Source organism: Sphingorhabdus sp. Alg239-R122, assembly GCF_900537065.1.
Lineage (GTDB): Bacteria > Pseudomonadota > Alphaproteobacteria > Sphingomonadales > Sphingomonadaceae > Alg239-R122.
The window spans coordinates 1-44,361 of sequence record NZ_UNRC01000015.1 but is presented as its reverse complement, the minus strand read 5'-3'; the positions used below and the strand labels follow the sequence as shown (position 1 = coordinate 44,361).

At 55.1% G+C, this 44,361-nt stretch carries 49 protein-coding genes, 1 tRNA gene and 1 pseudogene; 30 read left to right on the top strand and 21 right to left on the bottom strand.

Annotation, left to right across the window (positions count from 1 at the left end; translation table 11 throughout):
• Positions 1-180: 180 nt before the first annotated feature.
• Together G6Q15_RS11685 and G6Q15_RS11680 are read left to right on the top strand one after the other, a co-directional pair.
• Complete coding sequence (locus tag G6Q15_RS11685) at positions 181-927, top strand: head GIN domain-containing protein (RefSeq protein ID WP_164118994.1); 747 nt, start codon at positions 181-183, stop codon at positions 925-927.
• 12 nt (positions 928-939) lie between these two features.
• Entirely contained in the window at positions 940-1,644 is a 705-nt protein-coding gene (locus G6Q15_RS11680) for a DUF2807 domain-containing protein (protein ID WP_164118992.1), read from the top strand.
• 9 nt (positions 1,645-1,653) lie between these two features.
• On the opposite strand, the gene G6Q15_RS11675 is transcribed toward G6Q15_RS11680, so the two are convergent.
• Both G6Q15_RS11675 and G6Q15_RS11670 read right to left on the bottom strand, forming a co-directional pair.
• The gene (locus tag G6Q15_RS11675; RefSeq protein WP_164119015.1) at positions 1,654-3,747 is read right to left on the bottom strand and encodes a bifunctional (p)ppGpp synthetase/guanosine-3',5'-bis(diphosphate) 3'-pyrophosphohydrolase; all 2,094 of its coding nucleotides are present in this window, start codon (positions 3,745-3,747) and stop codon (positions 1,654-1,656) included.
• Positions 3,748-3,951: 204 nt separating this feature from the next.
• Positions 3,952-4,296, bottom strand: coding sequence for a hypothetical protein (locus G6Q15_RS11670; protein WP_164118990.1), 345 nt, complete (start codon positions 4,294-4,296; stop codon positions 3,952-3,954).
• Positions 4,297-4,459: 163 nt separating this feature from the next.
• On the opposite strand from G6Q15_RS11670, the gene G6Q15_RS11665 reads away from it, so the two are divergent.
• Positions 4,460-4,975, top strand: coding sequence for a helix-turn-helix domain-containing protein (locus G6Q15_RS11665; protein WP_205518163.1), 516 nt, complete (start codon positions 4,460-4,462; stop codon positions 4,973-4,975).
• Between the two features lie 8 nt (positions 4,976-4,983).
• Here G6Q15_RS11665 and G6Q15_RS11660 read toward each other — a convergent pair whose 3' ends face one another.
• The 3 genes from G6Q15_RS11660 to G6Q15_RS11650 all read right to left on the bottom strand — a co-directional run bounded on the left by G6Q15_RS11660 (position 4,984) and on the right by G6Q15_RS11650 (position 7,581).
• The gene (locus G6Q15_RS11660) at positions 4,984-5,766 is read right to left on the bottom strand and encodes a 3'(2'),5'-bisphosphate nucleotidase CysQ (protein WP_164118988.1); all 783 of its coding nucleotides are present in this window, start codon (positions 5,764-5,766) and stop codon (positions 4,984-4,986) included.
• Positions 5,759-7,105 carry a TldD/PmbA family protein gene (locus G6Q15_RS11655; RefSeq protein WP_164118987.1) on the bottom strand — a complete coding sequence of 449 codons (1,347 nt, stop codon included), beginning with the start codon at positions 7,103-7,105 and terminating at the stop codon, positions 5,759-5,761. Before G6Q15_RS11655 ends, G6Q15_RS11660 begins: the two co-directional genes overlap by 8 nt.
• 71 nt (positions 7,106-7,176) lie before the next feature.
• Positions 7,177-7,581, bottom strand: a complete 405-nt coding sequence (locus G6Q15_RS11650) for a hypothetical protein (RefSeq protein ID WP_164118985.1) — start codon at positions 7,579-7,581, stop codon at positions 7,177-7,179.
• Positions 7,582-7,767: 186 nt separating this feature from the next.
• On the opposite strand from G6Q15_RS11650, the gene G6Q15_RS11645 reads away from it, so the two are divergent.
• The gene (locus G6Q15_RS11645; protein WP_164118983.1) at positions 7,768-9,060 is read left to right on the top strand and encodes an NADH:flavin oxidoreductase/NADH oxidase family protein; all 1,293 of its coding nucleotides are present in this window, start codon (positions 7,768-7,770) and stop codon (positions 9,058-9,060) included.
• Here the strand turns inward: G6Q15_RS11645 and G6Q15_RS11640 are convergent.
• The 6 genes from G6Q15_RS11640 to G6Q15_RS11615 all read right to left on the bottom strand — a co-directional run bounded on the left by G6Q15_RS11640 (position 9,057) and on the right by G6Q15_RS11615 (position 13,152).
• Positions 9,057-9,527 carry a hypothetical protein gene (locus G6Q15_RS11640; RefSeq protein WP_164118981.1) on the bottom strand — a complete coding sequence of 157 codons (471 nt, stop codon included), beginning with the start codon at positions 9,525-9,527 and terminating at the stop codon, positions 9,057-9,059. The genes G6Q15_RS11645 and G6Q15_RS11640 overlap by 4 nt on opposite strands.
• 162 nt (positions 9,528-9,689) lie before the next feature.
• Positions 9,690-10,202, bottom strand: coding sequence for a 30S ribosomal protein S9 (gene rpsI / locus G6Q15_RS11635; protein WP_164118979.1), 513 nt, complete (start codon positions 10,200-10,202; stop codon positions 9,690-9,692).
• Positions 10,202-10,681 (bottom strand): 50S ribosomal protein L13, encoded by a 480-nt coding sequence (gene rplM, locus G6Q15_RS11630; protein WP_164118977.1) that lies wholly within the window; start codon positions 10,679-10,681, stop codon positions 10,202-10,204. Before rplM ends, rpsI begins: the two co-directional genes overlap by 1 nt.
• Positions 10,682-10,874: 193 nt before the next feature.
• Positions 10,875-11,744 (bottom strand): hypothetical protein, encoded by an 870-nt coding sequence (locus G6Q15_RS11625; protein ID WP_164118974.1) that lies wholly within the window; start codon positions 11,742-11,744, stop codon positions 10,875-10,877.
• Positions 11,741-12,070, bottom strand: coding sequence for a divalent-cation tolerance protein CutA (gene cutA / locus G6Q15_RS11620; RefSeq protein WP_240330879.1), 330 nt, complete (start codon positions 12,068-12,070; stop codon positions 11,741-11,743). Before cutA ends, G6Q15_RS11625 begins: the two co-directional genes overlap by 4 nt.
• A gap of 2 nt (positions 12,071-12,072) precedes the next feature.
• Positions 12,073-13,152, bottom strand: a complete 1,080-nt coding sequence (locus G6Q15_RS11615) for a COX15/CtaA family protein (RefSeq protein WP_164118972.1) — start codon at positions 13,150-13,152, stop codon at positions 12,073-12,075.
• A gap of 114 nt (positions 13,153-13,266) precedes the next feature.
• Between G6Q15_RS11615 and G6Q15_RS11610 the strand changes: the two genes are divergently transcribed.
• The 3 genes and pseudogenes from G6Q15_RS11610 to G6Q15_RS11600 all read left to right on the top strand — a co-directional run bounded on the left by G6Q15_RS11610 (position 13,267) and on the right by G6Q15_RS11600 (position 15,515).
• Complete coding sequence (locus tag G6Q15_RS11610) at positions 13,267-13,635, top strand: MerC domain-containing protein (protein WP_164118970.1); 369 nt, start codon at positions 13,267-13,269, stop codon at positions 13,633-13,635.
• 75 nt (positions 13,636-13,710) lie between these two features.
• A pseudogene (gene thiS, locus G6Q15_RS11605) lies at positions 13,711-14,757 on the top strand (sulfur carrier protein ThiS).
• Positions 14,758-15,161: 404 nt separating this feature from the next.
• Positions 15,162-15,515 carry a UrcA family protein gene (locus G6Q15_RS11600; RefSeq protein WP_164118968.1) on the top strand — a complete coding sequence of 118 codons (354 nt, stop codon included), beginning with the start codon at positions 15,162-15,164 and terminating at the stop codon, positions 15,513-15,515.
• Between the two features lie 102 nt (positions 15,516-15,617).
• Here G6Q15_RS11600 and G6Q15_RS11595 read toward each other — a convergent pair whose 3' ends face one another.
• Positions 15,618-16,373, bottom strand: a complete 756-nt coding sequence (locus G6Q15_RS11595) for a LytTR family DNA-binding domain-containing protein (protein ID WP_164119008.1) — start codon at positions 16,371-16,373, stop codon at positions 15,618-15,620.
• Between the two features lie 37 nt (positions 16,374-16,410).
• The gene (locus G6Q15_RS11590) at positions 16,411-17,541 is read right to left on the bottom strand and encodes a histidine kinase (RefSeq protein ID WP_164118965.1); all 1,131 of its coding nucleotides are present in this window, start codon (positions 17,539-17,541) and stop codon (positions 16,411-16,413) included.
• A 221-nt stretch (positions 17,542-17,762) separates the two neighbouring features.
• Between G6Q15_RS11590 and G6Q15_RS11585 the strand changes: the two genes are divergently transcribed.
• On the top strand, positions 17,763-18,308 hold the full coding sequence (locus G6Q15_RS11585) for a hypothetical protein (protein WP_164118963.1): 546 nt from the start codon (positions 17,763-17,765) through the stop codon (positions 18,306-18,308).
• Between the two features lie 3 nt (positions 18,309-18,311).
• Here G6Q15_RS11585 and G6Q15_RS11580 read toward each other — a convergent pair whose 3' ends face one another.
• The 3 genes from G6Q15_RS11580 to G6Q15_RS11570 all read right to left on the bottom strand — a co-directional run bounded on the left by G6Q15_RS11580 (position 18,312) and on the right by G6Q15_RS11570 (position 23,125).
• A complete protein-coding gene (locus tag G6Q15_RS11580; protein ID WP_164118960.1) occupies positions 18,312-20,132 on the bottom strand; it encodes an AMP-dependent synthetase/ligase in 1,821 nt (606 codons plus the stop codon).
• A gap of 140 nt (positions 20,133-20,272) precedes the next feature.
• A complete protein-coding gene (ggt, locus tag G6Q15_RS11575) occupies positions 20,273-21,997 on the bottom strand; it encodes a gamma-glutamyltransferase (protein WP_240330876.1) in 1,725 nt (574 codons plus the stop codon).
• 90 nt (positions 21,998-22,087) lie between these two features.
• A complete protein-coding gene (locus tag G6Q15_RS11570) occupies positions 22,088-23,125 on the bottom strand; it encodes a quinone-dependent dihydroorotate dehydrogenase (protein ID WP_164119004.1) in 1,038 nt (345 codons plus the stop codon).
• A 123-nt stretch (positions 23,126-23,248) separates the two neighbouring features.
• On the opposite strand from G6Q15_RS11570, the gene G6Q15_RS11565 reads away from it, so the two are divergent.
• The 15 genes from G6Q15_RS11565 (at position 23,249) to queC (ending at position 36,194) form a co-directional block, all read left to right on the top strand.
• Positions 23,249-25,135: a DUF885 domain-containing protein gene (locus G6Q15_RS11565; protein ID WP_240330875.1), complete on the top strand. Its 1,887-nt coding sequence runs from the start codon at positions 23,249-23,251 to the stop codon at positions 25,133-25,135.
• Between the two features lie 276 nt (positions 25,136-25,411).
• A complete protein-coding gene (locus tag G6Q15_RS11560; protein ID WP_164118958.1) occupies positions 25,412-26,251 on the top strand; it encodes a helix-turn-helix domain-containing protein in 840 nt (279 codons plus the stop codon).
• Between the two features lie 57 nt (positions 26,252-26,308).
• A complete protein-coding gene (locus tag G6Q15_RS11555) occupies positions 26,309-27,178 on the top strand; it encodes a helix-turn-helix domain-containing protein (protein WP_164118955.1) in 870 nt (289 codons plus the stop codon).
• A 100-nt stretch (positions 27,179-27,278) separates the two neighbouring features.
• On the top strand, positions 27,279-27,692 hold the full coding sequence (locus G6Q15_RS11550) for an SUF system Fe-S cluster assembly regulator (RefSeq protein ID WP_164118953.1): 414 nt from the start codon (positions 27,279-27,281) through the stop codon (positions 27,690-27,692).
• A 56-nt stretch (positions 27,693-27,748) separates the two neighbouring features.
• Positions 27,749-29,209 carry a Fe-S cluster assembly protein SufB gene (sufB, locus tag G6Q15_RS11545; RefSeq protein ID WP_164119000.1) on the top strand — a complete coding sequence of 487 codons (1,461 nt, stop codon included), beginning with the start codon at positions 27,749-27,751 and terminating at the stop codon, positions 29,207-29,209.
• Positions 29,210-29,296: 87 nt separating this feature from the next.
• A complete protein-coding gene (gene sufC, locus G6Q15_RS11540; protein WP_164118951.1) occupies positions 29,297-30,040 on the top strand; it encodes a Fe-S cluster assembly ATPase SufC in 744 nt (247 codons plus the stop codon).
• A complete protein-coding gene (locus G6Q15_RS11535; RefSeq protein ID WP_164118949.1) occupies positions 30,037-30,363 on the top strand; it encodes a hypothetical protein in 327 nt (108 codons plus the stop codon). Before sufC ends, G6Q15_RS11535 begins: the two co-directional genes overlap by 4 nt.
• Positions 30,360-31,115, top strand: coding sequence for a SufD family Fe-S cluster assembly protein (locus G6Q15_RS11530; protein WP_164118947.1), 756 nt, complete (start codon positions 30,360-30,362; stop codon positions 31,113-31,115). Before G6Q15_RS11535 ends, G6Q15_RS11530 begins: the two co-directional genes overlap by 4 nt.
• A 20-nt stretch (positions 31,116-31,135) precedes the next feature.
• The gene (locus tag G6Q15_RS11525) at positions 31,136-32,329 is read left to right on the top strand and encodes a SufS family cysteine desulfurase (RefSeq protein WP_240330880.1); all 1,194 of its coding nucleotides are present in this window, start codon (positions 31,136-31,138) and stop codon (positions 32,327-32,329) included.
• Between the two features lie 5 nt (positions 32,330-32,334).
• The gene (locus G6Q15_RS11520) at positions 32,335-32,847 is read left to right on the top strand and encodes an SUF system Fe-S cluster assembly protein (protein WP_164118943.1); all 513 of its coding nucleotides are present in this window, start codon (positions 32,335-32,337) and stop codon (positions 32,845-32,847) included.
• Positions 32,844-33,350: a GNAT family N-acetyltransferase gene (locus G6Q15_RS11515; protein ID WP_164118941.1), complete on the top strand. Its 507-nt coding sequence runs from the start codon at positions 32,844-32,846 to the stop codon at positions 33,348-33,350. The genes G6Q15_RS11520 and G6Q15_RS11515 overlap by 4 nt, the downstream gene beginning before the upstream one ends.
• Positions 33,343-33,699, top strand: coding sequence for an iron-sulfur cluster assembly accessory protein (locus tag G6Q15_RS11510; RefSeq protein ID WP_164118939.1), 357 nt, complete (start codon positions 33,343-33,345; stop codon positions 33,697-33,699). Before G6Q15_RS11515 ends, G6Q15_RS11510 begins: the two co-directional genes overlap by 8 nt.
• 65 nt (positions 33,700-33,764) lie before the next feature.
• Positions 33,765-34,661 (top strand): Hsp33 family molecular chaperone HslO, encoded by an 897-nt coding sequence (locus G6Q15_RS11505; RefSeq protein ID WP_164118937.1) that lies wholly within the window; start codon positions 33,765-33,767, stop codon positions 34,659-34,661.
• A 170-nt stretch (positions 34,662-34,831) separates the two neighbouring features.
• The gene (locus tag G6Q15_RS11500) at positions 34,832-35,269 is read left to right on the top strand and encodes a DUF3617 family protein (RefSeq protein ID WP_240330874.1); all 438 of its coding nucleotides are present in this window, start codon (positions 34,832-34,834) and stop codon (positions 35,267-35,269) included.
• Between the two features lie 238 nt (positions 35,270-35,507).
• The gene (queC, locus tag G6Q15_RS11495) at positions 35,508-36,194 is read left to right on the top strand and encodes a 7-cyano-7-deazaguanine synthase QueC (RefSeq protein ID WP_164118935.1); all 687 of its coding nucleotides are present in this window, start codon (positions 35,508-35,510) and stop codon (positions 36,192-36,194) included.
• A gap of 6 nt (positions 36,195-36,200) precedes the next feature.
• Here the strand turns inward: queC and G6Q15_RS11490 are convergent, their stop codons facing one another.
• A complete protein-coding gene (locus G6Q15_RS11490) occupies positions 36,201-36,500 on the bottom strand; it encodes a hypothetical protein (RefSeq protein ID WP_164118933.1) in 300 nt (99 codons plus the stop codon).
• Complete coding sequence (gene lipB, locus G6Q15_RS11485; protein ID WP_164118931.1) at positions 36,478-37,194, bottom strand: lipoyl(octanoyl) transferase LipB; 717 nt, start codon at positions 37,192-37,194, stop codon at positions 36,478-36,480. The genes G6Q15_RS11490 and lipB overlap by 23 nt, the downstream gene beginning before the upstream one ends.
• A gap of 135 nt (positions 37,195-37,329) precedes the next feature.
• Here lipB and G6Q15_RS11480 point away from each other — a divergent pair, with 135 nt between their 5' ends.
• Complete coding sequence (locus G6Q15_RS11480; protein WP_164118929.1) at positions 37,330-38,088, top strand: glycerophosphoryl diester phosphodiesterase membrane domain-containing protein; 759 nt, start codon at positions 37,330-37,332, stop codon at positions 38,086-38,088.
• A 22-nt stretch (positions 38,089-38,110) separates the two neighbouring features.
• On the opposite strand, the gene G6Q15_RS11475 is transcribed toward G6Q15_RS11480, so the two are convergent.
• The 3 genes from G6Q15_RS11475 to G6Q15_RS11465 are packed head-to-tail and all read right to left on the bottom strand — an operon-like array spanning position 38,111 to position 40,042.
• Entirely contained in the window at positions 38,111-38,704 is a 594-nt protein-coding gene (locus G6Q15_RS11475; RefSeq protein ID WP_164118927.1) for a GNAT family N-acetyltransferase, read from the bottom strand.
• A 6-nt stretch (positions 38,705-38,710) separates the two neighbouring features.
• A complete protein-coding gene (hemF, locus tag G6Q15_RS11470) occupies positions 38,711-39,565 on the bottom strand; it encodes an oxygen-dependent coproporphyrinogen oxidase (RefSeq protein ID WP_164118925.1) in 855 nt (284 codons plus the stop codon).
• A gap of 21 nt (positions 39,566-39,586) precedes the next feature.
• The gene (locus tag G6Q15_RS11465) at positions 39,587-40,042 is read right to left on the bottom strand and encodes a tRNA (cytidine(34)-2'-O)-methyltransferase (RefSeq protein ID WP_164118923.1); all 456 of its coding nucleotides are present in this window, start codon (positions 40,040-40,042) and stop codon (positions 39,587-39,589) included.
• A gap of 206 nt (positions 40,043-40,248) precedes the next feature.
• Here G6Q15_RS11465 and petA point away from each other — a divergent pair, with 206 nt between their 5' ends.
• The 6 genes from petA to G6Q15_RS11435 form a co-directional block, all read left to right on the top strand.
• Positions 40,249-40,827 (top strand): ubiquinol-cytochrome c reductase iron-sulfur subunit, encoded by a 579-nt coding sequence (gene petA / locus G6Q15_RS11460; protein WP_164118921.1) that lies wholly within the window; start codon positions 40,249-40,251, stop codon positions 40,825-40,827.
• Between the two features lie 11 nt (positions 40,828-40,838).
• Positions 40,839-42,161: a cytochrome b/b6 gene (locus G6Q15_RS11455; protein ID WP_164118919.1), complete on the top strand. Its 1,323-nt coding sequence runs from the start codon at positions 40,839-40,841 to the stop codon at positions 42,159-42,161.
• Positions 42,162-42,192: 31 nt separating this feature from the next.
• Positions 42,193-43,029, top strand: a complete 837-nt coding sequence (locus G6Q15_RS11450; RefSeq protein WP_164118918.1) for a cytochrome c1 — start codon at positions 42,193-42,195, stop codon at positions 43,027-43,029.
• Positions 43,030-43,077: 48 nt separating this feature from the next.
• Positions 43,078-43,614 (top strand): adenine phosphoribosyltransferase, encoded by a 537-nt coding sequence (locus G6Q15_RS11445; RefSeq protein ID WP_164118996.1) that lies wholly within the window; start codon positions 43,078-43,080, stop codon positions 43,612-43,614.
• 45 nt (positions 43,615-43,659) lie between these two features.
• Positions 43,660-43,733: transfer RNA gene (locus tag G6Q15_RS11440), tRNA-Gly, on the top strand.
• 102 nt (positions 43,734-43,835) lie between these two features.
• Positions 43,836-44,361 (top strand): hypothetical protein (locus tag G6Q15_RS11435; protein ID WP_205518161.1); only part of this gene is annotated, 526 nt, incomplete at its 3' end.

The following is a 44,361-nucleotide window of genomic DNA, read 5'->3' as shown; positions in this document are numbered from 1 at the left end:
GCCTTGCTCTCTCGAACATAATCATCAGAAGGGCTGCCTTGGAAATATCCAAGGCGGCCTTTTTTATGCCCACTGCATGTAAAACCCATGGCGCAGCAGACATCACTCTTGAATTAAACGACATATTGCGTATTATGTAGATAATACAGCTGGGCAAGGCAGAAGAAAAGGACAAGAAAGATGCGAAACATGAAAATATTTGCCGGATTGGGTGTAGCCGCAATGGCCTTGGCACTTGGCGGCTGCAATGTGGACATAGGCAGTTATAGTGGGTTTGATAAAGACAGTGCCGCCCTGACTGGTGCCGATATTTCAGGCGAAAACTTCACCGACGTCGCACTTCTCGGCCCGGACAGCCTTATCGTCAAAAATGGTCCCGCCTATGCCATAAGCGCAGAGGGTGATAGCGATACGCTTGAACAGCTGCGCTATGTAGTGAAGGATGGCACATTGCGCATTGGCCGCAAGGATAATGACGGTATCTTTAACAAAAGTTACGGGGAGGCCGCAACAATCACACTGACCATGCCCAGGCTGGAAGGCATTTCAGTGGCAGGATCAGGCGATGCAGAGGTGGACAAGCTGGAGGGCAAACAAGCCGAGGCCAATATTGCAGGCTCCGGCAACCTTAAAGTTGCCATGGTTGATGTACAACAGCTGGAAAACAGCATTGCAGGATCAGGCAATATCACAATGGCCGGATCGAGCGATACTATCGAAATCTCAATTGCCGGCAGCGGTGATTTTGAAGGCGGCCAACTATCCGCAGACAAAGCCGAAGTGTCCATCGCCGGCAGCGGTAACGCAAGCATCAAGTCCGATGGCACGGTTGAAGCCAGCATCATGGGGTCAGGCGATGTCAATGTATCGGGCAGCGCCAAATGCGATTCTTCAATAGTGGGCTCAGGCAGCTTGAGCTGCGGTTAAAAGGGCGCTGTAGTGGCTTTTCTACGCTTGATTATTTTGCTCGCGCTGTTGGCTCCCGGCATGGCGGCGGCAAATCCGCAAACCCGCAGCTTTACGCTCGCCAATTTCGATGCGGTGCGGGTTGAGGGCAGTATGGTGGTGCTCATAGAAACCGGCAAGCCACAATCCGTACGTGCCGAGGGAGAGCTGGTTGATATCAACCAGCTTGACCTGCGCATCGAGAATCGAACGCTTATTGTCAAAACGCGCAAAAAGAAGAGCATCGATGACGACCCGGGAGCGCTTTTGCGCGTAAATGCCCGCAATGTTGATGATGTCACCCTGACCGGCAAAGGCCGCATGGTTGTGAACGCACTGACCGGGCGCAAAACCCGCGCAAGCCTGTATGGCATAGGTGAGCTTATCGTGGGCAATATGGATGCTGAAGAAATGCAGCTTAACTTTAACGGACTGGGCGGGCGTATGCAGGTCGCGGGGCGTGCCGAAAACGTAAAAGCCATTATCCGCGGCAAGGGGGTGCTTGATGCCGCCGCACTCAATTCGGAAACGCTCGAAATTCTTGGCGAAGGGCCGGTCAAGAGCCAGTTTAGCGCCAGTGAAAGCGCGCACGTCATTATAAGCCAGTTTGCGCAGATACTGATAAACGGCGATACTCGCTGCAATGTCCGTGCGCGCAACGCAGCCAAGGTTATCTGCGGCGGCAAGACATATGACTAGGTAGGCACGCTAGACACGTTCGGTTTGCGCCACCGCATCCGATGCGCGCAGTGCCGAAATAATTGCCATGAGGTGCTGTTTGTCATGCACTTCTATATCCACTTCGAAAGTATGGAATGGATCATCCCGGTTGGTCAGACGCAGGTTGACGATATTCGCCTTTTGCACGCCAAAAACACCTGCCATATCCGCCAGTGTGCCGGGCCTGTTATAGACAATTATGCGCAGCCGCGCCGTCGCGCCATCGGATTCGCGGCCCCACGAAAGATCGACCCAGTCACTGTCCACACCGTTGACCAGTTTCAGGCAGTCAATTGTGTGCACTTCCACGCCAGCACCCGGATGACGCAACCCGACAATGCGGTCGCCTGGAACCGGGTGACAGCAATCGGCTAGCTGGAATGCCACTCCCGCTGTCAGCCCGCGGATGGATATCGCGCGATCCTGTTTTGGCCATTCGCGTTTGTTCGGGTCATCGCTTGCACTGCCGGGTACCAACGCTTCCATCACGTCGCGGTCAGGCAGTTTGTTTGTACCGATCGCATACATGAAATCTTCTTCACGCTCATAATCAAGCCGCTGCATGGCGGCCTTAAGCGCCTTTTTACCAATCTTGATCGGCAGACGTTCGGCTATTTCATCATAGAGTTTGCGGCCTATGGCGGCCATTTCATCACGTTCTTTATGTCGCACAAAACGGCGGATGGCCGCACGCGCTTTGCCGGTCACGACAAAGCCCAGCCAGCTGGGCTGCGGTTCCTGTCCTTCCGACTTCAGTATCTCGACAATATCGCCATTGCTGAGCTCGGTACGCAGCGGCACATGGCGGCCATTAATCTTGGCGCCTACTGTCATATCGCCCAGGTCGGTATGCACGGCATAGGCAAAATCGACGGGGCTGGCGCCTTTGGGAAGCTGGTGTAATGCACCTTTAGGTGTAAACACGAAAATCCGGTCCTGATACATCGCCATACGCGTATGTTCGAGCAGTTCCTCGGCATCCTGGCTTGTATCCAGAATTTCCAGCAGGTCACGTACCCAGCCCGCCTGCCCATCCGGTTCTGGCACACTTTGCTTATAGGCCCAGTGCGCGGCCAGCCCGAATTCACTCTGCCGGTGCATCTCACGCGTGCGCACCTGCACTTCGACCCGCATCGAATCATCATGGATGATGGCTGTGTGCAACGAACGGTAACCGTTGCGTTTCGGGGTTGAGATATAATCCTTGAAACGGCCCGGAATCATCTGCCATTTCTGATGAATCACACCCAATGCACGATAGCAGTCGTCCGAATTGTCGGTGATAACGCGAAAAGCAATAATGTCGGTCATCTGGTCAAAGCTGACATGGCGCTCGGCCATTTTTTTCCAGATTGAATAGGGGTGCTTTTCGCGCCCGCTAATTTCGCTGCTGACCCCCGCTGCGCTAAGCTCCTGCCCGATTGACAAGGCAATGCTGTCAACCTCTGCATCCTCCTTCTGCTTGATCTGTTCCAGCCGGGTGGTGATCGTATCATAAGCTTCGGGTTCAAGCTGTTCAAACGCAAGCAGCTGCATTTCACGCATAAACTCGTACATACCGATGCGCTCGGCAAGCGGCGCATAGATATCCATCGTTTCGCGGGCAATCCGGCGGCGCTTTTCTTGTTTTTTGATAAAATGTAGTGTGCGCATATTGTGCAAACGATCGGCCAGCTTAACGAGCAGAACGCGGACATCATTCGACATGGCGAGCAGGAATTTGCGTAGGTTCTCTGCGGCGCGTTCATCTTCGGTCTGGGCTTCGATTTTGGATAGCTTGGTCACACCATCAACCATCTGGGCCACTTCTTCGCCAAACAGGCGTTCGATTTCTTCAACTGTTGTCAAAGTGTCTTCAACAGTATCGTGCAGCAGCGCGGTTATTATTGTTTCCTGATCAAGCTTCAGGTCAGTCATGATACCGGCGACTTCAATCGGGTGACTGAAATAAGGATCACCGCTGGCGCGTTTCTGGCTACCATGCTTTTGCACGGAAAAGACATAGGCGCGGTTGAGCAGGTCCTCATCCGCATCCTGGTCATAGCTTTTTACACGCTCAACAAGTTCATACTGCCGCAACATCATGTCAAATGTGTTTGTTTTGATCGCGCTATGCAATCAAAAACTTTGGAAAAGCGCAGAGGCGCGAAAGAATGGACGAAAAAATGCCCATGGCATGCATCGTGCAGCTGCCGAGAGGGGGCGGCAAAGCTGCGTTCGATGTTGCCATGGGCATAGTTTGTCCGCCGCCCGTTCGCATGAGACAGGGCGGGGGAAGGGTAAGTTTTATTTCTTGCCGTTACATTCCGCGAGAGCCGCATCGTCAAAAGCCACACCTTTGACTGTGAATGCCGTCACATCGCCCATTTTACGAGCGAGCTTCGCGCAGACATGTGTGCCGCGAGTACGGGATTCGCTGGCTTTGCAGGTTGTTTCCTTGCAATGCCAGATCACGCCTTTGACAACTTTAGTGGCTGTTTTCGTCGGGCTGGCCAATGTGGCTTCATAATATACTGGCTTGCCAGCGCTGGCCGCTGTCGCGGTAAACATGGTGGCTGCGCCCAGTGAGGCGACAATTACAAACACGAACTGCCGCAGGACGTTTGAGAGAGATGTGGGGAGGGAGGTCATCTTTTCGTTCCTTCTTGGATTACAAGGCACCCGCTAAAGGCACCGGTTGGGGAGGTAAAATATTTAAGTTGCGAATCACTACTTAATATAATAGATTTTAAGTTGCAACCTAAAACTTAAAAAAGTTTCTGCTTTTGCGGATTATGGAGTAGGCATGGATATTATGAAGAAACTGCGCGAGCCATTACACGAACTTGCCGAAAATTGCGGCCTGCCTCTTGCCTTGGAAACCATGGGCGAGCGCTGGTCTTTCATGATCCTGCGCGCCTCTTTCAACGGGTTGTATCATTTTGAGGAATTTCTCGACGAACTGGGCATCGCCCGCAATATTCTGTCCAACCGCCTCACCCGCCTGGTTGAGGGCGGCATATTGAAACGCGCGCCGTGCGCCGATGACCGCCGTAAGATCGAATACCGCCTCACCGAAAAAGGACTCGACCTGCTGCCCGCCATGATCGCGCTGCGCCAATGGGGTGAGCGCTGGGAAACCGGCGTGCCCTCCAACCCTGTGCTCGCCGATGAGCGTGACCATAAACCGATCGCACAGATCGCCATCCACGCGCATGACGGGCGCGTACTTAGCCATAATGACCTGTGCTGGATTGATGAAAGCGACCTGAAAGCGTCACAGAGCAACAGCCGTAGTGATGCCAATGTCAAGAAACTGGCGGGGATATAGAAATATATTCAGCGTGCCAGCACGGCCTCAGCCCTCTCACGCAAATGTTCCACTGCTTCGCCATGGATAGCAGGCGCACAGCATAAAACGCCAAATGCTTGTCCTTTGCGACTGTTATAATGGAAGGGCTTGCCCAATGCGTCGGTAACGCGGGCGCCTGCTTCGCGCGCAATCAGCGCAGCCGCGCCAATGTCCCATTCATGGCCCCAACGCAAAGTCGCCACCAGATCAGCTTCATCCGCTGCGACCATCGCCATGCGCAATGCAATGCTGTTAGGCTGCTGTACCATAGTGAGAATCTGATCGACTTTCATCAATTGCGCCGCAGGCACTCGTGCACCTGCAAACGCACAGCGCGTACTCGCTTTCAGTCGCGTGCCATTGCGGTACGCCCCCTCACCTGCCCGCGCTGTCCAAAGCTCCGCACGGGCAGGCGCATATAGCATGCCGAGCAACGGGCGGTTGTTGCTGATAAGCGCTACAGAGACGCACCAGCCGGTGCGCCCGCGTACAAAGTCGCGAGTACCGTCGATCGAGTCGACTAGCCAGATCAGATCATTGTCCAGCCGGTTCAGATTATCGGCGGTCTCTTCGGACAACCAGCCTGCCGATGGTAATAGCTTTCCCAGCTCACTTTTCAGGAAACGATCAACCGCAATATCGCTTTCGCTGACGGGACTGTCATTGCCTTTTTGCCAGACCTTCAGGTCTCCACCCGCCATTGCCCAGCCTGTGGCAGCAATATCGCCAGCTTCACGCACGATGCGCGTCAGGGCGTCCCAGTCAATCACCCGCGACTGTCATGCCATCAACGCGCAGGGTGGGCACATTGACGCTGCGCCGCATATCCAGGTCGCTGGCAGGAATCATCGCCGCAAACATGTCTTTCAGGTTGCCGGCAATGGTGATGCCGCTGACCGCCGGGCCGATTTCGCCATCCTGGATCAGGAAACCGCCTGCGCCGCGGCTATAATCGCCCGTCACGCCATTGACGCCCATACCGATCAGTTCGGTGACATATATACCCTGTTTCACATCGGCCATAAGCTCAGCTGGGCTCGTCTTGCCCGGTGCGATATGCAGGTTGCTCGCGCCTGTACCGGGGGAACCTGCCGTACCGCGCGTCGCATGACCGGTGGGTGCAAGTTTCAGCTGCCGCGCTGTCGCTGCATTAAGCAGCCAGGTCGTCAACCGGCCAGCATCAATGAGTTTGCGAGCCTGCGTTGGCAGGCCCTCACCATCAAATGCTTTTGACCTGAGACCCTGCACGAGATGAGGATTATCGTGCAGCGTGACGCCGCTATCAAATACCTGCTCCCCCATGGCATCCAGCAGGAAACTTGTTTTCCGGGCAATCGCCTGCCCAGATATCGCGCCCAGCAGATGTCCGACCAGCGTACCGCCGACACGCGGATCAAACACGACCGGCATGGCCCCGCTTTTTACCGATACGGGATTCATGCGCGCCACAGCGCGTTCCCCCGCGTGGCGGCCGATATCCGCCGCATCTTCAAGCTCCGCAAAATGCCGAATGCTATGGCTTGCATAGTCGCGCTGCATGTCACTGCCCCCACCTGCCAGCACACTGGCGGACAGGCTGTACATGCTGCCTGAATAACAGCCATCAAAACCATGGCTGGTCGACAGCGCCACTGCTGCACGGGCCGCGCTGGCACCGCCACCCTCGCTATTGGTCACGCCGTCCACGGCGCGGGCCGCATCCTCAGCTTCCAATGCCCGGTCGCGCAGTATCTGTGGATCCGGATCGCCGCTATCATCCAACGCAAGGTCGGGACTGGGTCCAGTCATCAGCAACTCCGCATCGGCCAGCCCTGCATATTGGTCTTCAGGTGCAGCCTTTGCCATGTGCCCCGCGCGTTCAACCAGCGTGTCCAGCGCATCAGCAGACATGTCGGAAGCAGATATCGTGGCCGAACGCTGCCCGTCAAAATAACGCAGGCCAATGGTTTCGCCTTCGGAACGTTCAACATCTTCCAGTACGCCCAGCCGCATGCCGACCTGGGTCGTGGCATTACAGATATAAATCGCATCTGCCGCGCTGGCGCCCGATTTCATCGCGGCCTGGACAAGGGAATGTGCGCGCTCCTGCGCTTCATTGGGTGTAAGCATAAGCATGCATTACGGTGCGGCAGGTGCCTCGTCAATTGGCGATGATATTGTTTTTACCGGAGGGAAGAAAACTATCCCGAAAGGGCTGAAAAGCCCCTGAATATCGCCACGAGTAGGAACGGAAAACCGATTGCCGCCAGCCAGATCATGATCCGGTCAAATTTGTACTGGCGCAATATGGCCTCCTGCGACAGGCCGCTCTCCAGGCGGCGTTCCCAAACCTTTTCAAACTTGCGGCATACAGGTATGACCAGGCCGATCAACACGATGAGGCCCAGATAGGGCAGCATCGACATGCCTCCATCATGGCCGCCAAGTTCACCTATCACAACAAAAATCTGCAGGGCGGTATAGGCGAGAAGCGCATAAGCGATATGGTTGCTGATCCTGCGCTGCCAATCGGGCGTATCATCTTCATGATCCGCCTTGGCGGCCTCATCAAAATAGCTTTCATGCCTGTTTACCGTTTTTGCCATTTCACGTCCCCCGGCTCTCATATTTCTGCTGCCACACCCCAAGTCATCAATCTGTCATGACTCCGCCACGCAGGCAAGGGCCAATTCACGCGCGCAGTTTTCCAGCTAAGCCACGGAAATCCTTACTTGCCTGTATGGCTGGGCCGCGTTACAAAGTTGCAAATAGCAACTTGCCTCGGGGGAAATATGCCTTCAAACCTTCAGTCACGCCTCAAGCTGCCCTGCGGCAGTGCACTCAAAAACCGCATTGCCAAAGCAGCCATGACGGAAGGCTTGGCCGATGCACGCGGCGTTCCGACCGAGGCGCTGGAAAAGCTGTACGCTCTTTGGTCAGATGGCGGTGCGGGTACGCTCATCACAGGCAATATTATCATCGACCGCGACCATCTGGAACGGCCAGGCAATGTCATTATTCATGGCGAACCCGATGCCGGACTCGCCGCCGCGCTCAAAAGCTGGGCGAAGACGGCGACGCAAAATGGCAATGCTTTGTGGGCACAGCTAAGTCATGGCGGGCGGCAGGTGATGAAGATTGTCAATCCCAACCCCAAAGCGCCATCGCCAGTGCAGCTTGGCCTACCCGGAGGCCAGTTTGGCGAACCGGTTGCGCTTACCGGTGAAGAGATAGAAGAACTGGTCGAGCGCTTCGCCATTGCGGCTGGCGCCGTCAAAAAAGCGGGCTTTACCGGCGTACAGGTCCATGCCGCGCACGGATATCTGCTCTCTTCTTTCCTCAACCCGCGCGCGAACCAGCGTGATGATGAATATGGCGGCTCCCTGGAAAACCGGGCACGTATGTTGATGGCGACTGTTGCCGCTGTCCGGAAAAAAGTGGGTGCGAAATTCCCCATTGCAGTAAAGCTCAACAGTGCTGATTTTCAGCGCGGCGGCTTTGCCTTTGAAGACAGTCTGCAGGTGGCCGAATGGCTGGAGCGGGCGGGCGTCGACCTGATCGAAATCAGCGGCGGAAATTATGAGCAACCCAAATTGCTGGGCATTGAGGGTATTGAGGAAGAAGCGCAGCAGAATGTCGCGCCCTCCACCGCCGCACGCGAAGCCTATTTTGTCGACTTCGCGCTGGCCATGCAGGAAAAAGTGCAGATCCCGCTCATGGTAACAGGCGGCTTTCGCAGCCGTGAGGCCATGGATTATGCGCTGAGCCGCGGCGCCGCGGACGTGATTGGTATTGGCCGCCCGATGTGCACCATGCCCGATGCGCCAAAACAGATTTTCGCCGGGCTGGACAGGTTGCCCGCACATGAAAATGAGCTGCAGTTCATTCCCGACTGGCTGGGTTTCCTCAAGCGTATACAGGCACTGAAAGCGCTGGACGGTTTCGCGGTGCAATACTGGTACTATGGGCAACTTTATGCACTTGCCGAAAAGGGCAGGAAAAACGAGAAACTCACTCCGTTCAAAGGATTTCGCGAAGTTGAAATGCGCAACCGCGCCCTGATGAAAGCGCGGCGCGCGGGTTAGTCGTTTCCGGGCGCAGCGGCGATATCCGCTTCCGGACCACCCGTTTCCTTCACCCCGCCATCCAGAAAGTAGCCGTCCTTCACATCGCCAAAACCGCCCGGATCGGTAGATTCGGATTCCGGATCGGCCGTATAATCATATCCATCCTCCAAAGTGGAGCGCACTTCCTTGAGCGCAGGCTCGCCCGGCACCAGCACGCGTGCACCATTTTTGTAGCGCACATCTGGGACGGCAGACGTTTTCGGGACATACTTTTCCAGCTTGACCGGCTCCTGCCGCGTGGCAGGTGTATCGGACGCGTTTTGGCCAAGGGAGTATTTTTCAGTCGGGGATGTGGGCTGCGATGCCTGCATATTGCCTCGCACATCACCCACCATGGCAGACGAGATGAAAAATCCCGCTAGCATGCCAGCTAGCGCCAGCAACAGGCCAAAAATAGCAAGCTTACCCCTGGAATGACGTTTCATGTGCAGCAACCTTTACGAACCATTGCCGCAGCATAATTGCTGCCCGCCATAAATCAACAATGCACACGGTACAGGGAGCATAAGGCATGGGGTACGCAGCATGCCCGCAATAAAAAAGGCGGCCCCGCAAGACCGCCTTTTCGTATTGGTATATCAAAACGATTAACGTTTCGAGAACTGGAAGCTCTTACGCGCTTTGGCGCGGCCATATTTCTTACGTTCAACCGCACGGCTGTCGCGGGTCAGGAAGCCAGCGGCTTTAACCACACCGCGAAGCGCTGGTTCGTATTTCGTCAACGCTTGCGAAATACCGTGCTTGACGGCACCAGCCTGACCGGAAAGGCCGCCGCCTTTTACGGTGCAGATCACATCATACTGGCCGGTACGCTCAGAAACTTCGAAAGGCTGTGCGATAACCAGACGCAGTGTCGGACGTGCAAAATACACTTCCTGGTCACGGCCGTTGACGGTTACCTTGCCCTTGCCGGGCTTCAACCATACGCGGGCAACCGCGTCTTTACGGCGGCCTGTGGCGTAGGCACGGCCCTGGTCGTCAATCTCCTGCTCACGCAGGGGCATGGTTTCAACCTGGACGGTTTCTACGGCTGCGCCTGCTTCGGCATTGGCTTCAGCTGCGTCGCCGGCGATTTCTTTAAGATCGGAAAGGTCTGACATTATGCACCCACCTTGTTCTTGCGGTTCATGGAAGCAACGTCGAGCACTTCAGGCTTCTGGCCTTCATGTGGATGCTCGGTGCCATTATAGAGATGCAGCGCGCGCATCTGATCACGGCCCAATGGACCGCGCGGGATCATGCGTTCGACAGCTTTTTCAAGAACGCGTTCTGGGAATTTACCCTCAAGAATGCGTTCCGGTGTGGTTTCTTTCAAACCGCCGGGATAGCCGGTGTGCTTGTAATATTTCTTGTTTTTAGCCTTGTTGCCGGTGAATTTCACCTTGTCAGCGTTAATAACAACAACATGATCACCGCAATCAACGTGCGGGGTAAAGCTTGGTTTGTGCTTGCCGCGCAGAATATTGGCAATGATTGTGGCAACACGGCCAACAACCAGGTTTTCGGCATCAATAATATGCCATTTCTTTTCCACTTCATGCGGCTTGGCCGACTGTGTGGTTTTGTGCAGCGCCTTCATCGGGCTAACCTCCAAATATTATTCCGGCTGGACTTACGGTAAAAGCGATTGCTTCCACCGGATGGACCGGAACTCGGGTTTAAATGATTCGGCTGATAGTCATAAACCATCAGGGAAGCGGCCTAATGCGCATAATTTGCACGCAAGTCAAGCAAAACTGCGGCATAGAAAACGGGTATAATAATACCTCTTGTTATTCAGCGCTCTTGGGTTGCTCTATTTCAGTCGCTCTCGGGGGTTCTGGCGAGAGCACACCTTCTTCACGGCTCAGCCGTGTAATTCCGCCAAACTTAATACTCGTTTCACGATCAAACCCGTTTGAAAGACCTGTGAAAGGCGACACATAATAGGTTTCTGTCACAGCCACATTTTCAGATTCGGAATCAGCTACCGATGCCAGTACAAGATTGCCATCATCTATATCGTCCAGCCGAAAATGCTTATCGCCTGCTGTAACGCCGCCAGCGACCTTCTGACCGGCGAGCTTCAGAACGGGTATGGCCATCGCCATGAAATATTGTTGCTGCGCGGCTTCATCCATCCCCACTATCCGGTCAAGAAACGCCATGTGCATGGTTTTGGCCATGGGGGTAATGTCGTTTGCTGCAATATGCGTTCTCGCCTTTTCTATCGCAGTGCGCAGTCTTGCAAATGTGCCGCCTGCATCCTGCACCGACAGAATTTGTCCATCGGCTGACAGGTCAAAGACCAGCTTTTGATCGCCAAGCATCCTGTCGCCCATCGCGAGCAGCTCAGCTATTTCCTCCGGCCCGGTGGTCTGCACGTGGATGAGCTGCATTTCCAGCACATAGCCGCGGCCCATCTTGCGAAAAACAAGCTCATATGCGCTCTTCTTGCGAACATCGTTGCCCCGCGTCTCACGCGTCAGTTTGCGGGAAAAGTAAATGGGCGTGTCGAGCGGTGGAGCGAACGGAATGGCAAAGTCCTGCCACTTTGCGGCACGGGCAATATCCGCTTCCTCCTGCGCTGTAGCTAAAGAAGTGGAAGCCGTAGCAACCATAAGCGCGCCAACCAACAGCCTTGCACGAGGAAAGCTAGTCACTTGCGCACCTGCCCATCCATCCAGCGCACAAAACCATCTGGCGCAGCATCAATATTCCAGCACAATATTGCCGGTTCGTCATAGCTGTGCAACGCCGTCAGCTGATCCATGAAACCATGCACCGCATCGACGCGCAGTTTGAAAAGAACCGCGGTTTCGATCTCCTGCGCAATTTCTCCCTGCCAGCGGTAAACCGATTGTGTTTCGCCCAATATATTGGCGCAGGCAACATGTTTTTCCTCGACAAGCTGCCGCGATATTCGCGCCGCCTCTTCAGTGCTGCCGAACGGGCAATAGGCCATGGCAAGTTTTGCAACCCCGGACACAATTATTCAGCCTCAATTGCAATTGGCGGATTGGGCTGCGGCCGGCGGCCCAGCACATGAATGCCCCAGATGGTTGCCATCACCACCAGCGCGCCCACGGCTTGGTGCAATACGGCCAGTGTAATATTCATACCCGTCATGACTGTAGCGATACCCAGCAATATCTGAATGCCAAAAGCGCTGTGAATGGCGATCGAAGCACGGCGAACCCCTGCCGCTTTTACTCGTCTTGCCAGCCAGACAAGCACGCCCACCAGCACCCATGCCCACCAACGGTGTGCAAAATGTACCAGGAATGGATCATTGGCGAAAGCAGCAAGAGCGCCCATCGACCAATCGATGCCCTCCGGCACGAAATGACCGTTCATGAGCGGCCATGTGTTGCTGACATAACCAGCGTTGAGGCCTGCGGTATAGGCACCCAGTAACAGCTGTATAAACAACACGGTGATAACGAAGACTCCGAAACTGGTCAGCCGTGCGGGCACAACATTGCCTTTGGCATATTGGCACAGATCGAGTGCTGTCCAGGTCAATCCGCCCAGAATCAGCAATGCATTGAGAAGGTGCATGGCAAGCCGGTAATGGCTGACATCAGTGCGTCCGACCAGGCCCGATGTGACCATCCACCAGCCAATCGCCCCCTGCAGTGCGCCCAGCGCGAGCAGCGCGGCGAGCCGCCAGTGATAGCCTTTCGGAATCGCTTTTTTCCATGCAAACCATAGAAAAGGCAGGGCAAAGGCCACACCGATCAACCGTCCGATCAGACGATGGATATATTCCCAGAAATAGATGAACTTGAACTGCGTCAGCGTCATCGACTGGTTGACAGTCTGGAATTCGGTGGTCGTCTTGTACAGGTCAAACTCAGCCTGCCAACCTGCTTCATTCAGCGGTGGCAGCGCACCGCTCACCGGTTTCCATTCGGTGATGGACAAACCGGATTCGGTCAGCCGGGTGATGCCGCCCACAACAATGATAAGGAAAACCAGCAAAGCAACACCCATCAGCCAGTTGGCTATGGCAATGGGGCGGTACACTATCTGGCGTGAACTAACTGACGATGTAAGACTGTCCTGCATAGCCGCTATGTGCGGTTTTACGCGGCTTGGCGCAAGTGTGTTATTTGCAACAGTCGGTGAATATTCACGATGTCCTTCTTGCGCTATGTTATATTATATCCTACATCAGCGCATATGTTGAATCGAATCAACCGGGATGGCCTAGTGGACCGGGCAGCAATGCTGCTGTCAGGCCTGTGTGCTGTGCATTGTCTTGTCAGTGCCGTTTTGGTAGCGGTGCTGGCATCGGCGGGCGGTATCCTGCTTGATCCCATCATCCATGAAGTCGGCCTGATGATCGCCATCCTGCTGGGCGCAGTCGCGCTCGGCTATGGCGCCTTGCGGCATGGCTATATGATGCCGCTTGCCATCGGTTCGCTGGGCATTGGGGTGATGATGGGTGCGCTGGAACTGCCCCATGATGGTAGCCAGGTGTTTTACACCATTGTCGGCGTTGCCATTCTGGCGCTGGGCCACGACCTCAACTATCGCGCCACGCATTAGGCCTTTCTGCCAGGCCATTCATAGAATTTCCATTGGGGCTTTGCGTTAGTCCCGCTTCCACCTATATTGCCTGTCATGACTCACGAACATGACGTAATGATCACCATCACGGTGAACGACGAAAACCATGAAGTGCCAGAAGGCAGTACAGTTGCCTATCTGTGCCGCGATATTGGCCTTGACCCCGAAAAAGTGGCTGTGGAACGCAACCTGGAAATCGTACCGCGCTCGACTTTGGAAGAAGCATTGGTTCGTGCAGGTGACAGGTTCGAAATCGTGCATTTTGTGGGCGGTGGGTAAGCGCCGCGCAGTGGAATATTTCAGGAAGCAGATAACATAATGACATCGCATACCAACAACAGCTGGACCGTTGCCGGCCAGACTTTCCATTCGCGCCTGATTGTCGGGACCGGAAAATACAAGGATTTTGCCGAAAATGCCGCTGCGCTGGAAGCATCGGGTGCTCAAATTGTCACTGTGGCTGTCCGCCGCGTTAATGTGTCCGACCCCAAAGCACCGATGCTGACCGATTATATCGACCCCAAAAAAATCACTTACCTGCCCAATACGGCTGGCTGTTTCACGGGCGAAGAGGCCATACGCACCCTGCGGCTGGCCCGCGAGGCTGGCGGATGGGATCTGGTCAAGCTTGAGGTATTGGGCGAAGCAAAAACGCTGTATCCCGATATGTATGAAACACTGCGCGCGACCGAAATACTGGCTAACGAAGGGTTCAAGCCGATGGTCTACTGCGTCGATGATCCGATTGCCGCAAAACGGCTCGAAGATGCAGGGGCAGTTGCCATCATGCCGCTCGGCGCACCGATCGGATCGGGTCTTGGCATCCAGAACCGCGTCACAATCCGCCTGATCGTTGAAGGGGCAAACGTCCCCGTGCTGGTCGATGCCGGAGTCGGCACCGCATCCGATGCCGCGATTGCGATGGAACTGGGCTGTGACGGTGTATTGATGAACACCGCCATTGCCGAGGCCAAACAGCCCGTGCAGATGGCGCAGGCGATGAAGCTGGCTGTAGAAGCGGGCCGCACCGCCTATCTGGCCGGACGCATGGGTCGCCGCAAATATGCCGATCCGTCCAGCCCGCTGGCTGGACTGATCTAGGTCGCCGAATAAACATCTCATCGTAAAATGTCCTGGCAACCCGCAGAAAAGGGACTGACGAATGTAGTCTGTGCTTATGACTGCATCCGAATATTACGTATCAGCAGCGCAAGTGAAATAAAATTGCAAGAAAACTGTCCAATTTCTTAAATCTACACCTGTAGTCGATGGTTATATGTCGTTTGTCGATGCGGTTTGTCATTCGGCGATGAAAGTTGCAGCAGGTCGAAGCCCTGCTGATTTGTAAAATCACTTATCCTATCAAGATGGCGTGTGGCGGGCAGAGTTTAGCTCCCCAGGCCGACATTGTCCGCCACACATAGCAAAATCTCAGCGCTTTTTCTCGACCGGCCCCCCGATTCCCGGAACAGGAAAGCTGTAAAAAAATAAAGGAGTATGTTGAAATGTCCCCCCGCGCCTCTCTCATCACCACCGCACTGTCCGCACTGGCAATCATGTCCGCATCTGCGCCCGCCATGGCTGGCGCGCAGGAAACACGCAGCGTTGAAGTACGCTATGACGATCTTAACCTGGCCTCGGAAGCTGGCGCGAAAAGACTCCAGGGCCGCATCAAAGCAGCGGCCAGAACAGTATGCTCACCCATGCCCAGCCGTGCACTGGCAGACCAGCTCGATTATAAAAAGTGTTTTAGTCAGGCTGTGTCTGGCGGTAGCAAAGCGGCCGTTACCATTCTGGCAAAAGCAAAATCCGGCCAGGAATTTGCAAGCCGTGACCTGCGCATAGTCGTTAGCAACTAAGTACAAGTTTCAAAACACATGAAAAAAGCCCGGCGTGAAAACCGGGCTTTTTGTATCTATGCGGCCCATGAAAAGAAAATGGCCAGTATCGCGGATTCAGGCTCAACGCCCGGCTATCTTCTTCGCCTTGGACAGGAAAGTGCGACCAATACGGATTTCACTTTCATCGTTAAGTCGCGCGTGCCAGATACCGCCGCCCTCGTGCTTGAGGCCCGCAATACGGTCAATCCTGACGATGTGCGAACGGTGCAGCCGAATAAACTGCCCGGGGTCAAGGCGTGCTTCCAATGCCTTGATGGTCTGGTGCATCAGATAGCTGCGTGACCCGACATGCAGGCGCATATAATCACGCTCCGCCTCAATCCGGTCAATCTGGTCCGTGGCGATCCGCTTCAGCTCTGATTTATGCGGCACCCAGAATTCTTCAGCCCATTCGCTTTCCGCCTCTGTCTGCGATGTATCATCATCCGCCGTGGACTCCTGACGCCGTTCCAGAACGCGGTCAACCGCGCGGGTTAACCTGTCTTTAGCCACTGGCTTGAGCACATAATCAATCACGGCCAGGTCAAACGCTTCGACCGCAAATTCCTCATGCGCAGTTACAAAAATAATCGCGGGCATAGACGTGGATCCGGCTTTTGCAAGCGTGCGCGCCACACCCATGCCGTCAAGTTTCGGCATGGTGATATCGAGCAGCAACAGGTCGGGCGACAATTCTTCCGTCATACGCAGCGCCGACTGGCCATCAGTTGCAGTGCCAATCAGGTTCAGCTGCTCCAGCCGGGCACAGATAAGCTGCAACCGCTCCACGGCCAGCGGTTCATCGTCCACAATCAATGTCCTAAGCGGCGTAGTCATATCGTTCATTATATTTCTTCCACATTCATGCAGTATATCAGCACGGGCACTGGTGAATAAGCGGCATGGAAACCGTCACTTTATAACCGCCTGCCTCTGGCTGTTCAGTACGCAGATGTCCCTCGACACCAAAGCGTGTATCCAGCCGGTCGCGTACATTGGCAAGGCCAATGCCGCTGCCTTTATCGCTGTCATCCGGTATCACATCACCATCATCGGCCACTGTGATGAACAGATATCCCTGCCGTTCTTCAGCAGTGATCGAAATGGTAACGGGCCGCGTGGCACGCGACACGCCATATTTAATGGCATTTTCCACCAGCGGCTGCAGTATCAGGCCCGGTACACAGGCGTCGGCAACAGCTTCGGGTATGTCGATGCTGATGCGCAGCCGTTTGGGGAAGCGGACCTCTTCGATCTTCAAATAAAGCCGCTGCAGTTCAACTTCTTCCTCCAGCGTCACATCTTCCAGCGGATCGCCGGACAACGAGTTACGATAGAAGTTGGACAGGTTCATGATCATCGCTTCGGCTTCATCAGGCTTTTCACGCAGCACCAGTGTGCTGAGTGAATTGAGCGTGTTGAACAGGAAGTGCGGATTGACTTGATAGCGCAAGCTGCGAAGTTCGGCCTGCTGCGCTGCCTGTGCAAAACGGCTGGCCCGGCGCTCTGCTATGCGGACTTCGCTGGCAAAACTCATCGCCAAGTATAGCGTCGCCCAGCAGGCGATAAAGAAATAGCGCGATATTGCCACCTCAAGGATCAGGAAAGCGGCGTTGCCAGCCTTGAGCTGCTCGCGCATTTCCGGATTGTTGAACAGGCTTGCCGGGTCATAAATGTTGAAAATATAAAAATTGAAACCCGATATAATGAAGGCGCATGGTATCGCCCCCAGAAACGCCGCGATGATACGGGTGGAAAGCGGCCGGTTCTCAAACATGCGCAGGAAGAAATAGAGCCCGACCGTCACCAATATGCCAAGCGCAGTCACAACAGCGCGGCGAATGGCAAGTTCGTCCTGCGGTGGATATTCAGGTTCAAAAGAACCCGCAACGGCTGAACGCAGCGTGGTCAGCACTGCATAAAACAGCCAGAACCCCAGGATCGAATAGATCGCCACCTGATGCCCTTGAGCCGGTTTTCGGGCTTCGTATAGGAAATTTGCCATTCCGCCTCTTTAGCGCAAAAACTTTACATAAGTCTTGCCCCATCTGGCTGACTGGTCGAAACGCGGCGCACTTTTATCGAATAGGACTGCTCTGCACAGCTTTTTCAGGCCGCAATAGCATCATTGACCAAATATTAACCATGTTCTGATGAAGTGACATTCCCGCATACTCAGGACCTGCATACACAGGGGCAAAACCATACGGGGAGGAGAACAGGGATATGGCAAGTTTACCCGATACAACCACAGCGTCGCTGACCATTGCGGAGCTGCGTGAATTTGCGGGCTTTGGCGCAAAGTCACAGCGTTATATCAAACGTTCACTCGATGTCGGACTGGGGCGCCACAATGCGTTTGAACTATGGGCGCGTGATGCCGACGAAACAGCCTCTATCCGTACGCAGTACCTTATGTATCAGGACCTGGCGGACCTGCGCGACAATATACCGGATAGCAAGCATTCACCGCATAGCGGCGCGTTTATGGCAAAGCTGGTCAGGCTGGCCGCATTTGACCTGGCCCAGGAAAAGCTTGCCTGTTTTTCGGCCTTCCGTTTCCTTTATGAGCGACTGATCTCAGCTGATGTGCGGCCATGGCTGCCCAGCGCCTATTGCGCCGCCGCAGCATTGCCACAGATTGAACCGTCACGGCGCAAACTGCTGCTGCAGTCAATCAGCGAAGCCGCCGCAACCGCACCGGGTTGGTCAACGCGTGCACCGGTATTCTACCCCGAATGGGTTGATGATGTAAAAGTGGCAGCAGGCTAAGCCCTAGCGCTTATACAGTCCGTCAAGCCGCTCGGCATAACGTTCCTTAATGACATGACGGCGGATTTTCATCGACGGCGTCATTTCCTCATTTTCTATGGCAAAGGCTTCATCGGCAAAGGTGAATTGGCGCACCTTTTCGATCACAGACAGATCCTTGTTCACACGGTCCACGGCTACACGCACAGCGGTTTTGAATTGCGGGCAATCCTGCAACTCGTGAAAATCGAATTTCTTGCCTTCCTTATGCGCCCATTCAAGCGACCATTCAGGGTCCGGCACAATCAGACCAGCGATATAAGGGCGCTTGTCACCCACCACCATTGCCTGCAGGATTTCAGGCTGCAGTGTCAGCATGCCTTCGACTTTCTGTGGACTGACATTATCGCCTTTATCATTGACGATCAGATCTTTTTTACGATCGGTAATTACCACCCGGCCGGCTTCATCAATATGGCCGATATCACCGGTGTGCAGCCAGCCGTCCTTCAGCACGCGAGCGGTTTCCTCTTCATTTTGCCAATAGCCATGCATCACCAGTTCACCGCGCACCAGTATCTCGCCATCTTCGGCAATGCGCACTTCAGTATCAACCAGCGGCGGGCCGACCGTGTCCATTTTCAACCCCGTACTGGGACGGTTGCAGGCGATGATCGGCGCAGCTTCGGTTTGTCCATAACCTTGTAGTAACGTCAGGCCGAGTGATTGGAAAAATACGCCAATTTCGGGATTGAGCGGCGCCCCACCCGAAACCATCGCCTTGATCCGTCCACCAAATTTCTCGCCAACTTTCGGGCGCAGCGTACGGTTGAGAACCATATCGAGCGGCTTGCTGAATATACCTGCCTTGCCGTGCAGCTTGCGCTCACCAAGGTTCAGCGCCCGGTCGAGCAGGAAATTCGCAACCTTGCCCTGTTTCTGGATCGTCTTGAGCATGCGGGTGCGCAGCACTTCAAACAGGCGAGGCACCACGACCATGATTGTTGGTTGCACTTCTTCAATATTGCTGGCCAATTTTTCCAGCCCTTCGGAATAGTAAATCTGTGCGCCCAGGCCCATCGGGAAAAACTGCCCCCCGCTATGTTCATAGGCATGGCTGAGCGGCAGGAAGGAAAGAAATACCTCGTCATCCCAGCCGAAATCATTGGCGATTACTTCGGCAGGGCCTTTCACATTATGCAGGATCGCACCATGATGCTGCATCACGCCGCGTGGCGCGCCGCCCGTACCGCTGGTATAGATCAGGCACGCCGTATCACCGCGGCCTATATTTTCCATATCCGTTTTGACCGCCGCCATGGCCGCGTCGGTGGCGGCTGCATCGCCCGCCACGAAATCGTCCCAGTTATAAATGTTATAATGGCTCGTCTGCGCAATTTTCAGTGGTTCCATACCAATCACGATATGCGCGTTGGCGCTGCGCAATATGGCCGGCAACAACGGTTCGGCGAGCTTGGGACCAGAAACGATGACTGCACGTGCGCCGCTATTGTCCAGGATGTGCTGGTGATCACGTTCGGTATTAGTGCTGTAGGTCGGCACCGTGATGCAGCCCGCCGCCATGATAGCAAGGTCAGCTATGCACCATTCAGGCCGATTTTCCGACACCAGCATGACGCGGTCGCCCTTGTTCAGCCCCGCTTTCTTTAGCGACTGGGCAAGCAGCACAACCTGCCGCGCCACTTCGTTCCAGCTGAGCGGTGTCCATTTTCCATCCTGTTTTGACCAGAGGAAAGGCGCGTCGCCATTTTCCTCTGCCCGTGTCAGGAACATCGACACAAGATTATTGAAATTGTCAAACTGCTCTAATGATTTGGTCGTCATAAACGAACGTCTCTCCTGCCCGAAACCGGCTTTCAGCCTTACCCCGTGCATTTTTGCATGCGGGTGCAGTGCCAATCTCTAATCCGCTTTGGCGCGCCACGCAAATTTTTTGCTCCTGCCGTGCAAACAATCCGGCAAAACTATTCGGTGAGCGCCACGCCCGGACTACGCGGGTCAGCCGCGCCTACCCACCTGTCCTCTACCCACTGGGCACCATTTACCTTGGATGGCAGGTTCGTGGTGAGTACAGTCTGTCCATAGCGCGACAGGTCCCCTGCCATCGCCGCAAGATAGCTGCCTTTTTCCACCAGCACCGCATCACCGCCATAATAGATATTGGGCAAGGCAATCGCGTCCTGAAGCGGCAGGCCGAAATCCAGTACACCAATCAGCGTTTTCGTGACATGCATGATGATGCGTTTGCCCCCTGCAGAGCCCAGCGCAAGCACGGGTTGTCCGCTTGCATCATAGACAATGGTGGGCGACATGGAAGAAAGCGGCCGCTTGCCCGGCTGCACCCGGTTGGCAACCGGCGCGCCGTCTTTTTCGGGGGCAAAGGTGAAATCGGTGAGTTCATTGTTGAGGAAAAAACCATTGGCGATCAGCTGGCTGCCAAATGCGCCCTCTACGGTAGAAGTCATGCTGGCGACATTACCTTGGCTGTCGACAGCCACAAAATGCGTGGTTCCGGCGACTTCACTCGAACGGGCAACGGTACGCTTTTCGGAGCCAGGCGGTGTCCCCGCCTCATATGTGCCAAGCGAGCTGTCCGCGCTGACCAATGCGGAACGGGATGCCAGATAGCCATCGCTCAGCATGCCTTTTACCGGCACATTTACAAACCCCGGATCACCTAGATATTTGGCACGGTCAGCATAGGCAAGTTGCATCGCTTCGGAAATCAGGTGCCAGCTTTGCGGATTGTCCTTACCCAGCGCACCCATGTCGAATGGGCGGAGCGTTCCCAGTATCTGCAGCACGGTTGTCGCACCCGACGAAGGCGGACCCATACCGCACACTTTATAGCCGCGATAGGGCAGGCATACCGCATCACGGGGGACAACGCGGTAAGCGCTAAGATCTGCCTGTGTTATGACCGCCGGATTGACTTTCGCATTTGCCAGCGCCGCAATGATGCCTTGCCCCGCCTTACCTGTATAAAAAGCATCGGCGCCATTTTCCGCTACATGGCGCAGCAACCGGGCAAGGTCGGGATTGCGAACAGTCTCTCCGCGCCGTTTCGGACGCCCATCCTGCCAGTATATCTTACGCGCTTCGGGGAAATTAGCCCAGATTTTGCGCAGGCGCCCCAGCCGCGATTGCAGTACAGCATTCACTTCATATCCCTGCTCGGCATGCCGAATGGCGGGCACGAAAATATCTGCCCAGGGCAACTTGCCCCATCTGCGGTGCGTTTGTTCCATCAGCCGCATATTGCCGGGTACGCCAACACTGTGCCCGCCCTGAAACGCATCGATAAAACGCATCGGTTTGCCATCTGCGCCAACAAAGCGTCTTTCATCCGCAGAGGCTGGTGCGGTTTCACGCCCATCAATTGTGGTGATTTTACCGCTTTTCGTATCATGGAACAGCAGGAACCCACCGCCGCCAATGCCGCTCGACTGCGGTTCAACCACGGTGAGAGTCAGCATCATCGCCATCGCCGCATCGGCGGCGCTGCCGCCCTTGCGCAATATTTCCTGTCCCGCTGCGGTGGCGCGGGGATCAGCCGAAGAGACGACACCCCTGAACGCCGGGCGTTGTGTTTCCTGCACCGCCACCGCGCTCCCTGTACCTTCCATCGGCGTACAGGATACCAGCGGCAACATGACGAGTGTGACGATAAAGGTTATGATCCGTTTCATATATTGGGCCCTGTTTCCGCAGAAATTACATGGACTGCTAAAGCAAGACGAAGCCTAGCACAATCCTGATGAAACAGGACAAGCACTGGTTCAGTCCACATCCGCCCCGACCGCCTCGGCAATATTGGCAAAGCCATCGCGTGCCAGCAGTCTGAGAAGCCCCCGGTTGATGCGCGCCGCCAGGTCCGGCCCTGCATAGACCAGCGCGCTGTACAGCTGCACCAACGACGCACCGGCGCGGATACGGGCATAGGCGTCTTCGGCATTTTCGATGCCGCCCACCCCGATCAGCGGCATGGCGTCCCCGCACACCCGCCGGAACTGTTTCAGTCGCTCAAGCGCCAGCATTTTCAGCGGGGCGCCCGATAAACCGCCCGCCTCACCCGCATGGCGCGATTTCAGGTCAGGCCGCGAGATCGTGGTGTTGGAAATGATGAGCGCATCAAGCTTCCGGTCCAGCGCCACCTCGCAGATATCCTCCACATCGGCAGCCTCCAGATCGGGTGCGAGCTTCAGGAAAACCGGAATGGCAATATCGCCCCGCGCTGCGATAACTCCATCCAGCAGGGCTTCCAGGCTCCCCCGATCCTGTAGTGCGCGTAGTCCCGGTGTGTTGGGCGAGCTGATATTAACCGTCAGGTAATCTCCGAGCGGTGCCATGATCCGCGTCATTTCCGCATAATCGGCAATCCGGTCATCCGAATCCTTGTTCGCGCCGATATTGATACCAATGATGCCACTGCGCTCCTTGGCGCTTTTCAGCCGCACCGCCACCGCCGCCGCGCCATCATTATTAAACCCCATGCGGTTGATCACTGCCCGGTCCTCGGCCAGCCGGAACAGGCGCGGTTTTGGGTTTCCCGTTTGCGGACGCGGCGTCACCGTGCCGATTTCGGCAAAACCGAAGCCGAAGCTGAGCATCCGGTGCGGCACTTCGGCATTTTTGTCAAAGCCCGGCGCAAGCCCCACAGGCCCCGGAAAACGGACGCCCGCCACTTCACTTTCAAGCCGCGCGTCAATGCAGCGCCGCCCAGTAAATGGCAGCAGTTTCAGGCCGGATATCGTCATCCGGTGCGCCTTTTCGGCATCAAGCGCAAAAACGAACGGGCGGGCAAAGTCATAAAGCATGGCACGCGCTATGGCATCCATTCGCCCATCGAACAAGATGGCCGTTCCGCCGAATGATTCGCCAAAAGACGGTCTTGCCGTTTATATGGTACGCAAAAGCCATAGAGAGAGGAAGTCTGCAAAATGAAAACCACCAGAATCACCCTGATGCTATCCGCCACTGCCATGCTGGGCGCATGTGCGACTACCGGCCGTGACTATGACACCGCAGCAAATGACGCCCGGCAGGCTGCGGCTGCAGCAGCGGATGCGGCGGCAGAGGCAGCCGCAGCGGCGGCCGAAGCTGTTGCCGCCACGGTGGATCAGGATGCCCGGCTGCTCGCCTTTTATGAGGAACTGGACCAGCAGGACCTTGCCAATTCACCCATCGGCAAGTCCTTTCGCGGCATTCGCGATGCCGACTATGGCCGCTGGGACGACCCGAGCGATGCCGCAACACAGGCTGATTTCAAGCGCGGGCAGGACGCGCTTGCAAAAATGAAGCGCGACTATGCGTCGTCCACGCTCAACACCGACAACCAACTTAGCTACCGCCTGTTTGAATATCAGCAGGACCGGGCCAAGCGCGCCTTCGCATTCCGTAACAATGACTATATTTTTGACCAGATGCGCGGTGCACAGAGCCAGATTCCCGCTTTCCTGATCAATATCCACCGTGTCAGCACAAAACAGCACGCCGCCGATTATGTCAGCCGCTTGTACGGACTTGGTCCCTATATGGAACAGCTGGTACGCATGAGCGCAGAGCGCGCCAACAATGGTGTAATCGTACCCGACTGGGTTTTCCCCTATGTCATTAACGACGCCCAGAATGTCATCACTGGCGCGCCTTTCACCAACGGCGATGATTCGCCGCTCTTCGCCGACCTGAAAAAGAAAGTGAATGCACTCGATATCCCGCAATCAGAAAAGGACGACCTGATCGCACGCGGCAAAGAAGCCATGATGGACAGCGTCAAACCCGCATATGAAAAGCTAGGTATTGAAATGAAGCGGCAACAGGCCATGGCTGTCGACGGCGACGGCGTGTGGCGGTTCAAAGATGGGGCCGCCTATTATGCCGAGCGGCTGCAAAATTACACCACCACCAATCTGAGCGCGGATGAAATCCATCAGATCGGTCTTGAAAACGTAGAACGCATCCATGGTGAAATGCGCAAAATCATGAAGCAGGTCGGGTTTGAAGGTACCTTGCAGGATTTCTTTAAATATGCCCGTACCGACTCGCGGTTTTTCTACCCGACTCGCGAAGCCTATCTGGCCGATGCCAATGCGGCGATTGCCGCAATGGAAAAGCGCGTACCTGATTTTTTCAATACGCTGCCCAAAGCACCGTTGATCGTCAAACCGGTTGAAGCGTTCCGTGAAAAATCGGCGGGCAAGGCATTTTATCAAAGCCCCGCCCCCGATGGTTCGCGCCCTGGCACCTATTATGTCAATCTGTATAACCTGAAAGACATGTCGAAAAATGAACTGGAGGCGCTTGCCTATCATGAGGCACTGCCGGGCCATCACCTGCAGCGTGCGATCCAGACCGAACTGGGCGATCTACCCGCTTTCCGCCGCTTTGGCGGCGTCACGGCCTATACCGAAGGCTGGGGACTATATTCCGAAGAACTGGGTAAGGATATGGGTTTTTATACTGATCCCTATTCCGACTTTGGCCGGCTCGGCATGGAGCTGTGGCGTGCGTGCCGACTGGTCGTCGATACCGGTATTCATGACAAGCGCTGGAGCCGCGAACAGGCGATACAGTATCTGACCGATAACACCCCAAATCCCGATGGCGATATCCGCAAGGCGATTGAGCGCTATATCGTCTATCCGGGCCAGGCTACAGCCTATATGATCGGCAAGCTCAAGATCATGGAGCTGCGCACAAAGGCGCAAAATGAGCTGGGCGACAAGTTTACATATGGCGATTTTCACGATGTGATTCTGCGTACTGGGCCTGTACCGCTCACAATCATGGAAGAGCGCGTAAACGACTGGATTACCGAAAATAAATGAAAGCACCCTACATAACTATCTGAAAAATAACATAAGGTGACAGCGTTTTACATTTTGTCGATTCCATACAATGATTTGCGGGTCCGCTAATGTAGAAACATTTCTGCGACCCGAAGGGCTCTACACGGCTTAGTGAGAGTTCTTTACCTTATACGGCGATCTTGCCCTTTTGGGCGGATCGCCTTTTTTTTACTTTATATTTGCGGTATATATAGACTTGGAAGGTGCCGGGGCCTTTATAGGCATCACGGTCAAGGTCGACATATCGAAAATAATATGACGCAATTGCATTACCGTTTGCCGCATCCCAATTTACGCGAATTTTTCTCGCTCTATTACCTGCTCGATAGCCAGGGGCCGGTGCGGGATGATCATGAACGCGCAGGCATGGCCCAGATACGCTTTATCCTGAAAGGCGAGGGCCAGATGGAGTTCGGGGATGGCCATCTTGCAGATTGTGCGGGTGCCTTTATTGTCGGTCCAAGCGCAACCGCCATGAAATTCTCGCTATCCAATCCATTTTATATGTTTGGCATGGGTTTCCTGCCCGCCGGCTGGGGCGCCCTGACAGGAAAATCGGCGGCGGACTATACCGACAGGGCTATCGCCGCTACCGAACTGTTTCCCGCAATAGAACGACATGTGAAAACCCTGTCCGCCTGCGCTGATGCCGATGAAATGACAGCGGCGGCAGATGCCGTTCTATTGCCGCTTATCCGCGACGCTGACCCCAAAATTATTGAATTTACCCGGATGGTAGATGGTTGGCTCGCCTCCGATGTGTCACCCGATATAAACACACTGCACGACCAGACACAGCTGTCTGACCGGCAGCTTACCCGCAAGGTGAAGCAATATTACGGCCATCCGCCTAAATATCTGGCGCGCAAATACCGAGCACTGCGCGCCGCGCGCGCTTTTATCGAAGCCGATCCAGATGAAGCCGATTTCCTGCGCGATGCCTTTTATGACCAATCGCACATGATCCGCGAAGTCAAGCTGTTCACAGGCACGACCCCTGCCAAATTACGCACGCAGGAAAGCGAATTCGCCGAGTTGATCGACCAACGCGCACAATATGACGGACAGATAAATCCTCTCAGTTCACAGACCTGAACCAATCATGTAACAGAAAGCCCACAAATATAATAATGGTCGCGGGGAAACAACAACATGCAGCTTGAGTTTGTCGAACCGGATAGCCGGTTGTCCAGCTTCATCTCGCTTTACTATCGCGCGCGGAGCGATGATACGGAAATATCCGAAATCGACCGCGCGGATGTGGGGCAGATCCGGTTCCTTCTCAAAGGTACGGGTCATATGGAATTCCATGATGGCAGTACCGGACACAACAGGCCGGTGATCCTTACAGGGCCGGGCAGCGCCGCCGCGCGTATCCGCCTGAAAGGCCCGATTGATGTAGTTGGCTGTTCGGTCCTGCCGTTGGCATGGGGCGGCGGCATATTGAACGCCGACGCCCGTGACCATGCCGACCGGCTATGCGACGCCATGCCTTTGCTGGGTAATGAATTTGCCGATATCAACGCCAGAATGAGCGCAATGGGTGACCTGAATGACATGAAGACCATTCTTGATGCACTATTTATCGGCCGCATCCGCAAGATACGCGCTGCGACGGTACAGGGTGCCGAGCAGATAAGGGCATGGCTCAGCAGTTCAAACGATCCGCAGGTCAAGCAACTTACCGGCGGCAGTCCTTCGCAGGAGCGGCGCTTCAACCGCATCGCCAACCGGCATTTTGGCGGCCCGCCCAAAGCGCTGGCACGCAAGATACGCGCACTGAAAGCCGCGCAGGTCATTATGCTCAACAATGGCGAAATGTGCGATGCCGCCATAGGGCCTTTTTATGACCAGTCGCATATGGTGCGCGAGATCAAGCGCTTTACCGGCAAATCACCTGGCAAATTGGTGAGCCCGGACGAGCTGCTGTTGCAGCTCCTGCTTGACCGGCCCTATTTCCGTGAACTCGAACCTGACGGCCCGGATCGGAGCAAACCGCCTTCACGGCTGCAATCCTCCTGAACAAAACCTTTCTTGCTTGATTTTCGCTATAAAAATGCCCATTTGCCTCAAATAGGACTATATTAGTCTTATTTCGATTCGTTTGAGTTATAGGATATCCATGCGTTTGAGCAGCCTTGCCGATTATGCTGTTGTGTTGATGACAGCCGCGGCCCGCCATTGCGGCGGGATTCGCAGTAATGCGCGCGCATTATCTGAAGAAACAGGAATCCCGCTGCCCACCGCACAAAAACTGGTCAGCAAACTCTCCTCTGCCGGCCTGATCGAATCTGTGCGTGGCGCAGGTGGCGGCTTTCGTCTCGCACGTCCTCCCGCTGCCATCAGCATGGCCGATATTATCGAAGCCGTCGAAGGCCCGATGGCTATGACCTGCTGCGCCGATGATGCCCGCGATGATTGCGCGCTCGAAACCCAGTGCCATGTCAAACCGCATATGGCGCACGTCAACAATGCCGTTCGTGGCGCACTAGATAACGTAACACTCGCCAGCCTGAGCCAGGAAGCCCGGATATGACCGACAATATCAAAACCGAAATACGCGATGCCAAAGAAATAGATGAACGCGCGGAGATGAATGCCGAAGCGCAAGCCGCTGCGGATAAAGCATCGGCCTATGAGCATGGCTGGTCGTCGGACATTGAACAGGAATTTGCCGAAAAAGGCCTGAATGAAGACACCGTCCGCTTTATTTCCGCCAAAAAGGAAGAGCCCGAATGGATGCTCGAATGGCGGCTGAAAGCATTCCGCATATGGCAGGAAATGGAAAGCCCCGACTGGGCCAAGCTCGACATCCCGATGATCGATTACCAGGACGCATACTATTATGCCGAGCCCAAGAAAAAGCCTGAGCTGGACTCGCTCGATGATGTCGACCCCGAAATCCTGCGCGTCTACGAAAAGCTCGGCATCCCCATTGCCGAACAGGAAGTGCTTGCAGGCGTAAAGGGTGCGCGCAAGGTCGCCGTGGACGCTGTTTTCGACAGTGTATCGGTCGCCACGACATTCCGTGAAGAGCTGGAAGCGGCGGGCGTGATTTTCCGCTCGATTTCCGAAGCAATCAGGGAATATCCCGATCTGGTCCGCAAATATCTGGGCAAGGTTGTGCCGGTGAAGGACAATTATTTCGCCGCGCTCAACTGCGCGGTCTTTTCCGATGGTACATTTGTCTATGTGCCCGAAGGCGTGCGCTGCCCGATGGAGCTTTCCACCTATTTTCGCATCAACGCCGAAAATACCGGGCAGTTCGAACGTACGCTGATCGTCGCCGACAAGGGCGCCTATGTCAGCTATCTGGAAGGGTGCACCGCGCCGCAGCGCGACGAGAACCAGCTTCACGCCGCAGTGGTCGAACTGGTCGCGCTTGATGACGCGGAGATCAAATATTCAACGGTCCAGAACTGGTATCCCGGCGATGAGAACGGCAAGGGCGGCATATACAATTTCGTGACCAAGCGCGGGCTGTGTCAGGGCAAGAACAGCAAGATCAGCTGGACTCAGGTCGAAACCGGCAGCGCCATCACCTGGAAATATCCGTCCTGCGTGCTGAACGGCGAAAACAGCGTGGGCGAATTTTATTCGGTCGCGCTCACCAATAATTACCAGCAGGCCGATACTGGCACCAAGATGATCCATAACGGCAAGGGGTCGCGCTCGACGATTATCTCAAAAGGCATCAGCGCTGGCAAATCCGATAATACCTATCGCGGCCTGGTCCGCGTCGGCCCGGCGGCGGAGAACGTGCGCAATTTCACGCAGTGCGACAGCCTGCTGCTCGGCGACACATGCGGCGCGCACACCGTGCCTTATATCGAGGTGAAAAACCCGACCGCGCAGATCGAGCATGAAGCCACGACATCGAAAATCTCAGACGACCAGATGTTCTACGCCCAGCAACGCGGGCTGGACGAAGAGGAAGCGGTGAGCCTGATCGTCAACGGCTTTGCCAAGGAAGTGCTGAAAGAACTGCCGATGGAATTCGCAGTCGAAGCGCAAAAACTGCTGGCGATAAGTCTGGAGGGGTCTGTTGGATAAAACCCCTGCTCTCCAAAGCTCAGAGCTGCCTTACAGTACGGCACACAGCCATTGTGTTGGTGCGGCAATAAAGAGGAAGAAGATTGAATGCTAAAAATTGAAAACCTCCACGCCACAGTTGGCGATACTGAAATCCTTAAGGGCCTCAGCCTCGAAATAAACGTGGGCGAGGTGCATGCGATTATGGGGCCGAATGGCGCGGGTAAGTCGACGCTTGCCTATGTGCTGGGCGGACGTGATGGTTATGAAGTCACTAGCGGCAGCGCGACTTTCAATGGTCAGGATATCCTCGATATGGACCCGCATGAGCGTGCGGCGCTGGGACTGTTTCTAGGGTTCCAGTATCCGGTCGAGATACCCGGCGTGTCTAACCTGCAGTTCCTGCGCGAAAGCCTGAACAGCCAGCGTAAATCGCGCGATGAGGAACCTTTGTCAGGCGGTGAATTTATTAAACTTGCCAAGGAAAAGGCGGCGCTGCTGAAAATGGATATGGAAATGCTCAAGCGCGCGGTGAATGTCGGCTTTTCCGGCGGTGAGAAAAAGCGCAACGAAATGGTGCAGATGGGCATATTGAACCCTGAGCTCGCCATATTGGACGAGACCGATAGCGGTCTCGACATCGACGCGCTGCGCACCGTCGGCAGCGGTATCAACGCCATCATGCGCGACGAGAAAAAAGCCGTGCTGCTTATTACCCACTATCAGCGATTGCTGGACGAAGTGCAACCCGATTATGTGCACGTGCTGGCGAAGGGCCGGATCGTCAAAACCGGCGGGCCGGAGCTGGCATTACAGCTCGAAGAGCAGGGCTATGAGGCAGTGGCGGCATGATCGCCTCCGTCTTCCTCCTATTCGCTGCACAAGCCGTCGATACGCTTCCCGAACCTGTGTACACAGATGAAGAAATCGTAATTATTGGCCGGCGCATGCAGGGTATTTCCGTCAATGTCGGCCGCGACCCGCAGGGCAGCTATCATTGCAGCCTGAACGGCAGTACCGGCTATCCAAGGCTGGACGAAAAGCTTTGCAAGGCAACAACCAAATGTGTGCGCAAAGGCAATATTGAAGATGCCGCTGTCAAACAGTGTCTGAAGACACGCAAATCCTCTTTGCTCAAGAAAATCAAACGCAAGATGCGAAGGGATCGGAAATGACACGCCCACTTCCCACCAAGCGTGACGAAGCCTGGCGCTATGCTAATCTAGCTGCGCTGGAACCTGTCTGGAACGACGTCGCGAATGTGACAGAAATTGTGGCTGTGCCCGCGGGCGAGACGCTGGACCGGCAGATTATCATTCCGCCCACCACCCAGGGCGTGTCCGTCACCGACCTGAATGTCACCATCGGCAAAGGCGGGACATTCAACCTGCACCTGCTGAATGCAGCAGCGGATTATGGCCGCATACATGTCCGCGTGATGCTGGAAGAAGGCGCGCATTTTGAAATGGGTGGTGCAATCCTGGGCAAAGGTGAAGAGACGCTGGAGATTGTCACCGAGACAATCCACGCCGCACCGAACGCAACCAGCAATCAGATTGTCCGCACCGTGCTGTCCGAACGCGCCACAGGCACATTTATGGGCAAGGTGCATGTGGCGCGCGATGCGCAAAAGACCGATGCGGCACAATCGGTCAAGGCCATGCTGCTCGACCGCACAGCGACAGCAAACGCGAAACCCGAGCTGGAAATTTTCGCCGATGATGTTAAATGCGCGCACGGCGCTACAGTGGGCGAGCTGGATAAACAGGCATTGTTCTATATGGCCTCACGCGGGCTCGATCCCGCCACCGCACAGCGGTTGATGCTGCAGGCATTTATTGCCGACAGCTTTGTCAACGTGGCTGAAAATGCTGCGCGGGAAACCATTGAAAATAAAGCGTTAGAGGTTTTGGAGGCATTGTCATGAATGCGCCCATCAACATAGATATGGTGACAAAGGCCCGCGCCGATTTTACCGGCATCGAAAGTGGTTGGCATTATCTCGACACCGCGGCGACTTCGCAAAAACCAAAGCAGGTAATAGATGCCATCGCGCGCGGTTACGGCGAAGAATATGCCACCGTGCACCGCGGCGTTTATGCACGCTCGGCCAATATGACACTTGCCTATGAAGCAGCGCGCACGCGTGTCGCAGATTTTATCGGCGCATCTTCTCCAAATGAATGCGTGTTCGTGCGCGGTGCAACCGAAGCGATCAATCTGGTCGCGGAAAGCTGGGGCAATACCAATATTGGCGCGGGCGACCGCATCATGCTCAGCCAGTTGGAGCATCACAGCAATATTGTGCCGTGGCAATTGCTCGCCGAGCGGGTGGGCGCGCATATTGATGTGTGTCCGCTCACCGAAGATGGGCTTATTGACCTTGATTGGCTGGAAGCCAATCTGACAGAGCAGCACAAGCTGGTGGCGCTGGCGCATGTGTCCAATGTGCTGGGCAGCGTGCTGGACGTGAAGCGCGCAAGCAAAGCTGCGCATACCGTTGGTGCGAAACTACTGCTTGATGGCTGCCAGGCCGCGCCGCGCATGCAGCTGAACGTGGCAGAACTGAACTGCGATTTTTACGTATTTTCAGCGCACAAGCTTTATGGCCCCACAGGCATTGGCGTATTGTGGGCACGCGAAGAAACATTGAACGCTATGCCGCCATGGCAGGGCGGCGGGTCGATGATTGACCGCGTGACATTTGATAAAACCACCTATGCCCCCGCACCCGGACGGTTTGAGGCGGGCACGCCACATATTGTCGGCGCGCTCGGGCTGGATGCGGCGATTCAATATGTGCAGGATATTGGCGTGGAGAATATCCATGCACATGAAACCGCGCTTTTGGCGCAAGCGCGCGCAGCGCTGGCCGCAATCAATTCAGTCAGGCTGTTCGGACCGGAAAACAGTGCAGGCATATTGTCATTTGAGGTCGAAGGTGTGCATCCGCATGATGTTGCCACTATATTGGATGAAAGCGGTGTCGCAATCCGCGCAGGCCATCACTGCGCACAGCCGTTAATGGATTATCTGGGCGTGCCGGCAACGGCGCGCGCCAGTTTTGGTGTTTATAGCGACATGCAGGACGTGGAAGCGCTGGTGCAGGGCATTGAGCGCGTCCGCAAGATTTTCGGGTGAATGATATGAACGAAGAACGCAAAATCAGTGTTGAAAAAGTCGATGCGGTGGACAAACCCGCCAAGGCGCGCGTCGATGATGCGCCCAAGGAAACGGTCCTGGCCCCTTCTCCGTATGATACCGAAAGCGATATGGCAAAGATGGAGCGCAAGCGTGATTATCTGGAAGGTTTCCTTTCACAAAAACCTGCCGAGGAACCTACAGGTGAACCCGGCGGCGATCTGTACGATGCGATTATCGACACGCTGAAAAGCATTTATGACCCCGAAATTCCGGTCAATATCTATGACCTGGGCCTGATTTACGGCGTTGAAGTAACCGATGATGGCCATGCGGTCGTCACCATGACACTCACCACGCCGCATTGCCCGGTCGCCGAATCGATGCCGGGCGAAATTGAACTGCAGGTCGGCAGTGTCCCCGGCGTGGGTCATAGCGAAGTCAATCTGGTCTGGGATCCGCCATGGGACCCGCAGAAAATGAGCGACGAAGCAAAGCTCGAACTGGGGATGTTATGACCATTGCAGCATTACCCCTGACCGTAGAGCGTGCGAATTATGGCAATCCGGTCCATGCGGCTGCAATTGTCGCCATGCTGCGCGCCTATGCAGTGGACCCGATGGGCGGCGGAGAGGACCTGTCAGGCGAAACGCAACGCAACCTGGTCGCAGGCCTGAAAGCAACCTCCAATGCATTTTCGGTGTTGGCATTTGCAGGTGACGAGGCAGCAGGACTAGCCAATTGTTTCTGGGGGTTTTCGACATTTGCCGCACGCCCACTTGTCAATATTCATGATGTCGTAGTCAGCCAACAACATCGCGGCGCGGGTATTGGCCGCAGGTTATTTGCCGAAATTGAAGCTATCGCCCGCGCCGAAAACGCCTGCAAGATCACACTGGAAGTGCTCGAAGGTAACACCTCTGCCAAGGGGCTTTATGCCTCACTCGGCTATGGGGATTATGTGCTCGACCCTGAACTGGGCCGTGCGGAATTCTGGCAAAAGAGGCTTACAAATGACTGATACCAACACACGCGCGAAACGCGCTGCGATTATCCTGACGCCGGCTGCTGAACAGCGCATTGCTGGCCTGATGGCAAAAGCCCCTGATGGTGCAATTGGTGTCAAGCTCTCCACCCCGCGCCGTGGGTGTAGCGGGCTTGCCTATTCGGTTGATTATGTCACCGAAGAAGCCAAGTTTGACGAGAAAATCGAAACGCCGGGCGGTATATTTTATGTCGACAGCGCGTCGGTGCTCTACCTGATCGGTTCCATCATGGACTGGCAGGAGGATGATTTCACCGCCGGGTTCGTGTTCAACAACCCTAATGCCACCGGTGCGTGCGGGTGCGGCGAAAGCTTCACTGTCTGATTAGAATGGTGGCAATGCTGCCAGCCTCCCTGACAATCCCCGAAACATTCCCTATATAGCCCGGCATGACTGAAATTTACCATGATCGCCCGCTGCGTTTCACCATACCGTCGCGCAATGCGCGCGGACGTACGGTGCGTCTGGACAGCGTGCTGAACGACATTATCGCACCGCATGACTATCCCGTGGCCGTGAAGCATCTGGTGGCAGAGGCCGCCACATTGGCGGCGCTCATCGGTTCTATGCTGAAACAGTCCGAAGGTCAGCTGACCATGCAGGCACAGACACAGGGCGGGATTATCGAACTGCTCGTCGCCGATTACAAGGATGGCGAGGTGCGTAGCTATGCGCGCTATGATCGTGACCGTCTGGCCGAACAGGGGAAAAACCCGTCACTGGGCGCACTGTTCGGCAAGGGCTATCTGGCGATCACATTCGATCGCACTCCAATGCATGGCGATGATGGGCAGCGATATCAGGGTATTGTCGAACTGGCGGGCAACTCGCTTACCGAAGCGTGCCAGAACTATTTCTTTCAGTCCGAACAGGTGCCGACACTTATCAAGGTTGCGATCAGTTCGGACGAGAATGGATGCCGCACTGGCGGTTTCCTGGTGCAGCATCTAGCCGAGGGCGAAGTAGGGCGTGAGCGGCTACATGCCAAGCTGGACCATCCCGAATGGGAGCATGTGTCTATCCTCGCGGAAACGCTCAATCATGCGGAATTGCTCGACAGGGCGCTCAGCATGGAGGACCTGATCTGGCGGCTGTTTCATGAAGAGGATGAGGTGCTGATTGAGCAGGCCGTGCCGCTCAGTAAGGGTTGTCGCTGTTCGGTCGAACATTATCGCAAGGTGTTGAGCCGCTTTGGTGAGGCAGAAAAGGCGGAAATGCGCGACGAAAATGGTGATATACTTGTCGATTGCGCCTTTTGCGCACGGCAATTTGCGATTACGGACTGACAAAAAACGGCCATCCGACATATTTTGGTAAAATATCGGCCTTAATTGGCGTATATAGAAGAATGGATATCGTCCGGATGTGCGACGAAGCGTTGCTTATTAACGGTAGATACATCTGTATTGTCGTAAAAGCTATGTGGATGGGGCGTATCCCCAAAACTGGAAGAATAATGACCAAGCGTTTGAAAATGCCATTTGGGGCACTGAAAAAAAGATATTTTTTTGCCATGCTGGCTACGGCACCACTGGCCCTGTTCGCCATGCCCGCACCAGCCCAGGCGCCCGAACTTGCTTCGTTCAAAAAAGTAGATGCCGGGCAGTGGGAAATCCGCCCACGCGCTAAAAACGGTGAAGTGCGCAGAATCTGCGTGCGCGATATCCGGCAGCTTCTCAACCTGCGTCATCAGGGTGAAAACTGTAAAAAACCATTTGTGATAGAGGATAAGCCCAACACCGTTACTGTCAGTTATAGCTGCGGTGCGCGAGGCCATGGCCGCACTACACTGCGCGCCGAAGGCGCGGACCTGCTGCAGATCAACACACAGGGCATTGCCAATGGCTCCCCCTTCTCCTTCGCTGCCGAAGGACGCCGGGTCGGTAGTTGCTGACGCAGCTTTTACCAATTTTCCCATAGTTAACATATTGTAAATGCTTTTCTGCGATAGGTGTTTGCGTACCCGAATTGGTACGCTTTCCTCCCATTAAGGCCATTGGCCTTAAACTAGGGCCGCCCTGTTCATGCAAATGACACGGCGGCCCGTTTTTTATCATTTGTGCCCGGAACGGCAGCAATATGGGTGGCGCACAGGCTTGCATTGCACAGCCTGAGCGTTTAGCGGCGTTGCCATGGCACATGATATACAGAAGAAAGCCGTCATATTGCTTTCCGGCGGTATGGATTCGATGGTTTCCGCCGGAATCGCCCGTGAACAGGGCTATGCTCTTTACGCGCTGACCATCGATTATAACCAGCGGCACCGGATCGAGATTGAGGCGGCGCGCAATATCGCGGCGCGCCTTGATGCCCGGCAGCACACCATATTGCCGCTTGACCTGCGCCAATTTGGCGGATCGGCGCTGACCGACGAAATCGACGTGCCAAAAACAGGTGTGGGTGACGATATCCCCGTGACCTATGTCCCGGCACGCAACCTCATTTTTCTTTCGCTCACTCTGGGCTGGGCAGAGGCAATTGGCGCGCACGACATATTTATCGGGGTCAATGCGCTCGATTATTCAGGCTATCCTGATTGCCGTCCCGAATTTATCGAAGGCTTTGAAAAACTCGCAGCTATCGCCACAAAGGATGGCGGTCAGGGGCAGGGCTTTACCATCCATGCACCATTGCAGCATATGACCAAAGCCGATATTTCGCGCGAGGCAGACCGGCTCGGGCTGGATGCGGGGTTAAGCTGGACCTGCTATGATCCCACCGCAGATGGAAAGGCGTGCGGCCTGTGTGACAGCTGCCGCCTGCGCAAGGCGGGTTTTGAAGAAGCGGGCCTTATTGACCCCGTACCCTATGCCACCTGAAACAGCTTATTCGCTGCCTGCCTGCTCCTCGGCATCGGCACTCTCGCCTTCAGTGCTTTCGGTTTCAGCTTCGGCCTGCTCTTCTGCTGCTGCCTCTGCTAGCGCCTCGGCTTCTTCAGTTGCCGCTTCACTGAGCGCATCTGGCTGAATCATGTCATCGCTGATCGTGCCTTCCAGCACATCAACATCGCCAAGTTCGGTTTCGGTGAGCACGCCTTCCTCATCCGGCACCTGAGAGGAGCAGGCGATCAGCGACAGCGACAGCCCGGCGGCGATAACAGGGTTAAGTGACAGGGTTTTGCGCATATTTCAGACTTTCATTTCGATCATGTTCATTCTTGCCGCCCGGCAAAACTTCAAGAAAACAGGGCAGCCGCGCCTTCAGCGCCGCGTCCCAATCCCCCATATCCGCCTTTATGCCAAGTTCGGCAAGGCTCGTCACCGGATATTCGCTGATCCCGCAAGGGACAATACCGCCAAAATGGCTGAGGTCAGGGTCAATATTCACTGCAAAACCGTGCATAGTAACCCAGCTCTTGATCCGCACGCCGATCGCACCGATTTTCGCTTCCTGTCCCTGCCGGTTGTCGGTCCAGATGCCAATGCGCCCTTCTGCACGGCGGGCTTCAACACCGAAATCCGCCAGCGTCGCAATCACCCAACCTTCCAGCGCATGCACAAATACGCGCACGTCACGGCCCCTTTTCCTGAGGTCCAGCATGACATAGCCGACCCGCTGTCCCGGTCCGTGATAGGTATGCCGGCCGCCACGCCCGGTCTGGTACACCGGGAATTGCTGGCTCAGCAGCTCCGCCGGATCCGCGCTCGTCCCCGCGGTATAAAGCGGAGGGTGCTCGATAAGCCACACCAGCTCATCTGCTGTATCTGCACGGATATCCGCATTGCGCTTTTCCATAAACTCTAGCGCTTGCGGATAGGGTATGCGGCCATTCGCAACTTCCCACTGAGGCAATGGTAATAATGGTAAAATATCGTTCATCCGCCAATGGTCGGCATTATGGGCACAAAATGCAAGAGCCGTAATATAGCCGGGAAACATTGACCTTGACCAAATTATCCGACACTAATGCCGCACATAAACACTGGTCCAGAGAGAAATGGCGGGGGAAATGGCATGAAATTCGATTTATCGGCAGCGTGGAATGACACGATTGCATTATTCAACGAGCATAAACAGCTTCTGATCCCGCTTGTCGGAGTGTTCTATTTTCTGCCCGAAGTTCTGTCAGCGCTGTTGATTACCCAGCCAGATCAAGGCGAATATGAAACATTTGAACAGATTCTCACCGGGCTATCGGAAACATTTTCCCAAAACTGGCCCCTGATGCTGGTCATGGGATTGATAACCACCATCGGATCGCTGGCGATACTATGGCTGGTTACCGGTGAAAAGGGCCGCTCGGTCGGCGATGCGATCAAGGTAGGATTGATCGCATTGATCCCGGCTTTTCTGGCGAGCCTGTTAACTTCCGTCGCCATGGGCATAGGTTTTGCACTGCTTATCATTCCCGGCCTCTACCTGCTGGGCCGGTTCAGCGTCGTGGCCACATCAATTGTCGCTGAGGATATCCGTAATCCGCTGACCGCCATCGGACGTTCATGGGAACTGACCAAGGGTAATGGCTGGCGCATCACCCTGTTCCTGATCATTGTGGCCATTGTCGGCTTTGTCCTGCTACTGCTTGCCGAACTTATCTTTGGTGGTGTGCTGAATATGGTGCTGGGCGGTGAACTTGCTACAACTGCGCTGGCATTTGTGAGTGCATTCTTCAGTGCGATTTTCACAACCATTTTCGTGCTGATGGCAGCAGCGATTTACCGCCAGCTTTCCGGCCATAATGCGAGAAATATCGATTCTACAGTCTTCGATTGAAGCTGTAGTGCGCTAGCCCTTGTTATTCGCCGCCGATAATCGGTACGTGCGGCGCGGCATCGCGGGGTACGTAACCGGCAAGGCGCGGGTCTGGCACTATTTCCACTTCACGCCGAAATGGCTGGAACCCGCTGCGCTGGTAAAACTTAAGTGCACCTAGATGATCGAACGAACAGGTATGCAGCCAGACGCGCTCAACCCCCGGATGGCCCCATGCCTGCTGCAAAGCCTGGGTCATCAACCAGCGGCCATGCCCCTTGCCCAATTGTTCGGGAACAAGGCCCAGAAAGCCAACCTCACACGCTCCGTCTTGCCGAAAGTCCAGCTCAAGTATCCCTGCATCAGCGCCATCCTGCATCCTGATCGCATAAATATGAACGCCGGGATCATGTATGGCTTCTCCCAGCACGGCGTCATCCATCACCAGCCGTGAAAACCATAGCCAGGGCGCACCGACCCTGCGAAACAGCGCGCGATATTCCGCTAGGCCGGGCCGCTCCCAGCGTTCCAGCACGAGCGCATCTGACTGAATGGCTGCCATTTTGGGCCGTGCGCACATTTCCAGGTGCGTCACAACCGAAGCGATATGGCCGTCAGGAACAGGAATATCGGTCATCACCGACTATTCCCAAACCACTTCGGGCGGCAGGCTCATCAGGATTGCATCGACATTACCGCCAGTTTTCAGGCCGAATGTCGTACCGCGGTCATAGACCAGATTAAATTCGGCATAACGGCCACGCCAGACCAATTGTTGCATTTTTTCCGCATCATTGTGCGCAAGCCCCATACGGCGACGCACAATTTGCGGGAAGATATCCAGAAACGCCCGGCCCACATCCTGGGTAAACGCGAAGTTCGCATCAAACGCAGCACCGCCATCACATTCCAGATGGTCGTAAAATATGCCGCCCACGCCGCGATGGCATTCACGGTGCGGGATATAGAAATAATCATCAGCCCATTTTTTATAGCGGTCATAATCGGCAATATCATGGGCATCACATGCGGTTTTCATGCGAGCGTGAAAGTCGGCGGTATCATCGGCGTATTCTATGGGCGGGTTCAGGTCGGCGCCGCCACCGAACCATGCCTTTGTGGTGACCAGGAAGCGGGTGTTCATGTGCACGGCGGGTACGTGCGGATTGGCCATATGCGCGACCAGCGAAATGCCGGTGGCAAAGAAACGCGGATCTTCTTCCGCGCCATTAATCGATTTGGCAAATTCGGGACTGAAACTGCCGTGCACGGTGGATACGTTCACACCCGCTTTTTCAAAAACCTTGCCCTTGATAAGACCCCGCACACCGCCGCCGCCTTCGGCACCATCATGATTGGTCCGGTCCCAAGGTGTATATTCAAAGGCCGCATCGCTGCCCGCTTCGCGTTCAATCGCGGTAAATTCGGCGCAAATATCGTCGCGCAGCTTTTCAAACCATGTCTGCGCGGTCTGTTTCTGTGTGGTCCAGTCGTTCATTTATATTTCCGTTATCTTTGTTCATTTCACATAGCGCGTCTGGCGGATGGCCTCGCTAACCGCAATGCCCGCCGCCACAGCGACGTTCAAGCAGCGCATTCCCGGCTGCATTTCTATGCGCGAGATCAAATTTGCTTCTTTTGCGACTTTTTCCGGCACACCGGTACTTTCGCTGCCCATCAATATAATGTCATCGCTGCGGAAACCCGTGTCATACAAGGTCTGCGCGCCCTTACTGCTCATCAGCACAATACGCTGCGCCGCATCGCGCGTCATATTCAGGAAACTGTCCCAATCGGCATGGCGCACCACATCTATGGCCTCGCCATAATCCATGGCTGCCCGCTTCAGCTGCCGGTCACCCAGCGGGAAGCCGCACGGCTCAATGACGTCGAGCCCAATGCCCAGACAGGCGCATAACCGCATGGACGTGCCAAGGTTTCCGGCAATATCGGGTTGATAAAGTGCAAGCCGCATGTCCGCGCTTTAAGGTGTCTTGCAAATTAAGTCACGCAAGATGCAAAATTCACTGTTGGCAAGCCATATGGTTTGCGGCTATCAGGCCCACCAAATGCATGTCTTGATGATATGGATTCCTTGTCCGGCATCTGCTAGGGCAAATCGATAAGGTGGGGCGGGTCCACAAATATTCTAATGTAAGTCGGTTCGAATAGGGCGATTGAATGACTGAAGCAGTAAGCACCGATCCACAGACCGTGGATGCAGACACACAAAATGAAGAAGGCGTACGCCGCCGTGATTTTATCAATGTCGCGGCTGTCAGCTTTGCTGGCGTGGGCGGCGCAGCGGTTCTGTATCCGCTGATAACGCAGATGGCGCCATCTGCTGATGTCCTGGCGCTGGCATCGATTGAAGTCGATGTGTCCGCGCTTGAGCCTGGACAGGCGATCAAGACGATTTTCCGTAAACAGCCACTGTTTATCCGCAACCTGACGCCTAAGGAAATTGAAGAAGCAAATGCAGTTGACGTGGCATCGCTGCGTGAACCGCAGACCCTGGCCGAACGCACTGCGCCCGGGCATGAAAATATCCTGATCACAATGGGTGTGTGCACCCATCTGGGCTGTGTACCGCTGGGCGCTGCGCAAGGTGAGGTAAAAGGCGAGTTTGACGGTTATTTCTGCCCGTGCCACGGTTCACACTATGATACGGCGGGCCGTATCCGCAAGGGTCCGGCACCCACCAATCTGGAAGTGCCGGCAGTAGAGTTTTTGTCCGATACAGTTATCAAAGTCGGTTGAGGTAAGAGCATATGAGTTTTCCGTGGGCAAGTCAGTATAACCCGACAAATCCGGCCATGAAATGGATCGACGAACGTCTTCCATTGCCACGCCTTGTTTATAATGCGATTGGCGCGGGTTATCCGGTGCCACGCAACCTTAACTATTTCTGGAATTTCGGCGTGCTTGCCGGCTTTGCACTAGTGGTACAGATTATTTCCGGCATCATCCTGGCGATGCACTATGCGCCCGAGGCAACCGTCGCGTTTAATTCGACCGAGCATATCATGCGCGACGTCAACTGGGGCTGGATGCTGCGTTACATGCACGCCAATGGCGCCAGCTTCTTCTTTATCGTGATCTATATCCACATATTCCGCGGGCTGTATTTCAGTTCGTACAAAGCGCCGCGAGAGATGATCTGGCTGCTCGGCATGGTCATCTACCTGCTGGCTATGGCAACCGCGTTCATGGGCTATGTACTGCCATGGGGTCAGATGAGCTTCTGGGGTGCGAAAGTTATTACCGGGCTTTTCTCGGCTATCCCGCTGATCGGACCCACGCTGCAGGAATGGCTGCTCGGCGGTTTTGCGCCGGATAACGCTGCGCTAAACCGTTTCTTCTCACTCCACTATCTGCTGCCATTTGTGATTGCAGGCGTTGTTATCTTGCACGTCTGGGCCCTGCACATTCCGGGATCATCCAATCCGACCGGCGTGGAAGTGAAGCAGGAATCGGACACGGTTCCATTCCACCCCTATTACACCGCGAAAGACGGTTTCGGCCTTGGTGTCTATCTCGTCATTTTTGCCGCCGTCATGTTCTTTGCGCCGAACTTCCTCGGCCATGCGGATAACTATATCGCGGCCAACCCGCTATCGACACCGGCGCATATTGTGCCTGAATGGTATTTTTGGCCATTCTACGCCATCCTGCGTGCCTTCACGTTCGATTTCCTGTTTATTCCGGCGAAACTGCTGGGTGTGCTGGCCATGTTTGCCTCCATCCTGCTGCTGTTCTTCCTGCCATGGCTGGACCGCTCACCGGTGCGTTCGGGCAGATATCGTCCACTATTCCGCCCCTTCTTCTGGGTGTTCGTGGTCGTTGTCCTGATCCTGGGATATTGTGGCGGCGCTCCTGCGGAAGAGCCTTATGTGATGATCAGCCAGCTTGCCTCGGCTTATTATTTCGCGCACTTCCTCATCATACTGCCGATCATTTCGTCGATTGAACGTCCTGATCCGCTGCCTGCCTCGATCACCGAAGCGGTGCTGGGCAAAGATGGTGAAGAAGCACCTGCAGCCATCGACACAATCGCAACTACAGGCGGCGCTGCTACGCAGCCTGCCGAATAAGCCAGCCGAAGACAAGGAAAGCATAAGTCAGATGATTAGAAACCTCGGTATATTGGTCGGACTGTTTTTCACGGGCGTGCTGCTCTATTCATTCCTGATGGGTGCCTATACCTATCTCACCGAAGAGCATGTCGAAACCGCAGAACACATGTTTCATGAGCATCCCAAGTCACTCAGCCAGTCCAGCGATGGTGTATTCGGCAAATTTGACACAGCCCAGCTGCAACGCGGCTATGGCGTGTACAAGGAAGTCTGCTCGGCCTGCCACTCGCTGGAACATGTCGCTTTCCGCGACCTTCAGGCCATTGGTTACAACGAAGCCGAGGTCAAGGCGATCGCCGCCAGCTTTCAAGTGCCAGCTATTGACCCTGAAACCGGCGAGGCAAGCACACGCGATGGCCTTGCCGCCGATAAGTTTCCTGCTGTCTATCCCAATGATGTGGCGGCACGCGCCGCCAACAACAACGCGGTTCCGCCTGATCTCTCGCTGATGACCAAGGCCCGCCACAATGGCCCCGCCTATGTCTACTCGCTGCTCACTGGCTATCAGAACCCGCCCAAGAAGCTGGCCGAAGAATTCCCTGATTCTATGCCGGGTACGGGGCTGCACTACAATCCCTACTTTGCGAACCTGAACCTTGCCATGGCACCGCCAATTACAGCGGAAGGCCAGGTAAGCTATGCCGACGGAACCAAGGCAAGTGTTGACCAGATGTCGAAAGACGTATCCGCGTTCCTGACATGGACGGCTGAACCGAAAATGGAAAAGCGCAAGCAGACCGGTCTGGCCGTGCTCGCATTCCTGCTGATCTTCACCATCCTTGCCTATCTGTCCTACCGTAATATCTGGGCCGACAAAAAGCATTGATAGCCATAGCCGCACAGCTTGCTGGGATATGATATGACGGGCAAGCTGCTGGCGCTGGATGATCTTAAAAAAATGGTGCGCACCGTTCCGGACTTTCCGGAAGCCGGCATCATGTTCCGCGACATCACCACGCTTATCGGCAATGGCGAAGGCTTTGCTGCTACCATTGGCCACCTCGCCCGCCTGATGGGTGATGACCGTCCCCGCTATATTGCCGGTATGGAAGCCCGCGGCTTTATTTTCGGTGCTGCTGTGGCCGTGCATCTGGGCATAGGTTTCCTGCCCGTTCGCAAGCCCGGAAAACTTCCGGTGGAAACACGCAGCATCGACTATGCACTGGAATATGGCACAGACCGTCTGGAAATCGCCGCTGATGCCGTGGAAGCTGGCGACAGGGTTGTCATCATTGACGACCTGATCGCCACCGGCGGCACGGCGCTGGCCACGGTGCGGTTGCTCCGCGACGCCGGAGCCCTGGTCGACAAAGCACTGTTTGTCATCGATCTACCCGAACTGAAAGGTACTACCCGCCTGCGCGAGGCGAATCTTGAAGTGCAAAGCCTTATGGAATTTGAAGGCGAATAAGAAGCTTGACAAAAGCACGTAAAACCACAATTACGCCAACCATGAGCGGGTATAGCATAGTGGTAATGCTCTAGCCTTCCAAGCTAGCTAGAGGGGTTCGATTCCCCTTACCCGCTCCAACTATCCGATAGGCTCGTGCCAGATATGCCGCTCCCCGCAAACCCGAAATGGTAACTACCGGTGCTCTCGGCATAATTGCCATATTAATATGCTTTGTCTGCATGATTCTTGCAATTTTTCTGCTTGCCGTCCGGACAGAACGACGGCTTGCCAATGCACTTTTTGCGATTTTCCTGATTCTACTGGCAATTGACGTATCGGGCTGGCTTATAGAATCCCCCGAGTTTCTATATTCCTGGCCCAACGCCCTGCGCACGGCAGTGACTTTCCTGCAAATGCCGTTTTTTACCGGCTTCATAGCGGCCACCTGCTTTGCCGGAACCAGGTTACGGCTATGGCATGGCGCACATGCACTGCCATTCTTTGGTGCGCTGGCGTTTACACTGCCGGGGGACCAGCTGCCTTTCGGTAAAAACGGGAATGTGGAATATCCGCTCCACTATCTGACGCAGGATGAATACACGCTGCTTTTCACTGCTCTGGATATCCAATATTATCTCTACATAGCCGCAGCAATCGCAATATTGTGGCAGTTTCGTTCTGTCTTTCGTCGCCACTATGCGAATATCCGTTCAAAAATATTTGCCTGGCTGGCATGGCTGGTGGCTATTTCCCTGATAGCAAATA

What these genes read in the sequence shown, in the direction of transcription:
- G6Q15_RS11685 (WP_164118994.1), top strand. Translation starts at nt 181, where the DNA reads ATGCGAAACATGAAAATATTTGCCGGATTGGGTGTAGCCGCAATGGCC.
- G6Q15_RS11675 (WP_164119015.1), bottom strand. Translation starts at nt 3,747, where the DNA reads ATGTTGCGGCAGTATGAACTTGTTGAGCGTGTAAAAAGCTATGACCAG.
- G6Q15_RS11670 (WP_164118990.1), bottom strand. Translation starts at nt 4,296, where the DNA reads ATGACCTCCCTCCCCACATCTCTCTCAAACGTCCTGCGGCAGTTCGTG.
- G6Q15_RS11665 (WP_205518163.1), top strand. Translation starts at nt 4,460, where the DNA reads ATGAAGAAACTGCGCGAGCCATTACACGAACTTGCCGAAAATTGCGGC.
- G6Q15_RS11655 (WP_164118987.1), bottom strand. Translation starts at nt 7,105, where the DNA reads ATGCTTACACCCAATGAAGCGCAGGAGCGCGCACATTCCCTTGTCCAG.
- G6Q15_RS11650 (WP_164118985.1), bottom strand. Translation starts at nt 7,581, where the DNA reads ATGGCAAAAACGGTAAACAGGCATGAAAGCTATTTTGATGAGGCCGCC.
- G6Q15_RS11645 (WP_164118983.1), top strand. Translation starts at nt 7,768, where the DNA reads ATGCCTTCAAACCTTCAGTCACGCCTCAAGCTGCCCTGCGGCAGTGCA.
- G6Q15_RS11640 (WP_164118981.1), bottom strand. Translation starts at nt 9,527, where the DNA reads ATGAAACGTCATTCCAGGGGTAAGCTTGCTATTTTTGGCCTGTTGCTG.
- rpsI (WP_164118979.1), bottom strand. Translation starts at nt 10,202, where the DNA reads ATGTCAGACCTTTCCGATCTTAAAGAAATCGCCGGCGACGCAGCTGAA.
- rplM (WP_164118977.1), bottom strand. Translation starts at nt 10,681, where the DNA reads ATGAAGGCGCTGCACAAAACCACACAGTCGGCCAAGCCGCATGAAGTG.
- G6Q15_RS11615 (WP_164118972.1), bottom strand. Translation starts at nt 13,152, where the DNA reads ATGCAGGACAGTCTTACATCGTCAGTTAGTTCACGCCAGATAGTGTAC.
- G6Q15_RS11610 (WP_164118970.1), top strand. Translation starts at nt 13,267, where the DNA reads ATGTTGAATCGAATCAACCGGGATGGCCTAGTGGACCGGGCAGCAATG.
- G6Q15_RS11600 (WP_164118968.1), top strand. Translation starts at nt 15,162, where the DNA reads ATGTCCCCCCGCGCCTCTCTCATCACCACCGCACTGTCCGCACTGGCA.
- G6Q15_RS11595 (WP_164119008.1), bottom strand. Translation starts at nt 16,373, where the DNA reads ATGACTACGCCGCTTAGGACATTGATTGTGGACGATGAACCGCTGGCC.
- G6Q15_RS11590 (WP_164118965.1), bottom strand. Translation starts at nt 17,541, where the DNA reads ATGGCAAATTTCCTATACGAAGCCCGAAAACCGGCTCAAGGGCATCAG.
- G6Q15_RS11585 (WP_164118963.1), top strand. Translation starts at nt 17,763, where the DNA reads ATGGCAAGTTTACCCGATACAACCACAGCGTCGCTGACCATTGCGGAG.
- G6Q15_RS11580 (WP_164118960.1), bottom strand. Translation starts at nt 20,132, where the DNA reads ATGACGACCAAATCATTAGAGCAGTTTGACAATTTCAATAATCTTGTG.
- ggt (WP_240330876.1), bottom strand. Translation starts at nt 21,997, where the DNA reads ATGAAACGGATCATAACCTTTATCGTCACACTCGTCATGTTGCCGCTG.
- G6Q15_RS11570 (WP_164119004.1), bottom strand. Translation starts at nt 23,125, where the DNA reads ATGCTTTATGACTTTGCCCGCCCGTTCGTTTTTGCGCTTGATGCCGAA.
- G6Q15_RS11565 (WP_240330875.1), top strand. Translation starts at nt 23,249, where the DNA reads ATGAAAACCACCAGAATCACCCTGATGCTATCCGCCACTGCCATGCTG.
- G6Q15_RS11560 (WP_164118958.1), top strand. Translation starts at nt 25,412, where the DNA reads ATGACGCAATTGCATTACCGTTTGCCGCATCCCAATTTACGCGAATTT.
- G6Q15_RS11555 (WP_164118955.1), top strand. Translation starts at nt 26,309, where the DNA reads ATGCAGCTTGAGTTTGTCGAACCGGATAGCCGGTTGTCCAGCTTCATC.
- G6Q15_RS11550 (WP_164118953.1), top strand. Translation starts at nt 27,279, where the DNA reads ATGCGTTTGAGCAGCCTTGCCGATTATGCTGTTGTGTTGATGACAGCC.
- sufB (WP_164119000.1), top strand. Translation starts at nt 27,749, where the DNA reads ATGAATGCCGAAGCGCAAGCCGCTGCGGATAAAGCATCGGCCTATGAG.
- sufC (WP_164118951.1), top strand. Translation starts at nt 29,297, where the DNA reads ATGCTAAAAATTGAAAACCTCCACGCCACAGTTGGCGATACTGAAATC.
- G6Q15_RS11535 (WP_164118949.1), top strand. Translation starts at nt 30,037, where the DNA reads ATGATCGCCTCCGTCTTCCTCCTATTCGCTGCACAAGCCGTCGATACG.
- G6Q15_RS11530 (WP_164118947.1), top strand. Translation starts at nt 30,360, where the DNA reads ATGACACGCCCACTTCCCACCAAGCGTGACGAAGCCTGGCGCTATGCT.
- G6Q15_RS11525 (WP_240330880.1), top strand. Translation starts at nt 31,136, where the DNA reads ATGGTGACAAAGGCCCGCGCCGATTTTACCGGCATCGAAAGTGGTTGG.
- G6Q15_RS11520 (WP_164118943.1), top strand. Translation starts at nt 32,335, where the DNA reads ATGAACGAAGAACGCAAAATCAGTGTTGAAAAAGTCGATGCGGTGGAC.
- G6Q15_RS11515 (WP_164118941.1), top strand. Translation starts at nt 32,844, where the DNA reads ATGACCATTGCAGCATTACCCCTGACCGTAGAGCGTGCGAATTATGGC.
- G6Q15_RS11510 (WP_164118939.1), top strand. Translation starts at nt 33,343, where the DNA reads ATGACTGATACCAACACACGCGCGAAACGCGCTGCGATTATCCTGACG.
- G6Q15_RS11505 (WP_164118937.1), top strand. Translation starts at nt 33,765, where the DNA reads ATGACTGAAATTTACCATGATCGCCCGCTGCGTTTCACCATACCGTCG.
- G6Q15_RS11500 (WP_240330874.1), top strand. Translation starts at nt 34,832, where the DNA reads ATGACCAAGCGTTTGAAAATGCCATTTGGGGCACTGAAAAAAAGATAT.
- queC (WP_164118935.1), top strand. Translation starts at nt 35,508, where the DNA reads ATGGCACATGATATACAGAAGAAAGCCGTCATATTGCTTTCCGGCGGT.
- G6Q15_RS11490 (WP_164118933.1), bottom strand. Translation starts at nt 36,500, where the DNA reads ATGCGCAAAACCCTGTCACTTAACCCTGTTATCGCCGCCGGGCTGTCG.
- lipB (WP_164118931.1), bottom strand. Translation starts at nt 37,194, where the DNA reads ATGAACGATATTTTACCATTATTACCATTGCCTCAGTGGGAAGTTGCG.
- G6Q15_RS11480 (WP_164118929.1), top strand. Translation starts at nt 37,330, where the DNA reads ATGAAATTCGATTTATCGGCAGCGTGGAATGACACGATTGCATTATTC.
- G6Q15_RS11475 (WP_164118927.1), bottom strand. Translation starts at nt 38,704, where the DNA reads ATGACCGATATTCCTGTTCCTGACGGCCATATCGCTTCGGTTGTGACG.
- hemF (WP_164118925.1), bottom strand. Translation starts at nt 39,565, where the DNA reads ATGAACGACTGGACCACACAGAAACAGACCGCGCAGACATGGTTTGAA.
- G6Q15_RS11465 (WP_164118923.1), bottom strand. Translation starts at nt 40,042, where the DNA reads ATGCGGCTTGCACTTTATCAACCCGATATTGCCGGAAACCTTGGCACG.
- petA (WP_164118921.1), top strand. Translation starts at nt 40,249, where the DNA reads ATGACTGAAGCAGTAAGCACCGATCCACAGACCGTGGATGCAGACACA.
- G6Q15_RS11455 (WP_164118919.1), top strand. Translation starts at nt 40,839, where the DNA reads ATGAGTTTTCCGTGGGCAAGTCAGTATAACCCGACAAATCCGGCCATG.
- G6Q15_RS11450 (WP_164118918.1), top strand. Translation starts at nt 42,193, where the DNA reads ATGATTAGAAACCTCGGTATATTGGTCGGACTGTTTTTCACGGGCGTG.